The sequence below is a fragment of the Nonlabens spongiae genome, from assembly GCF_002117125.1.
Taxonomy (GTDB): Bacteria; Bacteroidota; Bacteroidia; order Flavobacteriales; family Flavobacteriaceae; genus Nonlabens; species Nonlabens spongiae.
Map to the genome: position 1 here is coordinate 980,414 of NZ_CP019344.1, position 57,671 is coordinate 1,038,084.

Annotated in this window: 42 protein-coding genes and 2 other RNA genes (2 of these 44 running past the window's edge); 19 read left to right on the forward strand and 25 right to left on the reverse strand. The window is 40.2% G+C overall.

The features are described 5' to 3' along the window. A protein-coding gene (gene clpB / locus BST97_RS04485) for an ATP-dependent chaperone ClpB (RefSeq protein WP_085766108.1) crosses the window boundary here: on the forward strand, window positions 1-1,637 show its 3' portion. It extends 982 nt beyond the left edge of the window; the window shows 1,637 of its 2,619 coding nt (coding positions 983-2,619); the start codon falls outside the window, past its left edge; the stop codon is at window positions 1,635-1,637. 92 nt (window positions 1,638-1,729) lie between these two features. Here the strand turns inward: clpB and BST97_RS04490 are convergent, their stop codons facing one another. Next, window positions 1,730-7,285 (reverse strand): choice-of-anchor Q domain-containing protein, encoded by a 5,556-nt coding sequence (locus tag BST97_RS04490; protein WP_245833661.1) that lies wholly within the window; start codon window positions 7,283-7,285, stop codon window positions 1,730-1,732. A 396-nt stretch (window positions 7,286-7,681) separates the two neighbouring features. On the opposite strand from BST97_RS04490, the gene BST97_RS04495 reads away from it, so the two are divergent. The 4 genes from BST97_RS04495 to BST97_RS04510 all read left to right on the forward strand — a co-directional run bounded on the left by BST97_RS04495 (window position 7,682) and on the right by BST97_RS04510 (window position 16,417). Next, a complete protein-coding gene (locus tag BST97_RS04495; RefSeq protein WP_085766109.1) occupies window positions 7,682-9,460 on the forward strand; it encodes an AMP-dependent synthetase/ligase in 1,779 nt (592 codons plus the stop codon). 27 nt (window positions 9,461-9,487) lie between these two features. Beyond that, entirely contained in the window at window positions 9,488-10,819 is a 1,332-nt protein-coding gene (locus BST97_RS04500; protein WP_085766110.1) for an exonuclease domain-containing protein, read from the forward strand. Window positions 10,820-10,886: 67 nt separating this feature from the next. Next, window positions 10,887-11,603 carry an SAM-dependent methyltransferase gene (locus BST97_RS04505; RefSeq protein WP_085766111.1) on the forward strand — a complete coding sequence of 239 codons (717 nt, stop codon included), beginning with the start codon at window positions 10,887-10,889 and terminating at the stop codon, window positions 11,601-11,603. Window positions 11,604-11,695: 92 nt separating this feature from the next. Further along, entirely contained in the window at window positions 11,696-16,417 is a 4,722-nt protein-coding gene (locus tag BST97_RS04510; RefSeq protein WP_085766112.1) for a T9SS type B sorting domain-containing protein, read from the forward strand. 76 nt (window positions 16,418-16,493) lie between these two features. On the opposite strand, the gene BST97_RS04515 is transcribed toward BST97_RS04510, so the two are convergent. The 11 genes from BST97_RS04515 to hutI all read right to left on the reverse strand — a co-directional run bounded on the left by BST97_RS04515 (window position 16,494) and on the right by hutI (window position 32,419). Further along, window positions 16,494-16,892, reverse strand: coding sequence for a VOC family protein (locus BST97_RS04515; RefSeq protein ID WP_085766113.1), 399 nt, complete (start codon window positions 16,890-16,892; stop codon window positions 16,494-16,496). 298 nt (window positions 16,893-17,190) lie between these two features. Next, the gene (locus BST97_RS04520; RefSeq protein ID WP_085766114.1) at window positions 17,191-18,471 is read right to left on the reverse strand and encodes a S41 family peptidase; all 1,281 of its coding nucleotides are present in this window, start codon (window positions 18,469-18,471) and stop codon (window positions 17,191-17,193) included. Window positions 18,472-18,632: 161 nt separating this feature from the next. Continuing rightward, a complete protein-coding gene (locus BST97_RS04525; protein ID WP_085766115.1) occupies window positions 18,633-19,385 on the reverse strand; it encodes an enoyl-CoA hydratase/isomerase family protein in 753 nt (250 codons plus the stop codon). 90 nt (window positions 19,386-19,475) lie between these two features. Then, on the reverse strand, window positions 19,476-20,336 hold the full coding sequence (locus tag BST97_RS04530; RefSeq protein WP_085766116.1) for an OmpA/MotB family protein: 861 nt from the start codon (window positions 20,334-20,336) through the stop codon (window positions 19,476-19,478). 373 nt (window positions 20,337-20,709) lie between these two features. Continuing rightward, window positions 20,710-21,537, reverse strand: a complete 828-nt coding sequence (locus BST97_RS04535; RefSeq protein WP_085766117.1) for a hypothetical protein — start codon at window positions 21,535-21,537, stop codon at window positions 20,710-20,712. A 177-nt stretch (window positions 21,538-21,714) separates the two neighbouring features. After that, a complete protein-coding gene (gene folE, locus BST97_RS04540; protein ID WP_085768160.1) occupies window positions 21,715-22,422 on the reverse strand; it encodes a GTP cyclohydrolase I FolE in 708 nt (235 codons plus the stop codon). 243 nt (window positions 22,423-22,665) lie between these two features. After that, a complete protein-coding gene (locus tag BST97_RS04545) occupies window positions 22,666-24,885 on the reverse strand; it encodes a TonB-dependent receptor (RefSeq protein WP_085766118.1) in 2,220 nt (739 codons plus the stop codon). A 150-nt stretch (window positions 24,886-25,035) separates the two neighbouring features. Beyond that, window positions 25,036-25,410 carry a hypothetical protein gene (locus tag BST97_RS04550; protein ID WP_085766119.1) on the reverse strand — a complete coding sequence of 125 codons (375 nt, stop codon included), beginning with the start codon at window positions 25,408-25,410 and terminating at the stop codon, window positions 25,036-25,038. A 723-nt stretch (window positions 25,411-26,133) separates the two neighbouring features. Beyond that, window positions 26,134-28,719 (reverse strand): phenylacetic acid degradation bifunctional protein PaaZ, encoded by a 2,586-nt coding sequence (paaZ, locus tag BST97_RS04560; RefSeq protein ID WP_085766121.1) that lies wholly within the window; start codon window positions 28,717-28,719, stop codon window positions 26,134-26,136. A gap of 43 nt (window positions 28,720-28,762) precedes the next feature. Next, complete coding sequence (locus BST97_RS04565) at window positions 28,763-31,099, reverse strand: hypothetical protein (RefSeq protein ID WP_085766122.1); 2,337 nt, start codon at window positions 31,097-31,099, stop codon at window positions 28,763-28,765. A gap of 69 nt (window positions 31,100-31,168) precedes the next feature. After that, complete coding sequence (hutI, locus tag BST97_RS04570; RefSeq protein ID WP_085766123.1) at window positions 31,169-32,419, reverse strand: imidazolonepropionase; 1,251 nt, start codon at window positions 32,417-32,419, stop codon at window positions 31,169-31,171. 180 nt (window positions 32,420-32,599) lie between these two features. Here hutI and BST97_RS04575 point away from each other — a divergent pair, with 180 nt between their 5' ends. Further along, window positions 32,600-33,547: an aldo/keto reductase gene (locus tag BST97_RS04575; RefSeq protein WP_085766124.1), complete on the forward strand. Its 948-nt coding sequence runs from the start codon at window positions 32,600-32,602 to the stop codon at window positions 33,545-33,547. A gap of 217 nt (window positions 33,548-33,764) precedes the next feature. Here the strand turns inward: BST97_RS04575 and rny are convergent, their stop codons facing one another. The 4 genes from rny to BST97_RS04595 form a co-directional block, all read right to left on the reverse strand. Next, window positions 33,765-35,372, reverse strand: a complete 1,608-nt coding sequence (rny, locus tag BST97_RS04580; protein ID WP_085766125.1) for a ribonuclease Y — start codon at window positions 35,370-35,372, stop codon at window positions 33,765-33,767. 44 nt (window positions 35,373-35,416) lie between these two features. Next, window positions 35,417-35,525: non-coding RNA, 6S RNA (gene ssrS, locus BST97_RS04585), on the reverse strand. A 52-nt stretch (window positions 35,526-35,577) separates the two neighbouring features. Beyond that, on the reverse strand, window positions 35,578-35,865 hold the full coding sequence (locus tag BST97_RS04590) for a cell division protein ZapA (RefSeq protein WP_085766126.1): 288 nt from the start codon (window positions 35,863-35,865) through the stop codon (window positions 35,578-35,580). 4 nt (window positions 35,866-35,869) lie between these two features. Next, window positions 35,870-36,157 (reverse strand): hypothetical protein, encoded by a 288-nt coding sequence (locus BST97_RS04595; RefSeq protein ID WP_085766127.1) that lies wholly within the window; start codon window positions 36,155-36,157, stop codon window positions 35,870-35,872. 117 nt (window positions 36,158-36,274) lie between these two features. Here BST97_RS04595 and BST97_RS04600 point away from each other — a divergent pair, with 117 nt between their 5' ends. Together BST97_RS04600 and BST97_RS04605 are read left to right on the forward strand one after the other, a co-directional pair. Continuing rightward, window positions 36,275-37,990 carry a M23 family metallopeptidase gene (locus BST97_RS04600; protein ID WP_085766128.1) on the forward strand — a complete coding sequence of 572 codons (1,716 nt, stop codon included), beginning with the start codon at window positions 36,275-36,277 and terminating at the stop codon, window positions 37,988-37,990. Window position 37,991: 1 nt separating this feature from the next. Next, complete coding sequence (locus BST97_RS04605) at window positions 37,992-40,484, forward strand: TonB-dependent receptor (protein ID WP_085766129.1); 2,493 nt, start codon at window positions 37,992-37,994, stop codon at window positions 40,482-40,484. A gap of 83 nt (window positions 40,485-40,567) precedes the next feature. Here BST97_RS04605 and BST97_RS04610 read toward each other — a convergent pair whose 3' ends face one another. Continuing rightward, window positions 40,568-41,734 (reverse strand): cysteine desulfurase family protein, encoded by a 1,167-nt coding sequence (locus BST97_RS04610; protein WP_085766130.1) that lies wholly within the window; start codon window positions 41,732-41,734, stop codon window positions 40,568-40,570. 71 nt (window positions 41,735-41,805) lie between these two features. Between BST97_RS04610 and BST97_RS04615 the strand changes: the two genes are divergently transcribed. Continuing rightward, window positions 41,806-42,693: a hypothetical protein gene (locus tag BST97_RS04615; RefSeq protein ID WP_085766131.1), complete on the forward strand. Its 888-nt coding sequence runs from the start codon at window positions 41,806-41,808 to the stop codon at window positions 42,691-42,693. Here the strand turns inward: BST97_RS04615 and BST97_RS04620 are convergent. Continuing rightward, entirely contained in the window at window positions 42,686-43,207 is a 522-nt protein-coding gene (locus BST97_RS04620; RefSeq protein WP_169711527.1) for a Smr/MutS family protein, read from the reverse strand. The genes BST97_RS04615 and BST97_RS04620 overlap by 8 nt on opposite strands. Further along, window positions 43,194-43,385, reverse strand: a complete 192-nt coding sequence (locus BST97_RS04625; RefSeq protein WP_085766133.1) for a hypothetical protein — start codon at window positions 43,383-43,385, stop codon at window positions 43,194-43,196. Before BST97_RS04625 ends, BST97_RS04620 begins: the two co-directional genes overlap by 14 nt. 112 nt (window positions 43,386-43,497) lie before the next feature. Here BST97_RS04625 and BST97_RS04630 point away from each other — a divergent pair, with 112 nt between their 5' ends. Then, window positions 43,498-45,480, forward strand: a complete 1,983-nt coding sequence (locus tag BST97_RS04630) for a T9SS type A sorting domain-containing protein (RefSeq protein ID WP_085766134.1) — start codon at window positions 43,498-43,500, stop codon at window positions 45,478-45,480. 29 nt (window positions 45,481-45,509) lie between these two features. Beyond that, on the forward strand, window positions 45,510-45,782 hold the full coding sequence (locus BST97_RS04635; protein WP_262497070.1) for a DUF2752 domain-containing protein: 273 nt from the start codon (window positions 45,510-45,512) through the stop codon (window positions 45,780-45,782). Window positions 45,783-45,791: 9 nt separating this feature from the next. On the opposite strand, the gene BST97_RS04640 is transcribed toward BST97_RS04635, so the two are convergent. Further along, a complete protein-coding gene (locus tag BST97_RS04640; protein WP_085766136.1) occupies window positions 45,792-46,670 on the reverse strand; it encodes a helix-turn-helix domain-containing protein in 879 nt (292 codons plus the stop codon). A gap of 178 nt (window positions 46,671-46,848) precedes the next feature. Between BST97_RS04640 and BST97_RS04645 the strand changes: the two genes are divergently transcribed. Further along, entirely contained in the window at window positions 46,849-47,205 is a 357-nt protein-coding gene (locus BST97_RS04645; protein ID WP_157111446.1) for a hypothetical protein, read from the forward strand. 173 nt (window positions 47,206-47,378) lie between these two features. Here the strand turns inward: BST97_RS04645 and BST97_RS04650 are convergent, their stop codons facing one another. After that, complete coding sequence (locus tag BST97_RS04650) at window positions 47,379-49,007, reverse strand: acyl-CoA carboxylase subunit beta (RefSeq protein ID WP_085766138.1); 1,629 nt, start codon at window positions 49,005-49,007, stop codon at window positions 47,379-47,381. 203 nt (window positions 49,008-49,210) lie between these two features. Here BST97_RS04650 and BST97_RS04655 point away from each other — a divergent pair, with 203 nt between their 5' ends. Further along, on the forward strand, window positions 49,211-50,485 hold the full coding sequence (locus BST97_RS04655; RefSeq protein ID WP_085766139.1) for a DEAD/DEAH box helicase: 1,275 nt from the start codon (window positions 49,211-49,213) through the stop codon (window positions 50,483-50,485). 40 nt (window positions 50,486-50,525) lie between these two features. Continuing rightward, window positions 50,526-50,996: a hypothetical protein gene (locus tag BST97_RS04660; RefSeq protein ID WP_085766140.1), complete on the forward strand. Its 471-nt coding sequence runs from the start codon at window positions 50,526-50,528 to the stop codon at window positions 50,994-50,996. A 51-nt stretch (window positions 50,997-51,047) separates the two neighbouring features. On the opposite strand, the gene BST97_RS04665 is transcribed toward BST97_RS04660, so the two are convergent. Together BST97_RS04665 and BST97_RS04670 are read right to left on the reverse strand one after the other, a co-directional pair. Further along, the gene (locus tag BST97_RS04665; protein ID WP_085766141.1) at window positions 51,048-52,481 is read right to left on the reverse strand and encodes an NADP-dependent isocitrate dehydrogenase; all 1,434 of its coding nucleotides are present in this window, start codon (window positions 52,479-52,481) and stop codon (window positions 51,048-51,050) included. Window positions 52,482-52,693: 212 nt separating this feature from the next. After that, complete coding sequence (locus BST97_RS04670; RefSeq protein ID WP_085768161.1) at window positions 52,694-53,335, reverse strand: protein-L-isoaspartate(D-aspartate) O-methyltransferase; 642 nt, start codon at window positions 53,333-53,335, stop codon at window positions 52,694-52,696. A gap of 127 nt (window positions 53,336-53,462) precedes the next feature. Here BST97_RS04670 and BST97_RS04675 point away from each other — a divergent pair, with 127 nt between their 5' ends. The 4 genes from BST97_RS04675 to BST97_RS04690 are packed head-to-tail and all read left to right on the forward strand — an operon-like array spanning window position 53,463 to window position 56,220. Then, on the forward strand, window positions 53,463-54,431 hold the full coding sequence (locus BST97_RS04675; RefSeq protein WP_085766142.1) for a Gfo/Idh/MocA family protein: 969 nt from the start codon (window positions 53,463-53,465) through the stop codon (window positions 54,429-54,431). Window positions 54,432-54,465: 34 nt separating this feature from the next. Beyond that, entirely contained in the window at window positions 54,466-55,353 is an 888-nt protein-coding gene (locus tag BST97_RS04680; protein WP_085766143.1) for a 3-hydroxyacyl-CoA dehydrogenase family protein, read from the forward strand. A gap of 24 nt (window positions 55,354-55,377) precedes the next feature. Then, window positions 55,378-55,788 carry a hypothetical protein gene (locus BST97_RS04685; protein WP_157111448.1) on the forward strand — a complete coding sequence of 137 codons (411 nt, stop codon included), beginning with the start codon at window positions 55,378-55,380 and terminating at the stop codon, window positions 55,786-55,788. Continuing rightward, the gene (locus BST97_RS04690; RefSeq protein WP_085766145.1) at window positions 55,789-56,220 is read left to right on the forward strand and encodes a hypothetical protein; all 432 of its coding nucleotides are present in this window, start codon (window positions 55,789-55,791) and stop codon (window positions 56,218-56,220) included. It abuts the gene before it with no gap. 22 nt (window positions 56,221-56,242) lie between these two features. On the opposite strand, the gene BST97_RS04695 is transcribed toward BST97_RS04690, so the two are convergent. Together BST97_RS04695 and ffs are read right to left on the reverse strand one after the other, a co-directional pair. Then, window positions 56,243-57,046, reverse strand: coding sequence for an SDR family oxidoreductase (locus BST97_RS04695; protein ID WP_085766146.1), 804 nt, complete (start codon window positions 57,044-57,046; stop codon window positions 56,243-56,245). A gap of 45 nt (window positions 57,047-57,091) precedes the next feature. After that, window positions 57,092-57,191: signal recognition particle sRNA small type (gene ffs / locus BST97_RS04700), an RNA gene on the reverse strand. An 87-nt stretch (window positions 57,192-57,278) separates the two neighbouring features. Between ffs and BST97_RS04705 the strand changes: the two genes are divergently transcribed. Then, window positions 57,279-57,671, forward strand: the 5' end (the start) of a protein-coding gene (locus tag BST97_RS04705; protein WP_085766147.1) for a glutaminyl-peptide cyclotransferase. 660 nt of this gene lie beyond the right edge of the window; only the first 393 of its 1,053 coding nucleotides appear in the window; the start codon lies at window positions 57,279-57,281; its stop codon lies beyond the right edge, outside the window.

The window sequence follows — 57,671 nt, forward strand, 5'->3', positions numbered from 1 at the left end:
AGCGCCGTTTCCAGAAGGTCATCGTTGATGAACCAGATACGGAAAGTGCGATCTCCATACTGCGTGGTATTAAAGATAAGTATGAAACTCACCATAAAGTGCAGATTAAAGATGATGCTATCATAGGAGCTGTTGAATTATCACAGCGCTACATCACAAACCGATTCTTACCTGATAAAGCGATCGATTTGATGGACGAGGCTGCATCTAAATTGCGTATGGAGATCAATTCAAAGCCAGAAGAACTCGATGTTTTGGATCGCAAGATCATGCAACTTGAAATTGAGATCGAGGCGATCAAAAGAGAAAACGATGAGGTAAAACTCAAGAATTTAAGGTCAGAGCTGGCTAACCTCAAAGAAACTCGTAATGAGCTCAATGCACAGTGGGAGAATGAAAAATCTGTTGTGGATAGCATTCAATCGTTGAAATCTGATATTGAGAACTACCGCCTGGAAGCAGAACGCGCTGAGCGAGAAGGTGACTACGGTAAAGTAGCAGAATTGCGTTACGGTAAAATCAAGGAGGCTCAAGATGAACTGGCAAAACTTCAAGCTCAAAATGAAGCTGCCGATGAAACCAAAGCCTTGATCCAAGAAGAAGTAACCTATGACGATATCGCAGAGGTTGTCGCAAAATGGACCGGTATACCCGTAACTAAAATGCTTCAAAGCGAGCGAGAAAAACTCTTGCGCCTAGAAGAAGAATTGGGCAATCGAGTCGTAGGCCAGAAAGAAGCGATTGAAGCTGTGAGTGATGCCGTGCGACGCAGCCGCGCAGGTCTTCAAGATCAGAACAAACCTGTGGGATCTTTTTTATTCCTAGGTACAACTGGAGTCGGTAAAACTGAACTTGCTAAAGCGCTCGCAGAGTTCCTTTTCAACGATGAAGCCTCGATGACGCGCATCGATATGAGTGAGTATCAAGAGCGACACAGCGTGAGCCGTCTGGTAGGTGCTCCTCCAGGATATGTAGGGTATGATGAAGGTGGACAGCTTACTGAAGCAGTACGCAGAAAACCTTACAGCGTAGTCTTGCTGGATGAGATTGAAAAAGCACATCCCGACACTTTCAACATCTTGTTGCAGGTACTTGATGAGGGTAGATTGACCGATAACAAAGGGCGTGTAGCTGACTTCAAGAACGCGATCATAATTATGACGTCAAACATGGGAGCTGAAATCATACAGCAGAAGTTTGAGAATTTCAATGGTGATTCTGCGAGTCTGGATAGTTTGATTGACACAACCAAGATGGAAGTCGTGGGTGCGTTAAAACAGCGCGTGCGACCAGAGTTTATCAACCGTATCGATGACATCGTGATGTTCACACCGCTTTCTAACGATGAGATAAAAGAAATCGTGGAACTGCAACTGCGCAACGTGACTAAGATGTTGTCTAAACAAGGTATCACCATAGACGCGACTGAAGACGCAATTGATCTACTTGCTAAATTGGGCTATGAACCGCAATACGGAGCACGCCCTGTGAAGCGAGTGATTCAGCGTGAGATTTTGAACAAGCTTTCTAAGGAGATTTTGGCAAATACTATTTCTACCGAGAGTATTGTTTTGATCGATGCCTTTGAAGACAATTTGGTTTTCAGAAACGAGACGATTGATGTAGATGTGGAGTAGATTGAAATAGATCTCGCTTTCGCGAAAGCGTAACTATAAAAAAGCCCGTTGAACTTTTGCTCAACGGGCTTTCTACTATCAACTTAACTTAACTATTCAACAATCAATTTCAATGCGTGAGTCTGACCCTCAGATTGAAGATTCACGATGTAAATACCACTAGTGATATTGTTGAGACTCATTCTATTGAGACCAGAACTAAGCTCACCATTTGATATCGTTTTACCAGACATGTCAGAAATCATATAGGTAACATTATTATTTATGTTTTCTGGGATCTCTATCGTAAAGTTTGCACCTCTAGCTGGATTAGGAAACAACTTTATTTGATCCAATCCATTTGCGATGTCATCGAGACTCAAGGTCATTTGAGCCTCATAAGCACCGGCATCACGAGCTGCTCCGAAGACGGGTTGACCACGCTGATCTGTAAAGGTATCGTTAGGATCACCTATATCTTGAGCTTCAGAACCTTGTGTCAAGGCGTGAGTTTCAAGACCACCTCCATTATCCTGAAGAGGTCCAAAAGCTGCATCTCTAGGATTTGCAGTAGTACCCACTAAGTCAGAACTTACTTCAGCAAATGCATCAGAATCGTCTACTTGGATTAAGTTAAATCCGTTTGAGCTGATCGATCCGGCAACATCGCCATTTGTAGCTCCAGTGTTTAAACCAACGGCAGTATTCTTGAGAGTGAAAGTTCCAGCAGCATTTGCAAGTCCTCCACCATCACCAGTAGCTGAATTTGCACCTACAGTAATCGCATTTGTATTTACACTTGTACCGTTGTTATAGATACCACCACCCATCATAGCAGCGGTATTAGAAGAAATTGTGCTCGTTCCAACAATTAAGGTACCGGTCTCATTAGAAATACCGCCTCCATTTGAACCGGATGCTTCATTCCTAGAAATGGTTGAGTCATAGATTTCAATATCTCCACCGTTGTTAAAGACACCTCCACCACCATTGTCCATCCCTGAACCATTAGCAATGTTACTATCAATTTGTGCATCAGAAACGATCATGATACCTGACCCATTCCAAAGTCCACCACCTTCACTGGCAGCAACGTTATTATTTACTGTACCACCAGAAATATCTACTGAACTATCACCTGAAACGTGGATACCACCACCATTACCTGGAGCAGCCATACCAGTTACAACACCGGTTTCATTTCCATTAAGAACCACATTTGTAAGCGTAAGTGGAGCACTATTGTTTACTTCTATACCACCACCAGCACGATTAGACGAGTTATCGGTTACAGAGGAATCAGAAACATCCACAGATCCACCCTCAGAAAGAATACCTCCTCCTGTGCTGGTACTTCCAGTAGCTGTATTATTAGTTATAACCGAATTGCTATTTACAACGAGTGATCCTCCATTATTGAAGATTCCACCACCACCTACGTCACCAGGATTAGTTGATCCTGGAGTTGATTCTCCGATTGCAGTATTCCCATCCAGAGTTACTCCTGAGACTGTCATTACTCCAGAACCATTCCATAGCCCACCACCTTCTCTACCAGCGGCATTTCCATTTACGGTCCCACCAGTGATTGAAAGGTCCTGGGGTCCAGTAATGTGGATTGCCCCACCATTACCTGGACTCGCAGCAGCATCTAGATCTCCATTTGCATCGACACCTGCACGGTTGTCATTTAGGCTTGAATCATCTATGGTAACTACTCCTGCATTTGAACCAGACGCAATTTCAATTGCACCACCGGCCCTGTTAGCGACATTTCCAGTAAGCGTTACACCATCCATGTCCAAACTACCATCAGCACCTATCAAGATTCCACCACCAGAGCCAGAAGTTCCATCAGCTACGTTGTTAGTGATTTGAGTACCTGCGCCTATGATTAAGGATCCAGTTGGTAACTGGAAAATTCCACCACCACCATTGTCAGCAGCATCACCACTAGCGATATTAGCATCTATGATAGTACCTGTAACCGTCATGGTACCTGTATTGTTCCACAAACCACCACCAGTTAAGGCTGCGGTGTTTCCGCTTACGGATCCATTGGTAATACTCACATCTTGTACACCTGTGACATGAAGTCCACCTCCACTTCCTGGAGCAGCTGCCATGGTCACACCGTTAGCGTCAGTACCCGCAAAATTGTTGTTTAGCGCAACGTCATCTAGAGTAACAGACGTGCCAGTACCAGCAGTAACTTCTATACCGCCACCAGCTCTATTTGCAGAATTTCCTGAAATAGTTGCTCCATCGATGTCTAAGTTACCTTCAACCACTAATATTCCACCACCAGAACCTGATGTACCAGCAGCTATGTTATTTGAAATTGTGGTACCTGTTGCAACGACTAGCGATCCACCAGGTAATTGGAAAATTCCTCCACCACCGTTAGCAGCGGCATCACCACTTGCGATGTTTCCATCGATCACGGTACCTGTAACGGTCATGGTTCCAGTGTGGTTCCACAATCCACCACCTGTGAAAGCAGCTGAATTACCATTAACAGTACCACCTGTAATCGTTAAATCTTGAGTTCCTGATACGTGAAGTCCACCTCCACTACCCGGATTTGCTGAAGCAACGACACCGTTAACATCTGTTCCAGCAAAGTTTCCGTTTAATGTAGTAGCAGAAATGCTCACCGTAGAACTTCCATCTCCAGTAATTTCAATACCACCACCAGCTCTATTTGCAGAATTACCGGTAATTGTAGCACCATCTACACTTAGATTTGCGCCATCTGCGAGGATTCCCCCTCCAGAACCTGAAGTACCGTCAGCAACATTATTATTGATTTGAGTTCCTGCCTCTATTACTATCGAACCACCCGGAATTCCAAAAATTGCACCACCTCCATTATTTGCATCATCACCACTTGCAGTGTTATTGTTCAAAATGGTTCCTGTAACAGTCATAGTTCCAGCTCCATTCCACAGAGCTCCACCTTCACTTGCTGCCGTATTGGAATTTGCAACACCTCGTAAAACGGTCACATCACCATTTCCTGAAATGTGTAAACCTCCACCATTTCCTGGTGCGTTCATTCCAGTAACGGCTCCAGCTGTATTGCTGTTCAATGTTACATCTGTCAGAATCACCGCTCCACCGCTATTACTTTCAATACCTCCACCAGCTCTATTTGTAGAGTTGCTGTTGATCGTTGTTCCAGTTGCGGTAAGTGTACCACCACCATTCATCAGGATACCACCACCTGTAGCAGTAGCACCCGTTGCGTTATTAGCATTAATTTGAACTGTTCCAGTAATGGTAATATCTCCACCTTCACTGAAAACACCTCCACCACCTGCTTCGCCAGGATTCATGGCTGTTCCTGGCGCAGTACCCAATGCAGTGTTAGCATTAACCTGCAGGGTTCCGGCCAACGTCATAAGTCCACTTCCGTTCCAAAGTCCACCACCTTCATTAGCAGCTTGGTTTGAATTTGCTTGACCATTTGTAATGGTTACGTCCTGAGGACCTGTTATGTGGAGTCCACCACCATTTCCAGGTGCAGCAGAGACAGCAATACTCCCTGATCCATCTACACCAGTTCTATTGCTGTTTAGCATAGTATCGTCTATGGTTACTGAACCAGCATTAGTACCTGAAGAAATTTCGATACCTCCACCGGCACGATTTGAAACGTTTCCTATGATTGATGCTCCGTCAATGTCTAAACTACCGTCAGCACCAACTAAGATACCTCCTCCAGAACCAGAAGTTCCGTTAGCAATATTGTTTAAAATTTGAGTTCCAGAACCTACAACTAGAGAACCATTAGCGAGTTGAAAGATTCCTCCTCCACCATTAGTAGCGGCATCTCCGCTTGCGGTATTTCCATCAATTGTAGTTCCCGTAACCGTCATGATTCCAGTATTATTCCATAGCGCACCACCTGATAGTGCTGCCGTGTTAGAATTGATGGTTCCACCGTTTATAGTAAGGTCTTGAGCACCCGTAACGTGGATACCTCCACCACTACCAGGGTTCGCACTCATAGTAATTCCGTTTACGTCTGTTCCGGCAAAGTTGGAATTCATCGTTACATTAATAATGGTAACAGTAGTTGAGTTATCTCCTACCACCTCGATCGCACCACCTGCTCTGTTTGCAGAGTTAGCATTGAGGGTTGAGGCATCAACAGTTAGGTTTGCTCCATCTGCTAATATACCACCACCGGATCCAGAAGTTCCAGCAGCGACATTGTTTAAGATTTGAGTACCATTTTGAATGATAATAGTTCCTCCCGGAATACCAAAAATGGCTCCACCACCATTATCCGCGTCGTCACCGCTAGCAGTATTTCCATCTAAAGTTGAACTGGTAACAGTAAGTGTTCCAGCACCATTCCACAATCCTCCACCTTCACTCGCAGCAGTATTTCCATTTATTACACTGTTTGTGATATTGACAGTACTATTTCCAGAAACATGTAGCGCACCTCCATTTCCAGGAGCACCAGTTCCAGTTGCAACACCCGTTACGTTATTGCTTAGATTGCTATCATTAATTGTTAAGGTAGCGCCGCCATTGATTTCGATCCCACCACCTGCACGATTAGATTCGTTTGCTGTTATTATTACATCGGTAATTGATAAGGATCCACCAGCTGAAAGAATTCCTCCTCCTGTTGATTGAGCTCCTGTAGCTTGATTGCTATTAATAGTAACATTAGGATTAATGGTAACACTACCACCTTCATTATAAATACCTCCACCTCCAGCAGCTCCAGGTGTAATCGCATCGTTACCTGAAGCAATATTGTCTTCAATTAAGGTGATGTTAGGCGTAGTTCCATTTATTGTCATTATTCCGCTACCATTCCATAATGCACCGCCCTCATTTGAAGCTGTATTATCCGTAAAGGTAGAACTTGTAATAGTCGAGTTTCCATCACCTGTAAGATGGATGGCACCACCGTTTCCAGGGTTGGAACCTGCACTATTGTTTGTAAAAGTAGATCCAGAAATAATAAGATCACCTACTATACCTGAATTGTCTTCTATCGCTCCTCCTGCTCTTTGTGATGTGTTTGCATCAAAGTCACAGTTTGTAATATTAATTGTACCACTATTAGAATTCATGATAGCACCACCGTTTCCAGAAGTACCATTAGCAACGTTATTATTAAAAGTAGTATTCGTTATACTAACAATTGCACCATCGTTGAAGATTGCCCCACCTCCATCAGTAGCGGCGCTACCAGTTGCGGTATTATTGGAAAAAGATGAATCAGTCATGTTCAGCGTTGTAGTAAAGCCTGAAACTATAACAGCTCCACCCTGTGAAGCTGAACCATTGACTAAATCAACATTATTTATGGTAATCGTACCCGCAAGAGTACTCGTCAAATCAAAGATGCGATTCCCAGAAGTACCTGCAATTTCAGTATTCATACCGTTGTTGCTTCCACTGATTGTTAGGGAACCTACCAGTCCAGCATCAATATCGATTGCACCATTAGTGACTTGAACTTGTTGACCAGCGATACTTGAGTCAAAGGTGATGGTATCACCGTTTGAGGCGTTTGCTATAACGACACGCAGGGAACCTGGTGTGCCATCATCGGCCGTGGTTGTAACTACTTGCCCAAAAGACCAGCCTGAAATGCTGATCACTAATGCGAGCAGTAGCGATTGAGTAATGTTTTTCATTTATTAAAGTTTAAATTATTCTGCTGAACGTTTCAACAATTGTTTAAATCTATAAGCTTTGAAAATGCGGCAGTTCTAATTTTAATTATTCTTATAATTAATTTCACATTTTTTTTGGATTTGCAAAGAATTAAGTATTCCGCTCACTTTGTATGATTTAGACAATGCCGTCTTCTGGCTCACTTTCACCATAGTTGTTAGAATCAAGTTAAATAAATTATTTATCGATTAAGCGCAGAAATTAATTTTTCAAACAATTGATACCTTATAATTAGAAAAAAATCTTTTTTGAAGTTACGCTTTCGCGAAAGCGAGATAAAAATATTACACCCTTTTTAAGAAAGAGATTTGATTAATACAGATATATCCTTATTTTGCTGTATTATTTTTTACGACATGCAAATAAAAAGACTATTCGATTTCCCATATTACCAATTGGAAAAATTTCCAAGACCTGATGCCCTTGTGACAAAAAAGAACGGTCAGTGGGAACAAACCTCCACCCAATCTTTTATAGATCAGGCCTGTGAGATTTCTAGAGGCTTGATGAAACTTGGAATTAAGAAAGATGACAAGGTTGCCGTTATATCTTCCACAAACCGTACTGAATGGAACATAATGGACATAGGTATCATGCAAACCGGAGCGCAAAATGTGCCTATTTATCCTACCATTTCTGAGGAGGATTATGCTTACGTGATGAACCACAGTGAATCGAAGTATGTTTTTGTGAGCGATCAAGAGGTTTATGACAAGGTCATGAGTATTAAATCTCAGGTATCCTCTTTAATTGAAGTCTACTCTTTTAATGACATAAACGGCTGCGCCAGCTGGGAAGAGGTTAAGAAAATGGGGCAAGACGATGAATATCAAGAGCAACTGGAGACCTCAATGAATTCCATAGGCGAGGATGACCTCGCAACCCTTATTTACACTTCTGGAACGACCGGTCGCCCAAAAGGTGTGATGCTGTCTCATAAGAATATAGCTAGCAACGCAATCCATTCAGAGACTCGATTACCTGTTGAACAAGGCGGCGGCAAAGCTCTAAGTTTTCTACCCGTTTGTCACATATATGAACGTATGTTGCAATACCTATATATATATACGGGTACTGGAATCTATTTTGCTGAATCTCTTGAAACCATCTCAGAAAACTTGAAGGAAGTAAAACCTGAAGTTATGAGTGCTGTACCTAGACTACTGGAAAAGGTATATGACAAAATCATTGCCAAGGGCGCAGATTTGACCGGAATTAAAAAGAAACTGTTCTTCTGGGCGGTGGAATTGGGTCTGGAGTGGGAACCTTACAGTGCAAATGGCTGGTGGTACGAGAAAAAATTAGGAATCGCCCGCAAGATCATTTTCTCAAAATGGCAAGAAGCACTGGGTGGTAATCTCAAGGCGATTGCTAGTGGTAGTGCGGCTTTACAACCACGACTCGCTCGTGTCTTCAATGCAGCTGGCGTTCCCGTGATGGAAGGTTATGGTCTTACCGAGACGAGCCCGGTAATATCTGTGAATGATATGAGAAACAAAGGTTTCAAAATCGGCTCTGTAGGTAAGCCTTTACCAGAAACTGACGTGCGCATAGCTGAAGACGGAGAGATTATTATCAATGGCCCGCAGCGCATGATAGGTTACTACAAGGATCCCGTTAAAACCGCTGAAGCCATTGACGAGAAAGGTTACTTCCATACTGGAGATATCGGTGAGATAGATAGTGATGGATTTTTACGCATAACAGATCGTAAAAAAGAGATGTTTAAAACCTCTGGTGGTAAATACGTAGCCCCTCAAATTATAGAGAACACCATGAAACAGTCTCGATTTATCGAGCAAATCATGGTCATAGGAGAAGGCGAGAAAATGCCGGCAGCCCTTATCCAGCCCAATTTTGAATTTTTAAAAGAATGGGCAGAACGTAAAGGGATAAAATACAGTGATATTAAAGATCTATGTTCTCAAGAGAAGGTAATCAATAGATATGAGCAAGAGATCAATGAGCATAATGAAAAATTTGGGAAGTGGGAACGAGTAAAAACGTTCAGATTGACTCCAGAAGAATGGACTATAGATGCAGAATTGCTCACACCTACCATGAAACTGAAAAGGCGCAATATCAAGGCTCATTACAAGCATTTGTATGATGAAATCTATGGTGCAAAGCTTTAATTCTTCATCGACTCAAACAAGGGATAATTGTACGCGATTTTAGACATTGAAGGTACTGGAGGCAAGTATAATGAAGAAGGTATTACAGAAATTGCCATCTATCAATTTGATGGTCATGAAGTTACTGACAAATTTTCTAGTCTTGTAAATCCTGAGAGGAGAATTGATCCTTATGTAACAAAACTCACGGGAATCAATAATAAGATGCTGGCCAAAGCTCCTAAGTTTTATGAGCTTGCAAAGCGGATCATTGAAATCACAGAAGATTGTGTCATAGTTGCGCATAATACGGATTTTGATTTGCGCATCCTGCAATTAGAATTTGACCGACTGGGCTATGAATATAATCGCACTACTCTATGTACGGTTGAACTATCCCAAAAACTGTTACCAGACCAAGAAAGCTATAGTTTAGGCAAATTAGTGCGTAGTCTTGGAATTCCTATAACTGATAGGCATCGAGCAACGGGAGATGCAACCGCAACCTTAAGATTATTTCAACTTTTGCTCAATAAGGATACTGATCAGAGCATTATTCAAGAGACACTCAAGAAAAAAGTACGCAAAAGACTCCCCAAAAATCTCAAGGAGTTACTTGACACCGTTCCCTCAGTAACCGGAACCTACTCGTTTTACGATATGGAACAAGAGTTGATATTTCTCGGTAAGGGCAAAAATGTTAAAAGCCAAGTCAACAGACATTTTACAAAGCCTACTCGACTCAATAAATTGCTTGTAAAAAATGTGGTAGATATCACTACAGAAAATACTGGCAATAATCTCATTGCGGCAATAAAAGAAAATGAAACCATCAAAAAACTCCAGCCTAAGTTTAATAAAAAAAGAAGAAAAATCTTCAGTCATGAGCTCGTACTGGATGAGGGCGACGATGGTTACATCTATTGTAAGATCCAGAAACATACTGGCAGAAGCTCCTATTTTCTTACTTTCAGTAACCGCCAGTCAGGCATGAATTTTCTTGAGAGAATATTTTCTAGAGATAATCTAGACTTGCACTTCTCAAATCACGATGATTATAATAATTCTCACGCTCCCAAGAACTATATGTCTGCCGATAAGCATAACGAGCTGGTCATGAACTTAATGAGCGAGGTGAGTCTCAAAAACAAAACAGGAATCATAAAAACCCGTGGTAGAGAGCCAGCTGAGCGCGCTATATTATGGGTGGATAAAGGTCACGTTAAAGGTTATGGTTATAGCACGCTTAAGATTCAAAGCACAGATCCTAACATACTTGAAAAAATTGTCACGGACCTAAATCATCCTCAAGATGCAAGACATATAAGCGAGCAGTTTTTGAGAACCCACAGAGGTTATAAAGTTGAGGAATTAAATTGAGATATCGCTTTCGCGAAAGCGAACCCGTCAAGAACATTATCCAAATCATTAGATCACCATAATATTCATGCAACAAAGCGGAACTTTATACCTAATACCAGTTACACTAGGGGACGTTAATCACCTCGAGGTGCTTCCCATGTCGGTCAGAAAAGCGGTGGAGCAAATTTCTACTTACATCGTGGAAAACGAGAAAACGGCGCGAAGGTTTATTAAAAAAGTCGTTCCCAGCAAATCGCAGCCATCTCTAAACTTTAATGTTCTCAATAAATTTACCGATCCAGCTGAATTACCGAGTTTCCTGCTGAAATGCCAAGAGGGAGAAGATATAGGACTCATGAGTGAAGCCGGTGTACCTGGAGTCGCTGATCCAGGGGCCGATGTTGTTGCTTTGGCGCACAAAATGGGAATAAGTGTCAAGCCACTTGTGGGCCCAAGTAGTATATTACTTGCCGTTATGGCTAGTGGCATGAACGGCCAGAGTTTTGCTTTTAATGGGTATCTACCTATAGATAAGCCCGAGCGTAAGAGAAAGCTCAAAGAGTTTGAACAGCTTTCATCAAAATTTAATCAAACCCAGGTTTTTATTGAAACTCCTTATCGTAACAATAAGTTGTTTGATGAAATCGTGTCCAGTTTGAGGAAGGATACGCTATTGGGAATAGCCTGTGACTTGACGCTACCTACTGAATACATCAGGACATTGGCCATAAGCAGTTGGATTAAAGAAAAAGTCGATCTTCGCAAGCGACCAGCTATCTTCTTGATACATACGGGTTATTGACAAAATTCTTGAGATTTCTCTGCTTAACTTTTTATTACCAAATCCTTTTATAAGTTAAAAAATCGTTATTTTACGCGCTTAAATCCTAAGCGATGAAAAAACTTTATCCCCTATTATTTATCATATTCTTACCGGCTGTAACATTGGCTCAAGGAGAAGCCGCCTGGTGGTTTTTTGGAGAAAATGCAGTGGCTGATTTTAACGGTGGTGCTCCGATATCTAATCAAACAGGAAGTCTTAATACTTTAGAAGGTTGCTCTTCTATATCTGATTCATGTGGTAATCTACTTTTCTACAGTGATGGAGAAACCGTTTATGATAGCTCTGGCGGAATTATGCAGGGTGGAACAGGACTTTCTGGTAATCCCAGTGCGGCTCAATCAGGTATCATTGTTCCAGATTTAAGGACTCCTAACCTTTACTACATCTTTACAATCTCAGGAGGAGAACGAGTAAGGTATTCACTAGTCGACATTAATGCAAACGGTGGATTAGGCGCGGTACTCAGAACAAATATACCTTTATCAAGTTCTACATCTCATGAGAAAGTAACCGCTGTCCTACATGCTGATGGGGATAAGTTTTGGGTGATGACTTACAACAATAATCAATATAGGGCTTACATAGCAGCAGCAGGAGGAATTCAGGCAGGCTCAGAAGTAATTTCAAATATCAATTCTTCACTTACTGACGCTAGAGGAAGTTTGAAATTTAGTCCAGATGGGACTAAAGTTGCTAATACCTCTGTGGGTGATGGCGCTGTCGTTGCTGATTTTGATAGCTCAACCGGGATAGTATCAAATCAAAGAGTGCTAGATCTAGGAAGGTATTCTAGTGCTTATGGCGTAGAGTTCAGTCCAGAATCCAATGTCCTTTACGTTGATGCGAATGAAAGTTCTGCTGGTAATACCTGTACAGTCAGTGGTGAGAGAGCGGTCTTAATGTATGACATGACCGTTCCCAATGGAAACAACAATCCTACCACCTTATTCACTCAGGCCAGTGAATCTCGTGGAGCATTACAACTAGGTATTGATCAAAAAGTTTATGTGGCTAGATCTTGTCAACCCTTTTTAGGCGCAATTAGCAACCCCAATGATATTGGATTGGCTACATATGATGATCAGGCGTTAAGATTGAGAACGCCTTCAGTTAGTCGAGAAGGATTACCTCCTTTCATTACTTCATTTTTTAATCCAGCATTTTATGTTAATGGAGTGGATCCAACGAACCCAAACTTCAATAACAGTTTAGACATCTGTGAGAATTCAACGGTGACATTTGAATCCATTAATAGCGATTACTGTACTAATCCTGCTCCCACTTTCTTTTGGGATTTTGGAGATGGTAATACTAGTAATCAGGAAAATCCTACGCACACATATACTGCTCCAGGCACTTATACAGTTATATTTTCTGTAACAAATTTCAATTTTACCAAAACAGTAGAAGCAACAATAACTGTAAGAGACACATCATTTATCGCAAATGCTGTAGGTGATGTTTTTGTATTTGACAGTAATAATGATGGTAGTGAACCCAAAGACCTCTCTGTAAATGAGACTCCTCTTATTCTGGGAAGTCAGGACCCAAACATCTTTGAAGTCACCTATCACCTTACACAAAATGAAGCAGAAGCCGGTACTGCTGCACAATCGCAGCCACAAACTTTTGCCTTAGGACGTACTGAAGTGTGGGCTCGTGTGACAAATACTAACTTACCTGCTGATTCCCAATGTTATGCGGTGACTAGCTTTGATGTTATCGTTTCTCCTTTTACTGGAGCTCAACAACCTGATGACCTCATTATTTGTGATGATAATAATGATGGTTTCAATGAATTTGATTTAACGCAAACAATTAATCAAGTAACTGGTGGTGCAGGGGCACTTTTCAACGTGACCTTTCATGAAACGGAAACTCAGGCTCAGAATGGAGGAGCACAAATTCCAAACCCTGCTGACTACGATAATCAAGTAGCTTATAACGATCGTGTTTACATAAGAATGGAGGATACACAAACTCCTCCACAACCTACTACTACCACTTTTGTTGACCTTATTGTTGCTGACACTCCAGTTGCAAATGCTGTGATGGATATGAGATACTGTGATACGGATAACGATAATTCAGAACCCGTAGATCTTGATGCTGATTTTACAGGCCAGGTTCTTAACGGTCAGACTAATCCAGATTACAGAGTTACTTATCATCTAACACAATTACAAGCTGATGAAGATACGGATGCACTCAACACTCCTTTTGATCTTACTACTACAACCACAATTTATGTAAGAATCGATAATGACACCCAGAACATTTGTGCTGACACCTCTCAAAGTTTTACTCTTTTCCTAGATAGAATACCTACTGCAAATACAGTAGCAGAATATAGGCTGTGCGATGACCTTTCCAATAATGGAGCGGAAAGTTTTGATTTATTCTCTAGAAATGGTGAAGTGCTGGGCAGCAATCAAGCCGCTACTGATTTTGATATTGAATATTTTACTTCACAATCAGATGCAGATCTGGGTTCACTGAATGGTGCCATTCCTCTAGCTCAAAACTATAGCAGTGCGGGTCAAACAGTCTTTGTACGAATTGAAAATGTACTCAATAGAAATTGTTACGATACCACTTCATTTGATCTAATTGTGGATGACAGACCTTTTGCTGTAGCTCCCACCACTGATCTTGAACTCTGTGATGACGCAAATGATGGCGTTGAGGCAATAAACCTTTCCAATTATGACACACAGGTTCTAGGAGGACAGACTAATCCAAATTTTGATGTCAGCTACCACGCTACACAAGCAGAAGCAGATGCTGGATCCCCAGAGCTTTCTCAGCCATATGATATTGTTCTAGGTAGCAACACGATTTTTGCAAGAGTTGAAAATTCAGAGAATACAAGTTGTCCAGATACTGTTGAGTTTACGATAAATTTGAGTGCTCAAGCTATAGCTAATTCGGTGAACGATTATCGTATCTGTGATTTAAATGGAGATGATGTAGAAATTTTTACTTTGAGCTCCAGAAATCCAGAAATTCTAGGCTCTAATCAAAACGCCAATCAATTTAACATAGAATATTTTGCTGATGAAGCTGATGCTAGGTTGGGGACTTTGGGAGGCGCAACTGCCTTACCTGATAATTATCTAAGTGCCACGACAACCATTTTTGCTCGTATTGAAAATGTAGATAATCGCAACTGTGCTGCAGATCCTATTGCTATAAATCTATTTGTGGATGAAATACCAGAAATTCAACCTATAGCTACAGTTCAGGACTGTGACGATGATGGTGTTAAAGATGTAGATCTATCTTCTTATAATTCTCAGATTTTAGCAGATCCTTCTAACCCTGATTTTGATGTGACGTATCACGCTAATCAGAATGATGCGAACACGGGTGATAGCCCTCTATCCAGCCCTTATCAAATAACTCCATCAACTCCTACCATTTATGCTAGAGTCTTTAATATCAACAACCCACAGGGCTGTGCAGAAACAACTTCATTTAACATCGAGATCAGCCAGCGTCCAGTTGCAAATACTGTACAAGACTATGTAGAGTGCGATGACCTTGATAACAATCTTGAAAAAGAAATTGATTTAAGCCAGTTTTATACTGAAATATTAGGTGATCAAAATCCAGCGGATTATGATATCTCTTTTTATGCATCTTCTGATGATGCTCAAAATTCAGATGACTCCTTACCAGTATTGTATAACGTAGGGGAAAATGGTAGTCCAGAAACAATCTTTGTCAGAATAGAAGCGGTAACCTTCAGCGACTGCGCTGCTTTCACCGATTTCGAAATCACAATAACTCCACGACCAGAAGCTTTTCCAGCTCCCGATATGACTTTCTGTGATAATGAGCCATTTGATCGTTCAGAGTCATTCAATTTGGGGGATCAAGATTCTGCTATTCTATTTGGTCAGGATAATCAATTATTTAATGTGTCGTACCATGCATCACAGAGTGACGCAAATACTGGTGCTGATCCATTACCTAAACAAGATTATTTTAACACCAGACCTAATCAGATCATCTATGCTCGTATAGAAAATGCAGCTTATCCAGAGTTGTGTCCAGATTTTACTGAGTTCACCCTAACCGTTTTTAACCGCCCTGAAATTAGAGACCAAGGACCAATCGTGATATGTGCTGGAGTTCCAGAAACAATAGATGCAGGACCAGGTTATGCTTCTTATGAATGGTCTACTGGTGAAACGACCAGAACGATAGATGTCGTTGAGGGTGGTCAATATACGGTTACAGTATTTAATGATGATGGTTGTGAAAGTACCGCAACCATAAGAGTACGTGAATCTGATATTGCTACAATTACAGAGGTGATCGTGGAACAATTTGAGGTGAAAAGAAATAAGATTAAAGTAATTGCAGAAGGACCGGGTAGCTATATCTATTCTCTTGACGATTTTGTGTACCAGAGCGAGCCATTATTTGATGACTTGAGACCTGGTTTCTATGAAGTCTATGTAAGAGATGAGAACGGTTGTGGAACCGTTTCAGAAGAGGTAGTTATCATAGGTGGGCCAGCATTCTTTACTCCTAATCAAGATGGTTACAATGATACCTGGCAGATCATTGCCGGTGAAACGGTCCCAGATGCTCGTGTAAGTATCTTTGATAGATACGGTAAACTCATAACGAGTATAGCAGCTGGTAGTCAAGGTTGGGATGGAACTTTCAATGGCACTCCCCTACCTTCTACAGATTACTGGTACACTGTAGAACTTGAAGATGGTAGAAGTTTTAAAGGCCACTTTGCCTTGAAGCGATAAAGTCTTAGCCACGCAAAAACAAAAAAGCTGTTCTGAAATTCAGAACAGCTTTTTTTATTGGATCTATTTTGTAGTCTCACTTAGCGTTTACCATCCATTGTACTCCGTATTGATCGGTGCAACGCCCGTATTTTGCACCCCAAGACATCTCTTGCCATGGTGTATGAACGCTACCACTAGCTGATAATTTTTCAAAAGTTGCTTTACCTTCATCATCGCTATTGCAGTCTATACTCATGCACACTTTGTTTCCCTCATTGAGTGGTGTATCTGGTGAGGCATCATAAGCCATAAACTCAAACCCCTTTCCAGCGAGCTCGGCGTGTTGCCATTTTTTTCTGTAATCTGCTGGAATATCGATTTTCTGATCTTCATAGGTTTGAACATTTTTGATCTCCCCACCAAAGATTCCCTTGTAAAAATTAAGCGCCTGTTCACAGTCACCTCTGAATGATAGATAAGATTGAATTTTCATAGTATTTGATTTTTATTCTAAGATACACGCTCTATAAGATTATTTTCTTAAAATAGTGTGTATTGAAACGATGTTAACAGCTATAAGATACTAGTAATAATGAATAGGGTTACGCTTTCGCGAAAGCGGAATTATCAAAATCCTAATTCTTAAATACAATCATAATATCCTTTATCCAGCTACCGAGCTTAAGTTTCAGTACGTAGGAAAATGAAAAGTCACAGACCAGTCTAGCCTGCGACCTTTAAAAAAATCTTTGCGATTTATCAAATCAGATAATGATGAATTTTAGCAACATTTACTGTGCAACCAGATCATAGTTTCTGGATTTGGATTTGATAAACTCTTGAGTCTGGGTAATCCAGTCTCTTTTTAAATCCAGCTCTATGTCAACAGATATTCCCCTTTCTTCATACTCTAGCAAGTAAGAATAATCCATATCAGTTTTCATGAAGTAAAACAAACCAGACGCTGATACTGCTGCGTTACCATAATTACTGCCGTAAGCACAAGCTCCCCAAGAGTCACGCCCCAAAAGGGTTACGTTATCAAATTTTGTCAAGTAGTCTGCCGTGATCTCTGCGTTGCTGGCTGAGTTTTTATTAAGAAGTACAAATACCTGATTCTTCTTAGCAAATTTACGGATGAGCTTTTTCCAAGGCTTGGCCACCTTATCTGCTCCTCCAATGTTATTGCGTAGATCCACGATCAAATTTTCACTGTCTATTTTTCCTTTCACCTCATCGTAAAGCGCTCGAGACTCTGAAACATTATCAGACATTCTAGAAAAACTCCCAAGTCTCAAGTAACCGGTCTCACTATCAAGCTTTTCATAGCTGAATGTAGCAGCGTCAGAACCAACTTGGTCAAAATGATCAGGAGTTTCTAATTTTTTGAAGTTTGAGATAAAGAATCGTCCGTTTTCAAAGACTTCATTTCTCAATGCATACCAGACCTTGTGATCTGGATGAGCTAGGATAAGTTGGTAACGATTGGCTTCAATACGATCAAAGTAAGCATACACCATCCCCTTTTCCCAAACCGGAGACTCTGAGTCTAAAACGATCGCTTGGTAGGAGCCTGCATCTATCTCCGTAACTGCAACCGTTACTATTTGATTAGAATAAACACCTTGCGCGCTAGATTGATCAACCGCTTGAGCAAATGTTTTTAAAGAATCAATATTTACATCAAGTCTGGGAAGCGATTTGAAATATAAAGAGGCTTTTAAAAGCTTTAAATTTTCAGGATCTGTAAGCTTCTGACTTTTTTCTATATCAAAACCTTTCATCCTTAGTGAGGCATGTTCATCTTTTATCTGAGCTGCGAGCTGCGAGATTATTTGTAGACACTCTATAGAGCTTTCGGATCCAGAGATTTCACTTTTCAGGTTATGAAACAAATTCTGGTAGGCTAGCTTATCCTTTTTATTAAACTGATCTTTGAATGAGATTAAGTTTTGAGATTCTTGGTAATAAAAATCAAGCTCAGCCTTGCAATCGCAAGCAACTTTTTGAGCGTTTACTAATGATAGGTTTAAAATGAAAAATAATGCGGTGTAGATGAATGTAGTTCTCATGGGTTTCGTTTTTAATGACACCCCAAAAATGAAACTGCACCCTTCATCTCAAAGATTGAAATCTATGAAACGGGAAATTGTATCGATGAAATTGGTTTTAAAATAATAAACCCACCAGCTCAATCCAGCTGATGGGCATTTATATTGACAAGTTATAAAATTTATTTAAACCTCTTCAAAGTCTCCTTAGTAAACTCGCTTAATACTAATCTGCCTGAAATCTTAGCTCTCTCGGCCAGCAACTCATCCCAATTTTCACAACCAGTCCAGAACATTTTCTTCATTTCTTTCATGGCCTCGGGATTGTATTGCGTTAATGCTTTCGCGAAAGCGGAAACATGTTCATCCATCGCCTCAGTACTCTCAAAAATCTCTGCAAACAATCCGTTTTGATGCGCCCACTCAGCAGGGTAGAATTCATTTGCATTTATGGCGATCTGGCTCATGCCACTCAATCCCAATTTGCGCTCAACTGCCGGCCCCACTACAAACGGCCCAATCCCTATATTGAGCTCACTTAGTTTGATGGCTGCAAATTTTGTGGCAAAGCAATAATCTGTTGCACTGGCAACTCCTACTCCACCTCCTACAGTTTTTCCTTGTACGCGACCTATGATGAACTTAGGACACTTGCGCATCGCATTGATCACATTTGCAAAACCAGAGAAAAAAACCTCACCGGTTTTCTCGTCATCTATGGCGATCAATTCCTTAAAACTTGCACCTGCGCAAAATGTGCGATCCCCACCAGATTTTAGGATAATTACTTTACAACCGTCATCGTTGCCTGCCTTTTTGATCGCATTAGCTAGATCTGAAAGTACATTTCCTGGCAGGGAATTGTGTGCTGGATGAAAAAACTCTATGGTGGTTACCGCTTCTTGTGTTGTAGATTTTACGTAGGGTGCCGTCATTTATGTTAGATTTTATTATGCTCTGCAAGAAACAAAAAAGCCCGATCATTTAAAAACGATCGGGCTACTTATAAAGCTAACTTTCTTAATTTACATTTTTGACTTTGGCATTGCCTCGCTGCTGTCTAGCATGGCAAAAAATTTATCAAGATTAGGCATAATGATGATCTGAGTTCTTCTGTTCTTTGCACGGTTGTCATTAGTATCATTTGCAACTATAGGATCATAGCTACCGCGACCGGCAATGATCAACTGCTCAGATGGAATACCAAATTTTTCTTCCAGCCTACGTACAATGGCCGCACTTCTCTCCGTACTTAGATCCCAGTTATCTTTTACATAACTACCTTCCTTTACGGTACGATCATCAGTATGTCCTACGATCATAACTTCCATGGAAGGCTCTGTCTTTACCACCTTTGCAATACGTTCAAGAATAGCATCAGCATCTTTACCTACTCGGTAACTACTGTCTTTGAATAACATATCATCGTCCAGCGTCATCATAACAACCGTACGATCTACGTTAACATTCATTCCCTCAGCGTCTTCCATACCTCCTACTCTTTGTGAAATGTTATAAGAGATCGCTACATCTAGAGAATCTTTAAGCGTTTCTGCTCCCGCAAGTCTGGATGCTGGGACATTCTTAAGCGTCTCACGCATCGTTCTCTTGTTCTTTTCAGACATGACCAGGTCACCATCTTCTGTGCTGACCATCATACCGTCTTTATCTGACTGTAGTGAAGCGATTTTAGTATTATATCGTTCTACACGCATGTTGATCTCATTCATTTGAGATTCCAGTTGCTCCTTCTCCATACGAGTTTTTTGAAGCGTAGAAACCGTGTTATCATACTTGGTTTCTAATTCAGTGTACTTCTTTTTTGATACGCAGCTACCGGCTAATAGACCTGCTGCAATCACTATTGACAAAACTTTTGTTTTCATAATGTTTATCATTTGAGATATAGCAAATCAACGGATATGTTTGGTTCAAGTATGCTACAAAAAACGTGTCATTTTGTTAAACGATGTTAAGCTGAGAATGATCGCGTTGAATTTCAATCATATAGAAAGAGTTAAATATTTTACTCCTATTGTAGCTTTTAGTATTTCCATAAGAAATGAGGTCTTATCATTTACAGAATGTTCTAAGATTCCTAAATATAGTACCTAAAGCTATCAAATAGTAATATCAACTTTTTAATGAGCTAACAGACTGAGATAGGTTTGATATTAACTTCTATCCACAAAAAAGCCACGACCTCTTGAGTAAAAAAGATCGTGGCAATTTTTATGAAAAAATTTCTTACTGAAATTATTATTCAGAAAGTGTGACCGTGCGAGTTACTTGATTAAAAGGTCCTTCAATGGTATTGCCGTCTGCATCTATGAGCTCTAGCATAATTTTCACCTCACCCATTTCAAGCCCATTGATTACATGTGGGGCCCACTCGGTAATCATAAATTCCTCACCGTTGATGGTTGCTCGTACTTTATTACCGTTCTCAGATAGCGTGGTATTCAAAACGAAAAAATCCAATAACAAGTTCTCCGTATCCTTTCCTTTATACTCTCCTTTAGGACGGCTGTAGATTAAAGTTGGTGCCTCCATATCATACTTAGATTGTTGATCTACGCTATTCCCAACCGTAATTTTTTTGACCACCATTGAGTTGTCGTTTTTGACAGACTCGTGATAAGAACGACTCAGGAATGCAACTAGGTGGTGGGTCCCATCTGGTATCGCTTTCGCGAAAGCGGACTCATAATGAGCACTATACGGTTGATTATTCAAAATGAAATGAATGTGCTGGCCTTTACCTGAATTTGCCAAACTTTCTGTGTTAGGACTGTCAGTTTGAGCGGTCAACTCATAGTTCTGAACATTGAAATTGAATTTAACCTCACCAGAAGGCAATTTAACCGAGGTATCTGGAGCAGTAAGCTCTAGACTGGCTGTTTCATAAGCTGGAGAATCAGTCAGTTTTGACAAAGTAATGGAACTTGAAGTTTCCTCTTCCATCATTACCTCTTCTTCGGTCATGTCCTTCTCATCTGCTTCATTTGCTTTATCGTTATTCTTACAAGAGAAAAATAACAATGAACAAATTGCCATTGTTAATAGACTTTTTGATGTAGTTTTCATAGTAATTTTTTTTGTTGTATCAAAACTAATGGTAATCCCAAAGTTGAGAAAGCGTTTAATAATTTCTTACAATTCTTAAGGCTCAACCCATTCCGAGTGCAATCAAAAAAACCAGCACAAGGCTGGTTTCACAATTCTCAGAAACAAATAATCCCCTATAGATTAAAACTTGATTTCTTACGAATTACTAATTAGGTTGTTTAACTGAAAGATTTTCTCATCATTCTTAAATTGACCTCCATAAAAAACGGTTACCGTTGAAGAGGTATCATCTTTCACCCCTCTTGATGAAACACAAAGGTGTTTTGCATCTATGATAACGGCGACATCTTCTGTTCCCAGTAATTTCTGTAAGTCCACTCCTATCTGGTTTGTTAATCGCTCTTGAACCTGAGGGCGTTTTGCATAATATTGCACTATACGATTAAGTTTTGATAGCCCGATCACCTTCCCTGATGATATGTAAGCGACGTGCGCCTTTCCTATTATCGGAACAAAGTGATGCTCACAATTTGAATAGAACGTAATATTCTTTTCAACCAGCATCTGATTGTATTGATATTTATTCTCAAAAAGAGCAATTTTAGGTTTGTTTGCTGGGTTAAGTCCCGAGAAAATTTCCTCGACGTACATTTTTGCCACACGTGATGGAGTACCCTTAAGAGAGTCATCAGTCAGGTCAAGACCTAAAATATCCATGATCTCTGCAAAATGCTCTGCAATTTTCTGTTTCTTTTGTTCGTCAGATAATTTAAAAGCATCTACTTTCATGGGAGTTTCAAGACCTGTGAAAAGGTGGTCATCTCCTATTTCTTCATCGCTAAGATTAGAGATTACGTTGTTCTCGTTTAGATACTCTTCAAGAGCAATTACATTTTCTTTCATATGATTTAATTCCAATGAAGTGGAAGTCCACTCCCAGTCCAATTAAATTTTTTTCTAAAAATAGTTTTTTGTTCAACTTATTTTGTTAAGTATTAAACAAATTACTTTTCCTTAGACGTAATTACATCTTTTTACTTTCTTGCATTGCTCGATTTTCAAAAGAAATACTTTAAAATCCAAAACATCATATGATATTTCGGATTTAGCTTTTAAAGTAGGATTAGAATCTGGATTAATCAGTTTTTAGAAAGTCGCACTTACGCGAGCTCTTAAGAAAAACGGTGTTCCCGGTGTGAAATGAATCTCCTCAACCGGCTGAGCTTCGTTTCTTAGACGGCTTTCAGTGGCAAATTGTGTTTCCTTCCACTCTACATCAAATAAATTTTCTACGATAAGACCAAAAGTGTAGTTCTTATAGGTATAATTGATATTTGCATCAGTGACAAAATATCCTTCGGCTACAATAGAGTTATCTTCATTTGCAGGTCGATCTCCTAAAAAGCGGTAATTGATACCTCCTGAGAAATTATTGAAGTTTTGAACATTCACACCACCCGTCACTGTAAAGTCTGGAGCAAGTGGAATCAAATCCTCCCCATCTGGCTCATCGATCGCTCTGGCATATGTATAGGTCGCATCTCCATAAAAGTATAACCAAGGTAAAGGCTCATACCTAAGACCTAAGTCGACTCCTGTCCTTCTCGTTTTACCACTAGGCTCTACAATCCCAGCATCACCTACATAAACAAATTCTTGCTCTAAGAATAAGTACCACAAAGCAGCATTAAAAACGAGCTTATCTGTAACCTTAAAAACAGATCCCAAATCAGCACCATAAGCGGAAGGCAAAATATCCTTGCCCTGATTAGCTACTACCACTCTGGTATCATTTGAATGAAAACCTATACCGGTTTTAGCAAAAAGCTGAAGCCGGTCTGTGGGAGTATAAATCAAATTAAGCTTAGGACTGAAGGTAAATTTATCTTCACTTAAAGTCTCATATTCCTCTACAAGGTTGTCTACATAGTCAAATTTGAAATAGTCCAAACGCAATCCTGAATTCAGCTTAAAGTCTCCAAATTCAAATTCTGTATTTACGAAACTGTAGAAATTAGTTTCATCTACATCTCCAAATGCGAGACGCTCAAGCAGTTCTTTGCGGTTTGCGGTGCGGCTCAACTGAATATCGTCTACGTTATCGTAGCGCAATCCTATACCTGCATCATAAGCAAAACCTGTATTCCCATTATAAAATTTATCACTCAAGACGGTTTGAAAACCGTAAGTATTGCGATCTTCAAATTGTCTAATTTGATCTCCATTAATCGGATCTTCTAGGAAAAAGGTAAAGTTTGAGAATAGCTCAAAATCATACTGAGAGTAAAACGCCCGTGATGTGAGCTTTTGAGAATCGGTTAGAAAGCGTTCATGTTCAATGAGGACATTGGTCCGGCTGGTCTGTCCGCCTTCTGTGTCATCTATTGCACCAAATCGTGATATCAAACCTTGATCTACAGCCCTTTGAGGAATTTGTCCTGAAGCATCCCATTTACTGGTAAATCGAAATAGCGTCAAGGTAAGCTCTTCGTCCTTTCTTATTTTATAGTTGTATTTTCCTAAAATATTGAATCGGTTGAAGTTCTGTGAAGATTCAAATGGACCATCTGTTATGTAATAAGAAGTGGCAACATAGGCACTACTCTTTTGCGTATCTAACAATTTGAATTGCCCTACGGTTCGGAAACTGTCAAATCCACCATACTCAAGCGATACACTGTTCTGATTGATTCTTTTACTAGTTCTGAAACCTACATAACCTGCAGTATTAAAATTACCTTGATTAGTATAATATGGCCCTTTACCAAATTCAATCGCTTCTATAGTTTCAGGTATTACAAAGTGCAGATCTGAATAACCTTGACCATGTGCGTGTGATACCTGATTCACTGGAATACCGTCTACATTGATTGCTACATCAGTACCGTGATCCACGTCGAAGCCTCTCAGGAAAATTTGTTCTGCTTTACCACCGCCGGCGTGCTGACCTATAAAAAGGCCTGGAACTCTCCTTAAAATCTCTTGTGATGACCGTACCGGATTATTCTGAACATCAATTGCCACAATCTTTTCTAAGGTGTTCAAGTCCTTATTGATCTGGATCTCAGTTAATGATATGTCTGAACGTATCAGAACAACACTGAGCTGTCCGTTAATATTTTGTGAGTTGACGACTACAGTTTTTGTCTCGTAGCCTATATAGGAAAATATAAGTTGATCGCCCGTTTGAATGTCACTGAACGTAAAGCCACCATTTGAATTTGTAGATGTTGCCATTTCAGTTCGAGAATTTTTCACGCTAACATCTTGAAGCGGGACGCCACCGGCATAGACCACGCCTTCTATATTTTGAGATGAACCTAGTAAAGGTAGAAGTGTAAATAGTAAGTATAAATAATATTTCATTTTATAATTGTTGGAATCGATAACTTAGAACTTCGTGCAGATAGTAGTTGCATGAAAGAACTAAACCCATCGATTTGAGTATAAGGGAGAAAATGCCATTCTTGAGAACCAAGAAGCATTTGAAAAAGCAACTTTTGCAGTCGCTATTGGTTAGGCAAGGTGTTTGGGCGGCGGAGCCGGAGTACTCTCAAAGAAAACATTCCAAGAATCAAAATACCAGAAATGATGTGAATGGTTATAAGAAGGAATAAATAAACTAGGGTACTCTTGAGCTACAAGAACTTTTACGTTCTTGCTTATTTTAATGATTAATTGAGAATCATCTTCATGATCATTACCATCAAAAAGCTTTTTAATGAACGACAATACACCATGATCGTGTTCACAATTGCTATGAGAAATCAGTAATCTCCTTCCCATGCTTGAACCAGTGGAAAAATCATGATTATGCGAGTCGTCTGAAACCGTTAGAGAATGTGACCATACATGCAGACCATCAATTACTGAAGTGCTGATAGTTGCCATAAAACAGCACATAGCAAGTAAAATCGTAAAAATCCTCGTTATATTGAGCAACAGTTCAAATTTGTTTTGATTACTTATAGGTACGCAAGATAGGCCTCTATGGTTTGACAGATGATTTAAAGTAGTCCAAACTGCTCAAAATGGTGATTCATGTGCTTGCGCTTAATTGAATAGCTCTCATTTATACTTAAATTCTCAAAATAGCAAAATATGTTGCTTATAGTAAGTAATATAGTTTTTTTACTATCTGCATTTTAAATATTATTTTTAGTAAATTGATTTTCTAAAATATTTTGATTCAATTGGATATAGGTCGAAATTATGTAAGACAGTATTTCAAATTTGGAATTTTTAATATCATAACTATGAAAGTAATTAGTAATCAAAATTTTAGCATGTTAGATCTCAGAATAGCAATTGCACTTTTTGCTACAATTTTGTTTTGGGCTTTAACCTACATTCCATATTTAGTACAAGGATCTTACGTAAGCATAATTTTGCAACTTCTTTGGATACCGGCATTGATATATCCCCTTTTCTCGTTCATCTACTTTTTAGTCCAATGGATTAAGAAGAGTATGAATTTTAGTGAACCACATCTATATTTCGCTGTGCTATCCTCTAGTACTTATTTTCTAGCTTTCGGCGAGAAGTTATTTTAGCCAATTAAAATGGATCTGGTATAGGTTAATATCAATTGAAACTAGATAGGAATTTGTAGATTCAGCTATTAATGTGGCCATTATTTTTAATTAACCCAAACTGCTCAAAATGGTGATTCACGTGCTTGCGCTCGAGTAAATACCACTCATATTTATTTAATTCACCAAAAACAGCATTTTTAGTTGTTGCTTTTGGCTTCTTCTTGAAGAAATCCAGATAGTTTTGTCTTGATTCGAGCAATTTTTTAATCGCGGTATCCACATCAGGATGCTGCAATTCTTCCAGTTCACCGTCTTCTCTCATGAGCGGCATGCGGTGATTTTGGGGCATTTTATCATAATTCCACAAAGTTGCAGCAGTCTTTTCTAGGTACTTTTCTGGAGTAGCGATTTCAAAGTTTTGAATCTCTCCAGATGCAATTCGGTAGCCTTGCTCGAGGTGCTCGATCATGTGTTGCAAGGTCATTTTGCCCCATTTGGGTTTGATATTTTCAGGAGCTTTCCCTTCGGCTCCGCTCAGGGCACGCGCGAAAGCGGACTTAATTAAATCTTCATCGATCTCGACAAAGGTTTGCTGTTTCTTCTCTACCATCGTTAGTATGGTCGCTACGGCAACAAGGGACTCTGCCTCTTCATCTGTCTTGTCATTTTCATAGTCCACAGGTTCTGCATCAAAAACCTCCACATACCATTTCACAATACCCGATGGATGCTCGCGACCGGACACGTCACGCTCTCTTTTTTCTTTACAAGTTAGTCGCACGTAGATTGTGTCATTGTGGTACAATGGACGTAAGAATCTAATATCTTCCAAACCATAATTTGCAGACACCGGTCCCTTGTTAGGATACACAAAAAGTCCAGCAGCAGCACTGATGATAAAGTAACCGTGAGCGGTTCTTTTCTTAAAAATACTACCATCAAGACTGGTGATATCAGTATGTGCGTAGAAATGGTCCCAAGTCAGATTTGCAAAATTCTGTATATCGGTATCGGTCAGAGTGCGCTTGTGGGTTTGCAAACTCATTCCCGGTTTGATATCCTCATAATGATAAGCAAATGGGTGTTTTTCAGCTTCTTTATAGTCGCCATTCGGCTGGTAAATACCTGTCACTTCAGTTAGAGTCGTAGGACTACCCTGCACGGCACAGCGTTGCATGAAATGTTTGATTCCTCGCAAACCTCCCATTTCCTCTCCTCCACCGGCACGTCCCGGACCACCGTGAACCAGTAATGGTAAAGGTGAGCCATGACCAGTGGATTGTTTGGCACTGTCTCTATTTAGGACTAAGATACGTCCATGGTGTGAAGCGGCTTCTATAGTGTACGCTTTCGCGAAAGCGTCATCTCCAGTTACCACACTGCTAACTAACGAGCCTTTACCCATTTGAGCCAACTCGATCGCCTCGTCAATGCCTTTGTACGGCATGATCGTACTCACCGGACCAAAAGCCTCTATTTCATGAGCACCCAAGTTCTTGAACGGCTCATCCTCCCGCATTAAGATCGGCGAAACGAAAGCACCTTTTTGCGCATCGGCCCCAATGACTTCTACCTCATCAAGATTACCGTAAACGATTTGAGCAGTCTGAGCAATTTTATTTATCTGATCTTTTAAGGTCTCTCGCTGATCTGTATTAATCATAGCACCCATGCGGGTTTCTTTGAGCCTTGGGTCTCCTATAACGGTGCGCTCGAGTTGCTTACCGAGGGCGATTTGCACCTCTTCAACAAGGTTCTCCGGCACAATTACCCTACGTATGGCGGTACACTTCTGACCACATTTTACGGTCATTTCCTTGCGAACTTCTTTTATAAATAGATCGAATTCTGGTGTACCTGGCACGGCATCATCACCCAGCACACATGCATTCAAGCTATCTGCTTCCATCGTGAATGGGACACTTTCTTGAAGAAGTCTAGGATGATTTTTGAGTTTACGACCGGTTGCCGCACTACCTGTAAAAGTTACTACGTCTTGAGATTCAACGGTATCCAGAATATTTGTTGTCAATCCTGATAATAGCTGTAAACTACCTTCAGGCAAAATACCACTGCTGATAATTTCACGAACAACCGCCTCAGTCAAAAAGGCTGTTTGAGGTGCTGGAAGTACTACGGCGGGCATACCTGCCATCCAATTTACCGCACATTTTTCCAACATTCCCCAAACCGGGAAATTAAACGCGTTTATGTGTACAGCCACACCTTTTTTAGGAACAAGTAAGTGATGTGCCATAAAGCGGCCTCCTCGTGATAGATCAATAGGGTCACCTTCTACCGCATAAGACTGATCTGGAAAAAGCTTTCTCAAGCTAGCATTTGCAAAAAGATTTCCAAAACCACCCTCGATATCGATCCAGCTATCGACTCTCGTCGCGCCAGTTTTATAAGATATTTCATAAAAATGCTCTTTCCTTTTTGTGAGATAAAGAGCTAGTTTTTTAATCATATTCCCTCGTTGCTGGAAGGTCATATCTCTCAACACCTTCCCATGGTCACGCCCATATTGCAAGGTCGTAGCGATATCTAAGCCTGATGTACTAGTTGCACCAATGATTTCACCAGTTACGGCATCAAACATATTTCTGGTTTCAGAGTTATCACCGGTTTGCCAGTTTCCTTGAATGTAAGAGGGAAGAATCATAAGAAATGTAATAGAAGCGTAAAGTTAAGGCAGCTGGAAGGATTTAATCTTTCGTTACGGAAGCTTGTTGAACGGAATGAATCAAAGTACCATCATCACCCATTCCTTCAATTATGAACCACATGGTATCCTGACCCACATAGGGCATTGTAAACTCAGCTTTGCCATTTTCAATCTTCAATTTACCCTGCCAATCTATTACGCCAAGTTTTTTGAAGAAGTTTGAACTGTAATCGAAATAAGTAGGTGTGTAGAATTTTGCTGGCATTTCAAAAGTCAATGGAACAATATAATCTGTAAAAAACTTAGAGCTTTTAGAGTAAGGAGATAAGTTTGGATCAAAATAAATTTTAATAATTGGAACTCCAGATTTCCCAAAAACTGATGTAGATCCCGATAAGTCCAATTCAATGTAATCTATGATAGACATGTCAAATCCCTGCAAATTTTCGCCCGAGATTGGCATTTGATCATTCAAAACAAATACAGCTTCATTCGGTTGATTATTTGAGTCTGTTAAACGCGCACTTGGATAAAAGAATCTTAATGTTCCATTTGAACGATTAATCCTAAAATTCTTATTTCTCAAATACTGTTCAATATTAATATATCTCATTCTATCGGCATCGTTGAAAAACTCGATCCTTCCCCTTGCACTGTTTCTGATCCTTTGATTTCGGTCTTCGTTTACTTCAGCTTCCACAATCACCGTGCTCAATGTCTCTGTTTCATCAAACAATTCTAATTGCACAGATTTCAATTCATCAGGTATCTTAAAGCTTAAATTCTCACGGATATTGTCAAAAAAAGGAAATTTAGATGGATTGAATTGCGGATAAATTTTTGCAGGTTTAGATTTTCCCCTTTTATTCTGAGCACTCAATTTAAGTGATTCGCCAGTTGTAGGAAAATAACCATTAAATGAAAACTTCTTTTGCTCATTATCAAGGGTTATAATTTTACTGTCTGTAAATCTTCCTGGTAATAGTAAAAAATCACTTTTGGATTTTGATTTCAAATTGGCAGTGACCATTATTCCGTCCTCCCAATTATATCTTAATGTATCAACCGGGCCAAATGTATTATTCCAGTCATGCATAGTCCATCCCTGAGTCAGTAATAAATTATCCAATGCAACTTCTACAGCGCGATCGTTTTTTTCAAAATATTGACTGGGGTCTTGAATGTTTCCTTTCAAATAAGTTGACAAGTAAAAATCACTAACAATATGATTCTGTGGTAATGCTTTTGATTGTCCTGGTAACACTGAAACACTAGAAGATGCTTTTGAAATCCCCTTAAAGTCCAGATTGATATGTAAGCTATCAAGTTGACGGGAAAGGAAAACTTTTGGTTCCTTATTTATATTTAATCCTTCCCTTTTAAAATAAAGTCGATCGCCTAAGTGAAGCCCTCTATGTGTGAAATATGAAATTTGATTCATACCCGCAGTCAAACTATCCCTTTTAATGGCCAGTAAATTTTCGTGATTTTTGAGGCTCACTTTAAATACTTTGATATTTTTATGATCATTGATCGCAACGACAAATTCTTCACCACTCCTATCCTCGAGAGTTTCGTTGTTTGTTTTTAGGTTGATGTACACTTTAGAATGCGACTCTGCAACAGCTACACTAACTCCTTTATCCTCTATATTGAGTCCCGACTTTACAACTTCCTGTTCTGATAGCTCAACTAAGAATTTATAATCTGATTCAGCATCTGGTAATAGCATAAAACTACCTATACCGTTATCATCGAGTTGAAAAACTGATATTTCTTCTCCATTTTTAAAGACTTTTCCACTGGCAGCAATTCCATTTCCATATTGGTCCTTTAAAATCGCTCCCATCTTTACAAATACACCATCGACGGCATGTCCACCTTCTGGCAGAATGGATAATGTAAAAGTCCTTTCTTCGCTTTCATAAAGTTCATCCATGTTTACGGAAGGATCTAGAATACGCAGCGGCTCTTGCGCATATAAAGGTTGGTCAAAATTTCGCATCCAGTTGGTAAACGCCTTTATGGAATAATCTCCAGCTGGAGTTGAACCATTAGTCTCAAACACATGAGTAGCTACGCCATTTTCTACCAGTAAAAGTTTTTCATCAACCACCTCATAACTATCGTCTAGAAGCTGGACATAAAGGTTTCTGGTTGCAAGTGAGGGTTGTTTAGTACGCTGATCTATCACATAGGCCGTATATCCTATATCCTCTCCTTTTACATAAATAGATTTATTCAGGTGGAGATGAATGTTTTCTTCAGGTATTTGACTTCTTTCATTGAAATTGTTGATCAAGCTGTCCACTTGATTTTGACCCGAACCAAAAACTGGAATCAACAAGATAAATAATAAAACTTGGTAGGTTTTCATGATTGGTATTTTTTTTGAAAAATAAGAGAATTAATTTTTACTTTTTTCCATCACTAATGGTACCGCGACTTACATAAAGTGCCCATCCAGCATAACCTTAGAAATTTTATTCTCACCAAAGTGATAGGGTATCGCCGCCAGACTTTCAATATCTTCAAATAACAATAGATCCGCTCTTTTGCCTACTTGAATACTACCGACTTTACTGCCAAGCTTAAGAGCGTGAGCGGCGTTGATGCTTAAGGCGTTTAATGCCTGACTGGGCGTCATTCTCATTTTGATACAAGCAAGAGCAAACACAAAATTCAAATTACCACTGGGCGTGCTGCCTGGATTATAATCACTGGCTAGTGATACAGCAACATCATTTTCCATCATTTTTTTCATGGGTGCATAATCCAATCCAAGAAAAAAACTACAGCTAGGCAATGCAGTTGCAATTGTAGGTGAGCTTTTTAAATTACCTAGATCTTCATCTGTCATTACCTCAAGGTGATCCACACTTACCGCTCCGGCACGCACGGCAGCTTGAACAGCTCCTAAGCTATTGAACTGATTCACATGCAGTTTGGGTTGCAAGCCATACTTTTTACCAGCCACTATCAAACGTCGCATCTCGTCAACTGTGAAGTAATTTTTTTCGCAAAAAACATCAATAAAGTCGGCGAGTTCTTCCTTGCTTATTCTAGGGAGCATTTCATTGATTATTAAATCAATATACCCATTTCTATCATTCTTAAATTCAGTTGGGATGGCGTGAGCTGCTAGAAAGGTCGCCTTTATAATCATCTTTGCTCCCCCTACAAATTCATGATTTTTTAATCGTTTGATCACACGTAGCATTTTCAATTCACTAGCGACATCCAGTCCATACCCACTTTTTATTTCTATAGTGGTCGTCCCTGTCTTCAAAACGGTTTCTAGCCGTTTGAGTGAATTTTTAAAAAGCTCATCTTCATCCATGTCACGCAACCTAGAAGCGCTATTGAGTATACCACCTCCTCGTGCTGCAATTTCCTCATAACTCAATCCATTGATACGATCCTCAAACTCACTTTCCCGAGTTGCAGCAAATACCAGATGTGTATGTGAATCTACATAACCCGGTAAGATGATGCTGTTGCTACAGTCTATAACTTCCTCTGCTGGATGTTTGGGGAAATCGTCCATGCTCCCAAAGTCAGCTATTCTCCCCTCTTCTATGTATAAAAATGCATTTTTGATACTTGGAACTTCATCCATAGCAGTCCCTCGCAAGGCAGGTGTGTCATTCAATCTTACTTGAAATAATTCTTTGATATTAGTGAGTAGAGTAGACATAAATCAAAATTTCTCTGCAATTTAAGCAATGTAAATGTTGTAATCATAACTCCTCTCTACAACCACTCGACCTTGCAACTTGTTTTTTGCATAACCTTAAAGTAGGATAGTAAGGTTGTGTTAATCTCGCTTTCGCGAAAGCGAGAAACTCCTCAAATACCCTACTTTTAAAACAAAAACATGAAAAAGTTAAGGTTTAAGAACGGTGATCAGTTAGATGCCATAGGTTTAGGTACCTGGAAATCAGAAAAAGGAGCTGTGGGAGAAGCCGTCAAAATAGCTTTACATAATAACTACAGACATATTGATTGTGCTGCAACCTATGGAAATGAAGCAGAGATAGGTCAGGCATTTAATGAGGTATTCAGCAATGGAGAAATTAAGCGTGAAGATGTTTGGATCACCAGTAAATTATGGAATAATGCTCATTTACCTAAGGATGTAGAACCTGCACTGGATCAAACGCTTAGCGATCTTCAATTAGATTATCTGGATTTATACCTCATTCACTGGCCTGTTGCCTTTAAACCTGAGACTCCTAACCCGAGCGGTCCAGAAGATTATTTGTCACCTGAGGAAGCTCCTATTATTGACACCTGGAATGAACTTATCCGGTTAAAGAAAGAAGGTAAGATAAAACACATAGGAGTTTCTAATTTTAGCATCGAGAAGCTTAAAGATCTCATTTCAAAGACAGACGAAACTCCCGAAATGAATCAAGTAGAGTTGCACCCATTGCTTCAGCAAAACGATCTATTTGAATTCTGCTCTAAAAATGGCATCAATATGACGGCATATTCTCCATTAGGAAGCGGTGATCGCTCTGACGGTATGAAACAAAAAGATGAACCTAATATGTTTGAACTTGAAACCATCAAGTCCATAGCTCAAAAGCATAATTGTACTGAAGGCCAGGTTCTTATCAACTGGAGTGCTCAACGAGGTACTGCTGTGATTCCTAAATCAACAAATGAGGGACGCATAAAAGAAAATATTGCAGCAGCCGCAGTAAACTTTGATGAGCAAGATTTGAAAGACCTTGCGGCTCTCGACAGGCATTATCGCTATGTAACGGGTAAATTCTTTGAAGTTCCAGAAAAAGGTTATAAGAACATCTATGATGAATAACCGAGCCTGAATCTCGCATGAATGCTAAAAATACCTAACAGTGGGTATTTTTTTTTTCAAAAACAGAATCATCTTTACACTGGATTTGATGTTAGATCCTTGCATGTTTAGGTGTAGAATCTCTAAAATAATTTAGAGTAGATAGAAAAGATTTAGGGGACTATTTCTATCGATGAAAAAACCGCTCAGCTGAGCGGTTTTTTAATGTGATAATGTATTATTTAGCAATGTTTACCGCCCGTGTCTCGCGTATGACCGTAACTTTAACCTGCCCTGGATAAGTCATGTCAGTCTGAATCTTTTGCGAGATTTCAAATGAGAGTTGAGCTGCTTTCTCGTCGTTGATACGCTCACTCTCGACCATTACTCTTAATTCTCTACCAGCTTGAATTGCATAAGCTTTTTCAACCCCTTTAAATCCAAATGCTATATCCTCAAGGTCTTTAAGTCTTTGTATATAAGAATCCAGAACCTGTCTCCTTGCACCAGGTCGTGCACCACTGATGGCATCACATACCTGGACAACTGGTGAGAGCAATGAAGTCATCTCGATCTCATCATGGTGCGCTCCTATTGCGTTGCAAACTTCAGGTTTCTCGCCGTGCTTTTCAGCGAGTTTCATACCTAGTATCGCGTGTGGGGTTTCATCTTCTGTTTCTGGAACTTTTCCTATGTCATGGAGTAATCCGGCTCTTTTTGCTAGTTTAGGATTGATGCCTAATTCTGCTGCCATGGTTCCACAAAGCTTAGCCACTTCTCTACTGTGCTGTAATAGATTCTGTCCATAACTTGATCTGTACTTCATGCGGCCCACCATTTTGAGTAGCTCTGGGTGTAGACCATGAATTCCAAGATCAATTACCGTGCGTTTACCTACCTCGATGATTTCCTGATCGATTTGTTTACGTGTCTTACGCACGACTTCCTCGATACGTGCTGGGTGTATACGGCCATCTGTTACTAGTTTGTGTAGTGACAAACGGGCGACCTCTCTTCTAACGGAGTCAAAACAACTCAGGATAATGGCATCTGGAGTGTCATCTACTATTATCTCAACTCCTGTTGCCGCCTCAAGAGCGCGAATATTCCGGCCTTCTCTACCGATAATACGGCCCTTAACATCATCACTTTCCAAATTAAAGACAGAAACACAGTTTTCTACTGCTTCCTCTGTACCTATGCGCTGAATGGTATTTATAATTACTTTACGAGCTTCTTGCTGAGCCGTGAGTTTTGCCTCTTCGATTGTATTTTGAATAATGCTCATCGCCTCGGTCTTGGCTTGATCTTTCAAGGATTCTACCAGTTGGGCTTTTGCCTCTTCTCCTGATAGACCGCTTGCTACCTCAAGTTTTTTAACCTGCTCAGCGTGCATTTTTTCTATCTCCTCTTCACGTTTGAAGATGGCGTTGCGCTTCTCTTCAGCTTCCTTGAGCTGGCTTTCTAATTTTTGGTTGAGCTTTTTATTAGTGGCAAGCTCACTCGTTACTTTGGACTCCTTGTCTTTGGTTCTTCTTTCAGAGTCGGCTACTTTCTTTTCACGTGCCATGACCTCTTTCTCGTGTTTAGCTTTGAGATCCATGAATTTTTGCTTGCCACGCTCTAGTTTTTGTTTGCTGATTTGTTCACCTTTTGCAGCAGCATCTTTTTCAATCTTTTCTGCCTTTTGGGCAGCTTTGTCTGTAAGAGATTGTGCCTCTCTACGAGCATCTGCCACCAGCTGGGATGCTTTTCCCTTTTCTACGATGCTTTTAGCGATAAAAAAGCCTATTACGAGCCCTAGAATGAGGGCGATGGCAATAAAAATATAATGTTGTACTTCCATGAATTTATGATATAAAAAAGCCTGTACAAGTTTGGGTTTTGTATGAACTCCTTAAATAAAGTTTAAGGCTAACTGGCTGATCAAGGATCCGGTTCAAGACCGGCTTGCTTTTACAACCACGACTCACCTTTTTTAAAGAATTACGTGTTGAGTTCACCAAAAAATGAAACAAGTACAGGCAGTAACTATTTATGTTTAAAGAACGTTACGACAGCTCATCAGATAGAAGCTCGTTAAGCAATTCCAGCTGCTTAGAAGCTTCCTCTACATCTGCATGACTGTCTATGGTAACCTGCTCAGCGCGTGCTGCAAACTGCAACGCACACATAGCAAGAACATCTTGCTTATCCCTCACCGCATAGCTTTGCTCCAGCTGCTTAACCATCTTCTCGATGCTTTTTGCCGCCTTGCGCAACCCTTCTTCCCTCGCGGGATCTATTGTGAGTGGGTACACACGGTCTGCCACAGGTATTTTGACTTTAAGTTTATCCATGGCACTATGTAAGCTGTGCAATGCACGCGTCTATTTCTTTGACGAGGGCATTTATTTTGAGCTTGGTTTTTGTTTTATATTCGTCACTACCCAGCATAGCATTTGCAGTTTTCAGCGCTACAATTCGTTCTTCACCATCCTTTACACGCCTTAAAAGAAGTTCATTTTCTTCTTTTACTAGCTTGAGCTCCTCTTCTTTTTGCTCTATGGCCTGGGCCAGTTTACGATTCCTTTCGATCAAATTATTGATCTTGAGACGTATGGAAGCAATTTGAGTGGTTAGAGTAGCCATATACTGCCAGTTATACTGTAATTACAAATCTAGGATTACCTAGCGAGATTTCAAATATTATTGGAACAAACTTTGAACTGGGTTTTGGGTTCACCGCTCTTGCGATATATTTATGCCATGATTAGATCCAGCTACCTTCTTATAATATTATCATTTTTAAGTTTTCGCTATAGCGAAAGCCAAAACAACATCATCATTGATGATTATTTTATCAACCCGTTAGAAATTGACTTAAAGCTAAGTGGAAATTTTGGGGAGTTACGCTCCAATCATTTCCACTCGGGTCTAGATATTAAAACAAATCAAAGAACTGGTGCTCGTGTGGTTGCCGTTGCAAATGGCTATGTAAGTCGCATCAAAATAGAACGCTATGGGTATGGAAAAGCGCTCTACATTACGCACCCAAATGGTTATACCAGCGTTTATGGCCACTTAGAGAAGTTTGCGCCTCGTATTGAGAAATATGTCAAGAATAAACAGTACGTTAAAGAATCTTATGAAATTCAACTTTTTCCAGGAGACCTAGAGTTGCGCATAGATCAAGGAGAACTCATTGCCTACAGTGGAAACTCAGGAGGCAGCGGTGGACCACACCTCCATTTTGAAATAAGAGATAGTGCAGCGCGTCCCATGAATCCCATGATGATGGGCATTGAAATAGCCGATACTAAAAAACCTTTAGTCAGAAATGGAATGGTCTACCCTATCGATCGCAATGCAATCATCAATGGCGAGAACAAACCCATGCCGGTACGATTAGTACAGCAAAGCGATGGTACTTTCAAAGCTCCATCTTTTAGAGCTCACGGTAATATAGGTATAGGTATCAATACAGTGGATCAACAAAATGGCAGCAACAATAAAAATGGCGTTTTTAAAATTTCTACCTATTTAAATGGCAGCAAAAATTTTGAGATTGAATTTGATAAATACACTTTCGCCGAATCCAAAAGACTCAATCAACTTATAGACTATGGCTTTTTCAAAAAGAACAAAAGCCGTATCATGAGACTCTATATTCCAGACAACAGTCCATTGAGTCTCTATCAAAATACAGTCAATGATGGAGTCCTACAACTTGTTCAGCCAGAAATGAACCATCATTTCAAAGCAGAGATCATGGATTTTAAGGGAAACACTTCTGAGGTTGTCTTTAATATTGAAAATGACTATCCTCCTAATGAACTAGTGGTAGAAGATGAAAGTGATCTAACTTATATTCATAAAGGAACTACATTCAGAGAGCAATATGGTAATTTTCACTTGACGATTCCCAGTGGAGCCTTGTACGATGATGAATTACTTGCTATACAACAACATCTGGATACCTTGAAAGTTCATGAAGATGAGATACCACTTCACAAGAACATTATCATTGAATACAACTTAGATAGCAAGCAAGGCGATAACCTTGACCAATATTTTATAGGCAGCGTGGCTTCATGGGGTAAAGTATATCCGATCAAAACATCTAGAAAAGGAAACAGATTAAGAGCCAGCAGCAGATATTTTGGAACTTTTGCCGTTTCCAAGGATACAGATGTGCCTAGCATTACCCCTATCAATTTTAGAGATAAGCAATGGATCTCAAAAAACCAGACTCTTAAAATAAAAATTGATGATGCTACTAGCGGCGTAGATGGTTATCGTGCGACAGTCAATGGTAAATTCATTCTTATGGAATACGACTACAAAACTGATCTGCTGGTGTACGATTTTGATGACGGTGTCGTTAATGAAAAAGAAAATCACCTTAAACTAATTGTGACGGACGAGGTAGGAAATAGCAATACCTTTGAAGCCGTTTTTTATCGAAAGCCTCTAAACCCATAATTTGAAACAGCTTCATACTATTCTTCTGCTAATTTTTAGCTCAGGTCTTCTTGCTCAAAACGCAGTCATACAAGGAATTATACTCGATGCAAATCAAGAACCTATTGAGAACATAAATGTTTCACTCGTCGGATCAGAAAAAGGTACATCAACAGACTCAACTGGCTTCTACCGACTCTTAATTCCAGCTGATACCGAAGTTGATATCAAGTTTTATTCTTTAACTCACAATACGTATATCCTCAAGAATATTATCGTAGAAGCAGGAGCTCCTTTTGAATTCAATCCCATCTTGGAGCTAAAAGTGACCGAAATAGAGACAGTGATCATTACTCGAGTTTCTGAGCAAGAATTTGAAGGAGTCACCACTATTGAACCAAAACTTCTCTCTCGCATACCTGGCGTCCAGGCTGGAGTTGAAAATTTAATTAAATCACTTCCTGGAGTAAGCAACAATAATGAATTGAGTACTCAGTATAACGTACGTGGCGGAAACTTTGATGAAAACCTCGTCTACATCAATGAGATCGAAGTTTACCGACCTTTTCTTGTAAGAAGTGGTCAGCAAGAAGGATTGAGTATTTTAAATAGCGATCTGGTACGCAGTGTAGATTTCAGTGCGGGAGGTTTTCAGGCCCAGTATGGGGATAAATTGAGCTCAGTGCTGGATATTAAATACAGACGTCCTAAATCTTTCGGAGCAGGAGTTGATGCTAGTTTTTTAGGCGTAAATAGCTATGTCGAAGGTAAAAAAGATGACTTTACAGGAATTCTGGGATTGCGTTATCGCGACAATAGTCTATTTGTAAGTTCTAGGGAAACTGAGGCTATTGCCGTACCTCGATTCTTTGACGCGCAGACCTATTTGACATATCAATTCAATTCAAGGTTTGAATTAGGCTTTTTGGGAAACATAGCTATTAATAGTTACGAGTTCCAGCCGCTTAACTCTCAGACTAATTTTGGAACCGTTCAAGATGCCCAGGCTCTTATCATCAATTATGATGGTCGTGAAGACGATCAGTACGAAACCTATTTCGGTGCTTTAAAAGCCAGTTATGATGTAAATGATGACCTCAATTTGCGATTTATTTCCAGTATCTACCATACGCAGGAACAGGAGCACTTTGATATTTTGGCACGCTATCGCATCGGTCGGCCTAATACAGATATAGGTGGTGATAATCTGGGAGAAGTAGATTTTACAACCGCTATTGGCTCTGAACTGGATCATGGGCGCAATGATCTGGATGCATTGATCGTAAATCTACAGCATAGAGGAACAGTAAAGATCGATAGTGAAAAGAAAGACAAAGATTTACTGGAATGGGGTGTAAAATTTACCAAAGAAGACATTAGAGATCGAGTCAGGGAATATACTGTCATTGACAGTGCCGGATTTAGCGTGCGCCCTCCTCTTTCTGAGTTTACAAATCGCGAACCTTATTTTTCATTTGAGGCACCGCTAGAACCATTTCTAAATGTAAGAGCAAACAATGATGTCAACACGACTCGTTATCAAGCTTTTCTACAATATAGCAGTCGAGGTTATCTAGGCGATCACGAGATTTTCTGGAATGTAGGAGCTCGTAGTCATACCTGGACCGTGGCTGGAAATGATTTTGAGGACACAACTCAAACTGTAGTCTCAGGAAGATCTCAGGCTGCCATCAAACCCGACTGGCAAAATACTGATATGCTCTTCAGACTTTCTGGAGGATTGTATTACCAGCCTCCATTTTATCGTGAATTGAGAAACTTTCAAGGGGAAGTCGTTCCTGATGTCAAGGCTCAGAAATCCATCCACATCGTCGCAGGAAACGACTGGAGCTTCAACTGGACGAGCAAAGAGGGCGAGAAACGTCCCTTCAAACTAACAACAGAAGTCTATTATAAGGACCTGGATGATGTCAACACCTACACGGTAGAAAATGTACGCATACGCTACCGAGCAGATAATGTTTCCCGAGCTTATGCCTATGGAGCTGATGTAAGATTGAACGGTGAGTTCATTCAAGGAACTGAAAGCTGGATCAGTTTAGGGTATTTAAAAACCGAAGAAAACATCAATGATCGCGGTTACATCTCCAGACCTACAGACCAGCGTCTGAAGGTGGCTTTCTTGTTTCAAGACTATGTTCCGCGCCTGCCGAACTTGAAGGCTTATCTGAATATGGTTTATCAGACAGGCTTGCCGGGCGGCTCCCCCAGTTATGCAGATCCTTATGATTTTCAATTCCGTCTCAAGGATTACTTCAGGGCAGATCTAGGGATTCAATATGTCTTTGTCGATGATAAAATTAGACCTCCCGAGGGCAGCTGGTTGGGCAAATTCAGAGAATTATCTCTGGGTGCACAGATTTTCAATATCTTCAATTATGAAAACAACATCAGTAATCTTTGGGTAAGAGATGTTGCCAGTGGTTCACAACTGGCCGTTCCCGTAAGATTGACACCACGGGTGTTCAATTTGAGATTGATCGCAAGGATGTAGGAGCGAGATTCTATTACCTTGGGAAGAGCTTCAAGTATAGATGATATTTTGAATTGTCCCGCTTTCGCGAAAGCGAGAGCACCTTACACAGTAACGGGATTCAAGCTATCTATATATTCCTTAAGTACATTTACCACGTAGTCTAACTCTTCCTTAGTATTGAAGATCGAAAAACTGAATCTCAGACTGGGCTTGTTGAGATCCTCATCAGGAAGAATGCTCGTCAGCACGTGCGAACCTTTTTGAGAACCGCTCTGGCAGGCGCTCCCTTTAGAACAAGCAATACCTTTTAAATCCATGGTAAACAATAACATCGCAGCTTTGTCGGCTGGACAGGGAAGACACACGTTGAGCAATGTGTAGGTACTTTTCACATGATCCCCACAGCTGCCATTGAATTTTACACCTGGAATTTTTTCGGACAATTCTGTTTTGAAATAATCTTTCAAATCTAAAACATAGGCACGGTCCTGATCTAGATTCTCATAAGCCATGTTCAGCGCAAGATCCATGCCTGCGATATTGTGTACGCTTTCAGTTCCAGCGCGGATACCGCGTTCTTGAGAACCTCCCAAAATCAAAGGTTTAAGGCCGGTTCCTTTACGTATAAATGCAAACCCCACACCTTTGGGACCATGAAATTTATGGGCACTCACGGCCGTAAAATCTATAGGAAGCTTAGAAAGTTCCATCTCATAATGGCCTATGGACTGTACGCAATCTGAATGAAATAGAGCGTCGTACTTTTTACAAAGCTCGCCCACAGTCTTTACATCTAGCTTGTTGCCTATCTCATTGTTGATATGCATAAGAGAAACCAGCGTTTTACCGCTTCCACTCTCAAGTAATTCTTCCAGATGTCTCATGTCAACACTCCCACATTCTTTGAGTCTGACGTGATCCACTTCTACTCCATATTTTTCCTTGCAATGATCAATAATGTAAAGAACAGCGTGGTGTTCAATAGAAGAACTGATGATGCGCGTAACACCTAGATCTCTCACACAACTATGAATGGCTAGATTATCTGCCTCAGTTCCTCCTGAAGTAAAAATGATTTCCGCAGCTGTGACATTAAGGTGTTTAGCAATATTTTTACGAGCATTCTCGATGATAGATTTTGCACTGCGGCCGTAGCTGTGCGTGGAACTGGGGTTACCATATTGCTCTTTCATGACTTGGGTCATGTGATCGATGACTTCCGGTCGCATTTGGGTGGTTGCGGCACTATCTAGATATACTTGTCTCATGAGAGCAAAGGTAAAATTTTTAGAATTATTTAGTAAAAGGATTGCAAGCGATAAAACAGTATTTTTGAAGTATGAGAAAGATTTGTTTTTTACTTTTAGCCAGCCTACTAGTTGCCTGTGATGACGGCGATATTATCACGGAAGAATTTGATTTTGAAAATACGGCGATTAACATACGTGAGCCACTGGATCCTGAAAACTCAGGGAGGGTAATATTTTTCAAGAATAAAACAGATACACGAGAAGCCCTGATCCTATCATTTGACATAAATGATGATTTCCTCACTGATGATGGATCAGGAGCGATCGAACTTAGAGGAACAAATATTCTTGAATACCGCAGATTTAATGTCGCGCCGGAAGATGAGTATTTTCGCCAATTAGTACCTCCAGTTGAGCCGAGAGTTGAAGAAGTTTTTACCGCTACTGCTGGAACAATTAATTTTACTACCACCATAATTGAAGATGATAGAGATGGTGTTCCTTTTGAACTAGAGATAAATGGAGATACTGATGGGGATGGTGTACCCAACTATCTTGATCTGGACGATGATGGTGACAATGTTCCTACCGCTGATGAAGTTCCCGATTTGAACGAAGATCAAACCGACTTTGTCGAGGTAACTGATACCGATGGCGACAACAAATTGAATTATTTAGACGAAGACGATGATGACGATCTTGTTAAAACACGGCAAGAAACACTTGATGGAGATATAAACCCAGCAAACGACCTTCAAGATGGAGTCCCTAATTATCTCAACGAGGCTGTAAGCGAGGCCGCCTCGCCGCGTATAGAAGATGATGCCAGAATTCCACACACATTTGTGCGTCGTTACGAAATTACAATTACGATAATTGATCTCGTATTATCAAATGGTAGTGAAGAGTTCATATTTGAATCTTTTGACTTTGGCACCTACGCTCAAGAAAACCTGTTGACCATTCAATTTAACTGAACTTATAAAAAACCACCTCAGTTGCTCCGTAACCAAAACGCTTATAATCAGCATCGTGGTAATTGATACTAGTCTTACCATTTAGGAAATGATGCAATTCTTTTTTAAGTTTTCCCTTTCCTACTCCGTGTATGAGGATTACTTTTTTAATTCGTTTTGACTCAGCTTCTTCGAGGGCAGATTTGGCTCGATCAAGTTGCGCGACTACCTTTTCATGATTAGTCATGTTTGAAGTATGGGAAACCACTTCGTGCAAATGTAAATCTACAACCATCTCATCAATATTGGTCAGGCCTTTTGGACTGCTTGCCGGTTCAGTGGATTGATCTTGTATAGGTGTTTCAAATTCAAAATCGCCTGACAAAATAAGCTGACTCGCCGGTCTGGTATGTTCAAATCCATGCTCGCAAATGAAGGTTATCTGTTTCGCTTTCGCGAAAGCGAAATTCCCACATAGATCTTCATCGATCACACAAACCAGATCACCTGGTTTGAGCTGGTCAATCTTGATCATCGAGGTGATCATCTTTATGCTGACTCCAGTACACTGAAGCACGGTAAGCCCCTAACATTAACAAAATAATTCCACCTACCTGAATTATCACATTTTCATCACCTGAAATCAAGTGGTATGCAAGCATGGAAGATCCTATGATAATCAAGATAGTATTTAGGAACTGAGGGTTTTTCATGAGATTTCAATGTAGTTAATCGAAAGTCTTTTGTTTAAGGCAAAATTAGAAGATAATATAAGAGGAAAAAGATTAATATTTTTTATTTTTGTTTTTTAAGAGAAAAAACACTATGAAGAACTTTATTCTTTTGATTACCGCAGTTTTATGTTCGCAAATAGCGGCTGCTCAACTTTATGCGGAAAACAATAGCTATATCTTCAGCAAGGGATCAGATATTTTTGTACGTGAGAAAGTGAGATTACGCAACGGTAGTTTTCTTTACCTAAGAGGTGAATCGCAGCTCCTTCAAAAAGATGATGTCGACAATGAAGGCTCAGGCTTACTTTCAGTTTACCAAGAGGGAACCACAAATCAATTTACTTACAACTACTGGTCATCACCGGTAAGTAACGCTGATACGGGTCTCGATGGTAATGTAGGTTTCTCAAGAACAGTAATCAAATATCCTATAACTGGAGGAGTAGTTGATGAATTTTCTAGAAACGCTGGTGATCCCGTTTTTCTCAATGCTCCTAATTATAATGGAATAACGGATGATGGAACTGCATCGATACCGCTCAGAATCGCTGGTTATTGGCTTTGGAATTTTGACAGTAGTGGTAATGCAGATACTGGATATGCTGGCTGGATCCCGTTTCAAGATGACTCAACCGTGCTTGAGCCAGGTTACGGATTTACTATGAAAGGTACTAGGACTAGAAATACTGGAAACACTCCTAACAGAAGAACTTTTAATGGGACCGTGGGACAGCGATATGATTTTAGAGGTCGTGCAAATAACGGTACCATTACGATGGGTGTAGGTAATGATAATGCAACTTTGATAGGTAATCCATACCCAAGTGCCATAGATCTCAAAAGGTTTCTTGAGGTAAATGCTGAGCACCAAGATGGCGGTGGAAACGATGTATTAATTAATCCTGAAATAAGATATTGGGAATCGGTAGAAGAGACTTCACATTATCTTATTGATTATCTAGGTGGATACGGTGTTTATTCTCCGCAAGGTTTTGAGGTGGGCAGCAATGACGGCTACGCAACCGAAGGTACCTACATTGAGCCTATTTTTAGGAGAACTGATAATGATGGTAATATATTAACATCAACGGCTCAAACTGGTGGTGGATCTACTGATGGTGCTAGAAGATATGCCGCAGTAGGTCAAGGCTTTTTTGTTTGTAGAACAAATACTGCCGTACCGGCGACTGAAAACTCTTTTGAAGCCACGCCTACTCCATTTATTACAGACGGTGTCGTGATAGGTACTGATAATGGAAGTAATATTCTAGGTTCTATAATTTCTTTTACCAATGAAATGAGACAATGGAGAAAAGAAAATGGTAGTACATCAATTTTTAAAAGAAACCCTGGAGCGACCTCGAGCAACTCTAGCTCTAGTGGTACGGTTAGCATGACTTTAAACGTGGTGCATCGTGGAGAATATGTGAGACCACTCAAAATGGTTTTCCACCCTAGTACTTCTCAGGACTATGATCATGCATGGGAAGTTCCTGTCAATAATAGACTAGAAAATGATGCTTATGTTGACATAGAAGGTGGAGAATACATTCTTTCAACACAAAACTTTGATGTTAACATGCGTATTCCAATTGGTCTTGAGGTTCAACACGATAATGATCAAGCTAGGCTGGTAGAATTTGAAGTTCCTGAGGAATTGAGACAGAACTTTGATCCAGCAGAAATATATCTTTACGATGGCCTATCTGGAATTTACCATGATATCAAGAATAGAAATCAATTCATTTTAGTTCAACCGGGTCACTATACTGATCGTTTTGAAATAACATTTACTGACGCTACCCTTAGCAATCCAGATTATGATTTCTCTGGTGTTGAAATATTTCAAAATAATAACATACAAAAACTTACTGTGCTTAATCCAGACATGCTAGATGTTAAAGATATTACTTTATATGACCTTGCAGGTAGAATGGTAATCCGTTTGGATGATTTAGCTACAGAAGCAAGTTACACTTTGGGTACAGATACTTTTTCTACTGGAATTTATATCGCGAAGGTTACAACTAAGGATGACCTAGAGAAAACTACTAAAGTTAGTATTTCAAACTAAGTTGACATAAGCTTATGAATGAAAGCTGGATGCTTCCTTGCGTCAGCAAAAAAATAACTGGAATGGACTGTCCTGGATGTGGTATCCAGCGGTCCATTTCTTTTTTGCTTAAAGGTGAACTCGTAGATTCTTTTTTAATGTACCCTGGCCTATTGCCTATTGCAACCTTATTTACTTTTTTGGTTGTAGATTTTTTCTTTACTATCAAACACTCAGAAAAAATCAAATTATTCTTAACCTTTTTTACTTTAGGGACAGTTGTGGTAAGCTATATTATCAAAATGGTTTTTTTGTATCTCTAGAGAATTGGATCAGTTTCTCTCGCTCATCGCCATTTCAAGCTTTAATTCTTTTCGGTAGGCACTAGCCGTTTTTCCAGTTATTTGTTTGAATACCTTGTTGAAATGAGAGAAGTTGTTAAAACCTGATTCAAAAGATACATCTGCGATACTGGAATTACTCTCAGAAAGTAATTTAGTTGCATGTACTACACGATATTCATTAACCATTTGCGTGAATGTTTTACCTGAAACTTTTTTAAAATAACGGCAAAATGCGGGTACTGTCATATTAACTTCTTCGGCTATAGATTCTAAAGCAATAGGTTTTTTGAAGTTCCTGTTGATATATTTATACGTATTTTCAATACGCGAATTGTCTTGGACATCAGATTGAAAGGTGAAGCGAGAGGCATTCAATACCGTATAGTCAGTTGTTATGCTCAACTCATAAAGAATCTCTAGTAATAAATTCAGCCTGTAAAATCCAGCTACGGTAGCCAGCTTATGGATGCGAGCACCCAAAGTATTTTTAGTCTCCTTGTGAAAGATGAGACCATTTTTGGCTCGTTCAAACAACATTTGAATGCCGTTCAGCTCTGGTACTTTTGCGATTTCGTTACCTAAAAACTCGGGATGAAATTGAACCAAGAGTTCAGATCCATGATTGGGACGGTCAGTAAAGCCTATATGAGGAAGCATGGATCCTATTAATAGCAGCTGACTATTATGATAATAGGACATGTGATTCCCCACATGACGTTTACCACTACCGTCATCTACATAAACTAATTCGACCTCTGGATGATAATGCCAAAAAGGCTTCATCGTTCCTCGTTCCTCTCTTTTGTGTTCAACATAAATCGAGCTACCTATTTCAGGATGAATTTTCTCATATACTGGCTCTTTCATAACATGATTTATGTGATTTCAAAGATAGTAAAAAAGCTAATTTTCAACCAAATTAACACGAAAACGTTAGAGTAAGGTATTATACAATCAATTTAGCATATAAATTGATCAATTTGCTTGTTTTCAACACATGTAAACCAGATTATGTTTGTATTGTAATATTTTAAAAAACATGATTATGAAAAAGCAAGTTTTAAATTACGTTATCATTCTAATCGCAACTCTTAGCACATCTTTCAGCGTTGCAAATTCAGGATTACCTTCGTCAGGTATCACTACTATTGAATTTGAAAATGTACACGCTGGTGAAATACTCAGTATGTACACACAAAGCTATGAGCTCGTATATTCTGAATCGGTAACGGAAAATGGATTGTTCCGCAAAAATTACGATATGAGTCTCCTCCCTGATGGAAATTACATAATCGTATTGGAAAAAACTGAAAAGCTAGAGACTCAAACATTTACCATTCAAAACGGTATTGCTGTAAATCTATCTGAAAAATCATCGTTTAAAAGCCTACAGCTCATTTGATCAACAATAAACTGTATGTGAGTCTGTATACAATACATAATTCTAGTTTAAGTATAAAGTTGTAATTCAACGGTGAGATGATACATAATTCTACCGCACAAGGTAAAGGGTATTTATGAAGTAGTCATGAGATCACACGGTAAGGTGTTCAAATCTAATATCGAGATTTAAAGTCAAACTTGCAGAACTCCCATATTGAACTTTTTCTCTATGGGCGCATGATCTGCAGCCTCAATACCCATGGAAATCCATTTGCGGGTATCACGAGGATCAATGATCGCATCAGTCCAAAGACGGCTAGCGGCGTAGTAAGGTGAAACCTGCTCGTCGTAGCGGTCCTTTGTTTTTGTAAATAATTCTTCCTCTTCCTCTTTAGTTAGTTTTTCACCATTCTTCTCCAGCGAAGCCTTTTCAATTTGCATAAGAACTTTTGCCGCACTGTTGCCAGACATCACCGCGAGTTCTGCACTGGGCCAGGCAACAATAAGACGTGGATCGTAAGCCTTACCACACATTGCATAATTACCTGCTCCGTAACTATTACCTACGACCACAGTAAATTTGGGTACCACACTATTGGAAACGGCGTTGACCATTTTGGCGCCGTCTTTAATGATTCCGCCATGTTCAGATTTACTACCTACCATAAATCCAGTAACATCTTGAAGAAAGACTAAGGGTATCTTTTTCTGATTGCAATTGGCAATAAAACGAGTCGCCTTGTCTGCACTATCGCTGTAGATCACACCGCCAAATTGCATTTCGCCTTTCTTTGTTTTAACAATCTTGCGTTGGTTTGCCACAATGCCTACTGCCCAACCATCGATACGCGCATAACCGGTCACAATGGTTTGCCCATAGCCATCTTTATAGGCTTCAAAAGAATCGACATCAACCAGCCGATCTATGATTTCCATCATGTCATACTGTGCGTTTCTTTCTCTGGGAAGTACTCCAAAGAGTTCTTCGGGATCTTTTGCCGGCTTTTGAGCGTCTTTCCTGTTGAACCCTGCACTTTCTGCAGCGCCTATTTTATCAAAGATATTCTTGATTGTATCCAAGGCGTCCTTATCATCCTCGGCTTTATAGTCTGTAACGCCGCTGATTTCGCAATGCGTGGTCGCACCGCCCAGCGTCTCGTTATCGATACTCTCTCCTATCGCAGCTTTAACCAGATAACTACCTGCAAGAAAAATACTTCCCGTTTTATTGACGATAAGCGCCTCATCGCTCATAATGGGTAAATAGGCACCTCCTGCTACACAACTACCCATCACGGCACTGATCTGCGTGATTCCCATACTACTCATGACCGCATTATTCCTAAAAATGCGACCGAAATGCTCCTTGTCTGGGAAAATTTCATCTTGCATAGGCAGGTAAACGCCGGCACTATCTACTAGATAAATTATAGGCAGCTTATTTTCAATAGAGATCTCTTGAGCTCTAAGGTTTTTCTTTCCCGTAATGGGAAACCAGGCCCCAGCTTTTACCGTCGCGTCATTTGCGACTACGATCACCTGCTGACCTTGAACGTAACCTATTTTAACCACTACTCCACCACTGGGACAGCCACCGTGCTCCTCATACATTCCCAGACCGGCAAACGCCCCTATTTCAATGGATTCAGAATCCTTATCCAGCAAATAATCTATTCGCTCTCGAGCGGTCATCTTTCCCTTAGCATGATGTTTTTCGATACGTTTTTTACCACCGCCTTCAGCAACTTTTGCAATTTTCTTGCGCAACTCAGACAGCTGTAATTTATTATGATCTTCGTTTTTATTGAAGTTTAAATCCATTCAAATAGGTTTGTTCGTGTTCAAAAATACAACGTTTGCGTGGAAAGATAGCCTAGATAAAGTCCTTAAGTTACTTCAGATTTAGAAAGGGATTTTGAAGGTTTCCGCTTTCGCGAAAGCGGGATAATTCAATCACCATCCATATATAGACGTCCTGTCTAACCACAGCATATAAACCTTACCTTTGCACCTTATTAAATTACATGACATTTAAACAATTAGGGCTAGTTGAGCCCATCTTACGTGCCTTGGAAGATCAAGGTTACGAACAACCCACCCCCATTCAAGAACAAGCAATACCTATATTACTAAGAGGAAAGGATTTACTGGGCTGCGCTCAGACCGGTACTGGAAAAACCGCGGCATTTTCTATCCCGATCGTGCAAGATTTATATCAAAAACCACATTCCAAGGGTAAAAGAGCCATTAAAACGCTGGTGGTAACTCCTACTCGAGAGCTGGCCATTCAAATAGGCGAAAACTTCACCGCATATTCTAAATATACCAAAATCAAAAACACGGTAATTTTTGGTGGTGTGAAGCAAACCAGTCAAGTGTATGCATTGCATCAAGGTGTGGATGTTCTCGTGGCAACGCCGGGTAGATTGCTGGATCTGATCAATCAGAAATACATCTCGCTCTCAAACATCGAGCATTTTGTGCTGGACGAAGCAGATCAAATGCTGGACATGGGCTTTATACACGATATCAAGAAGCTGTTGAAATTGCTGCCTGCTAAGCGTCAATCCTTGTTTTTTAGTGCAACGATGCCTAAAGCGATCGTAGAATTGTCGAATCAGATTTTGGGTAATCCAGAGCGTGTCACGATCGCACCAGAAAAAACTACAGCTGAAAAAGTAGAACAACGCATCTACCACGTCAACAAAAAAAATAAAACCGACTTACTGATCTCCTTGTTGAACAACGAGCTGGACCAGGCAACTCTTGTTTTTTCAAGAACCAAACACGGTGCTAACAAAATTGTTAAACAGCTGGATAAAGCTGGTATCAAAAGTGCGGCGATTCATGGTAACAAATCTCAAGCTGCCAGACAGCGTGCTTTAGGCGCCTTTAAGGAAGGTAAACTCAAAGCACTCATAGCTACGGATATTGCTGCTCGTGGTATTGACATAGATGAGTTGAGCTACGTGGTGAATTATGATTTGCCCAATGTTCCTGAGAGTTATGTACACCGCATAGGGCGTACGGGTCGCGCAGGAGCTAGTGGTCTGGCCGTCAGCTTTTGTATGCTGGAGGAACGACCTTATCTCAAAGACATTGAAAAATTGATCAAAACCTCTATTCCAGTTGTTGAGGATCATGAATTTGAGTTTAAAATGGAAGATGCTGCTGAGCCTAGCCATAAAAAACAGAATAAAAGACCACGCCCTAAAAACAATAGGAATAGTCAGAAGTCGAATTCTAATCGGAATAATAGGTCCCGTAATAGACGAAGATCCCGTAACAGTCACTCATAATTCTTATGAGCTAGTTCATTGAATATCAAAAAATATAACCATGAAGGTTAGGTTTATCATTTTATTATTTGTGCTAACGAGCGGCGTTTTGTTAGCTCAAGACACTGATAAGATTAAAGACTTGGCTCCATTTGTAGGACACTGGATAGGAACTTCTACAGGTTTCAAGGATTCAAAAATTACCAGAAGTGAGCCAGCGTTTGAGAAAATAGCAATGGGTCTTGATGGCAATATCTTAGAGATTGATCTCTATTCTGAATCTTTAAGGTTGCATACCATTATCTACTACAATGCAGAGGAGGACATTTACAAATATAACCCCTTTTATAAAAAGGGCTCGGCCAGTTACCCGGCAAAATTTGAAAACGGGAAGCTAGTGGTAACACCCACGCCTGAAAAGCGGTTCATCTTTGAAATAATGCGTGATGGTCGTTTCAGAGAGTACGGAGAGCAAAAGAAGAATGGCGTTTGGGAAAAGTATTTTGAAGATATTTTTACTCGAGTTGACTAACAAAAAAAAGGCTGCCAAATGGCAGCCTTTCAATATTACAGCAAAGAAGCCTTATTGTCCCTGACCTAGCGAGTATCCTCGCTCGCCGTCAAAGGTGTAAAGGTTTTCTGTTTTTATAACATCTACTCCTGCATCATGCAAACGAGTCAACAAGTCTATGATAGATTGATTAGTTACAGAAGTTCCATCTTTTGCTTCAAAACGGCATCTCCAGTGATCTGTCCAGAAAGTTTCATCAAATCCATTAGGATAAACTTTCACTCCTCTGTTTGTGATCATTTGAAGTGCGATATCACCATTGCAAGTCTCAAGTAAGCCTCCTAGCTCGTCGGCAGTTTTGTCGGCGCAATCTACAAACGCATCCACTCCTCTAAGTTCTTTTTTAGCTGGTGCAGGTCGCTCGTACTTTTTGATTTGAATCACATCGTGCTTTGCGCTGTCCTCAGTTACAAAGTGAGTGGGTGTTTTACCCAATCGTTCGATAACTGCATCGGCAAATTCCATAGTATTGACTTTGCGCTTGCTTGTTTTCTCATCATAAATGTCAGCGGTATGAATTCCTTCTTCTATGACACAGCTCCATGCATTTTTGATGGTGGCAGCCTCATGGTGCATTCCTAAATGATTCAACATCATCAATGCACCTCTTAAGATCCCTGAAGGATTGGCTATTTTCTTACCAGCAATATCAGGAGCAGAGCCATGAATGGCTTCAAACATCGAACATTCCATCCCTATATTTGCTGAACCTGCGAGACCAACAGAACCAGAAATCTCAGCGGTGATATCAGATACAATATCTCCATATAGGTTAGGCGTTACCACTACGTCAAACTCTTCTGGATCGTTAGCTAATTTAGCCGTTCCTATATCAATGATCCAGTTGTTTGACTCGATATCTGGGTACTCAGCCGCGATCTCATCAAAAACTTTATGGAAAAGACCATCAGTCAATTTCATGATGTTGTCCTTAACCATACAAGTCACTTTTTTGCGATTGTAGGCGCGGGCATATTCAAATGCGTATCTGATAATTTTTTCAGATCCAGGTCTCGTGATCAACTTCAAACATTGAAAAACTTCTTGAGTTTGCCTATGTTCAATCCCAGCGTAAAGGTCTTCTTCATTTTCACGCACGATCACTACATCCATATCTGGATGTTTTGTAGCGATGTATGGGTGAAAGCTGTTACAAGGTCTCACGTTTGCAAAAAGGCCTAAAGTCTTTCTAAGGGTAACGTTCAAGCTTTTGTAACCTTTACCTCTAGGGGTAGTAATAGGAGCTTTGAGGAAAATTTTGTTACGCCTGATAGTATCCCAAGCTTCTGATGATATTCCAGTCGTGTTTCCAGAAAGATAGACCTTCTCTCCTATTTCAACTTCTTCATACTCAAGTGGAACTTTAGCGGCGTTAAGAATCTTAAGAGTGGCATCCATAATTTCTGGACCTATTCCATCTCCTTTTGCGATCGTTACTTTTCTCATGTAGTTTTTTGTATTTCCACAAAGAAACGATTCTCAACCTATAACTTTAAATTTATTAAACTAATGTTTTCCATAAGATCCATTTATAAATCAGCCTTGAACCGCAATCGTTTTAGTAATAATGGGGATTACGGGAAGGTGCAGGACAGTTGGTAACTGAAGTGCTGTTCACTGCTTTAGGTAAAAAATAACAGAAATACCGTGGTTTGATTTCAATTTTTCCCGTCTAAAAACGGTACAAACCTGAACTCACCAAAAGTTTTTTTACTGAATTCAGTTTCAGATCTACGGATGAACAGCGTCATAATTTGCGGATCTTCACCTATGGGAATCACAAGTCTTCCACCTATCTTGAGCTGTCCTAAAAGAGCTTGAGGTAACTCTGCCGCGCCACAAGTGACTATAATTCCGTCAAACGGTGCATGCTCCGGCATCCCTAAATAGCCGTCACCGAAATTAAATCGCGTGGGTCGGTATCCCATTTTACGAAATAACTTTGAGGTCTTTTTAAACAGCTCGTTTTGTCGTTCAACGGTGTAGACTTTGGCTTTCATTTCAAGCAAGACGGCACATTGATAACCACTTCCAGTACCTATTTCCAGTATTTTATCACCAGGATTCAAATGGAGTAATTCGCTCTGAAAAGCAACGGTGTAAGGATGCGAGATGGTTTGATCAGCGCCTATGGGAAATGCTTTATTCATGTAAGCATGCTCCATAAAAGAGCTGTCTAGAAACAAATGTCTCGGGACTTTATTAATCGCCTCCAGCACTGCCTCATCAGTTATTCCCTTTTCTCTCATGAGTTCCTTGAGAAGCCGGCGTTTACCTTTATGAATGAAATTATCCTCCATGAGGTCAAAAATATTGCCTGACTTCTTGATAAAAACGCATTCTCGCATGCTTTTTCTTAACAAATTACCACCATGCTCGCCTATGACGCATATGATCTATTTGCTATTTTTACGAAAATTGTAGATTATGCTGAAAGCGGGAGTGCTGGGTGCGGGTCATCTGGGCAGGATCCACCTGAGATTGTTGAACGAGAGCGAGCGTTATGAGCTTGTGGGATTTTATGATGCAGATCCTCAACATGCAAAACAAATTGAAAAGGAGTACGGCTATACCTATTTCAGCGATGTAGATAAGCTTATCGCAGCCTGCGACATGATCGATGTGGTCACCCCTACTTCCTACCACCATGAGAGTGGCGTAAAAGTTCTAGATGCCGGCAAGCACCTATTTATTGAAAAACCCATCACGGTAACTGTAGAGGAGGCGCAGGAATTGATCTCGCTTTCGCGAAAGCGGAATCTCAAAGGACAAGTAGGACAAGTCGAGCGATTCAATCCAGCTTTTAAAGCCGTAAGTTCCCGCATAGATCAGCCCATGTTCATAGAAACGCACCGCCTGGCAGAGTTCAACCCGCGTGGAACGGACGTAAGCGTGGTACTGGATCTCATGATCCACGATATCGATGCGATTCTAAGTGTCGTGGACAGTAAGGTAAAACATGTGAGTTCCAGCGGAGTCGCCGTAATCTCAAACACGCCAGACATTGCTAACGCTCGTATTGAATTTGAAAACGGCTGTGTGGCAAACTTGACCGCGAGTCGCATAAGTCTGAAAAAAATGCGTAAGGCGCGCTTCTTCCAGCGAGATGCCTACATATCAGTTGATTTTCTAACCAAGGCCGTAGAAGTGGTACGCATGAAAGATGCACCAGAAGATCGTGGTGATTTTGACATGATTCTTAAAAATGCTGAAGGCGTAGAGAAACAGATCTATTTTGACAATCCTAAGATTGAAGAAAACAACGCCATTTTAGATGAGCTAGAAACCTTTGCCGATGCGATCGAAAACGACACCGAGCCTGTGGTAAGTCTAGAAGATGGTACAGCAGCACTCGATGTTGCCCTACAGATTATCAAAAACTTTAAAGAACTTTAATCGCTTTTCAAAGCGTAAAATCCATATAAATTTAATGAAAAACGTAACCGTAATAGGCGCAGGAACCATGGGTAATGGTATTGCGCATACTTTTGCACAATCAGGATTCAACGTATCACTGGTAGATATTTCACAACCCGCACTTGATAAGGGGCTTTCTACCATAGCAAAAAATTTAGATCGCATGATCGCCCGTGAGAAAATCACGGAAGCCGACAAAAAATCTACTTTAGATAACATCACCACTTTTACAGAACTTGAAGAAGGTGTAAAAAACGCTGAACTTGTGGTAGAAGCAGCAACTGAAAATGTAGATCTAAAAATAAAGATTTTCGGTCAGATGGATGCACTGGCTCCTCAAGATTGTATTCTAGCGACTAACACCTCATCCATTTCCATTACTCAGATAGCTGCACAAACCACAAGACCTGAGAAGGTAATCGGGATGCACTTTATGAATCCTGTACCCATCATGAAACTGGTCGAAATAATTAGAGGTTATTCCACCAGCGATGAAGTGACTAACACGATCATGGAATTGTCTAAAACTCTTGGTAAAACACCTACTGAGGTGAACGACTATCCTGGTTTTGTGGCTAATCGTATTTTGATGCCTATGATCAATGAAGCGATTGAAACGCTGTACAATGGTGTTGCGGGAGTACAAGAAATCGACACGGTAATGAAATTAGGTATGGCGCATCCCATGGGACCTCTGCAACTTGCTGACTTTATAGGGCTAGACGTTTGCTTGAGTATTCTCGAAGTGATGTACGACGGTTTCAAAAACCCAAAATATGCTCCGTGCCCACTATTAGTCAATATGGTAATGGCTGGCAAGCGCGGTGTAAAATCTGGTGAAGGTTTTTACGACTACTCAGAAAGCCGCAAAGCCGAGCACGTGAGTAAGAGTTTTGCTTAAACTAAATCATCAATCAACCACATCATGTCAAGACTATATATTTCTTTACTTATAATACCTATGATCTCGATCTTGGGTTGTCAGGATTTTACACCAAAATCTAAGACACCCAAGGTCGAGTTTGTCAATAAGACTGCCTTTGAGAAGAAAGCAAAAGAGATAGTAGCGTTTGAAGATTTAGGTATATCTTATTTGGGAATCGGTCACAAAGTCGACTCATTTGCTTACAAACCAAATTTCATCCTAAGAAAACCTGAAATCGATTATGATGATTCTTTGCAGGTTCAAGGAGTTTTGGATAAGCTTGAAATTCTTATCGATGCAGAAGTTAAAAATCTTTCAGATTTCCAAGGCGTACAGATAACCTTTGAAAAGCAAACGGAAGTTTCTCCAGATTTTATTAAGGAAAAAAATTTGATCTATAATCTTTATTAGATGAAGAACTTCAGAACCAGTTATTTTACAGCTCTTATCCTTCTACTTTTCTCAAGCTGTGAAAGAAACGGAAATACCAATGATGACTCAAAGTATTTCTTCAATGATCAGAGCTTAGTTGACTATATAGAACGTGAAATCAATCAGGTGGTTTCCTTTGACAATTTAAACTTTGGCTATTCTATCAGAGGCGGTAGGTTTACTGACAAAGAAGGCGTTACTTGTACTATAGAAAATGCAGAAGTCATACCTGCAACAGATTCCCTCTACCGTATCAAAGCTGACAAAATTGCTAAGATCCTTAGAGAACAGACTCCGGTAACGGAACATTACCATGGTTTTGATATTATTTTCACCGCTCAAGACTCGATCAATCCATCGACAAGAATCGAGAGTATCTTGACATTTAAGTACAATTCGAGATCTAAGTAGGAATAATGATCAAGATAGTTCTCTACAACCCATAATGCTTTTTCAACATCTTCTCATAGCGCTTTTCTGGAAGTATTTTCTTTAAAACGATGCTGAATTTCTGTAGGAAAGATCCCACCTTATAATGAATACCTGGATTTTTTTCTTTTAAAATTTCAGCGATTTTCTCGGCAACTTCTTTTGGGTCATTGCCGTCGTCCACGTGCTCGTCGATAAGTTTTAAGGTGTGGGCGTAACCTTTAGCGTAATCTCCATTTTCATTAACGGGAGCGTGAAATCGTCCAGCGGCAATATTAGTCGCAAAATCGCCAGGAGCCACATTGCTGAAATGAATATTAAGGTGAGCACATTCCATGCGGTAGGCTTCGGTGGCAATTTCAAGAGCGCCTTTGCTGGCGCTGTAGATCCCGCGATAGGGTAATCCCATATATCCAGCGATGCTGGTAATATTAACCACTCTTCCTGATTTGCGTTTGCGCATGTGAGGCAGTACGGCCTGTAAAACCCTGAGTGGTCCGTAAAAATTGGTATTCATCGCGTTTTCCACTTCGCTCAGCGGTGTTTCTTCCATGGGACCGGTGATGCCTACACCTGCGTTATTAATCAGGACATCGATCTGATTTTCTCTCTCTATGATGTAACCTACCGCCTTATTGATGGAATCCTGATCCTGAACGTCCAGTGCAACCATTTGAAATGGCAAACATGATTCGGGTTTGGGATTTCGGCTGGTACCGTAGACGGTGTAGTTTTTTTCTGAGAGATGGAGCGCGATGGCTTTTCCTATGCCTGAAGATGCTCCTGTAATAAGCACGACTTTTTTCATGGATCGCTGATTTTTAAGTAGTTAGCTTTCGCGAAAGCGCACAAAAAAAGGCAAGCTACCTACATCACACCGCTACGACCGCTTACCCTTGCTGCGTTCCCGCCCTGGGGGAGTTCAGCAGGAGCTGGTTGTGTAGGACTTGCCCGGTGCAAATATAGGCTCTTGTTTAAGCTACGCAAAGCTTTTAAGGCGTAATTTTTCTACCTATCTTTCGCCCTGTTAATTAAGAACAATGCATTTGAAAAAAGCCGTCCTACTGCTGGTTCCCGTCTTGATTTTAACGGCCTGCAGAACTGAAGAAGAGCTGTTTACAAAAAATTTTTCTGTGACCGTAGAAAACTCTAAATCCAGTTGGAAAACGGGTGACGAGATCAAACTTAGTGTCAGTGAGGAAGAAAATATGGATGTGGATAGCGTGATATGGAAGCAAAATGCACGTAGAATCGAGGGGGCTGATGGTATGACGCTTTCGCGAAAGCTAACAGAAAACGATCCACTGGGCTACCTCACCTACTCTGCTCATATTTATAAGGACGGTCGTGAGGCAGTAGCGCGTGCTGCGGTAAAAAGATTGAATCCGCAAAAGCCGAAAATCTATAAATACCGTGTTAAGAATACGTATCCT

What these genes read in the sequence shown, in the direction of transcription:
- BST97_RS04490 (WP_245833661.1), bottom strand. Translation starts at nt 7,285, where the DNA reads ATGAAAAACATTACTCAATCGCTACTGCTCGCATTAGTGATCAGCATT.
- BST97_RS04495 (WP_085766109.1), top strand. Translation starts at nt 7,682, where the DNA reads ATGCAAATAAAAAGACTATTCGATTTCCCATATTACCAATTGGAAAAA.
- BST97_RS04505 (WP_085766111.1), top strand. Translation starts at nt 10,887, where the DNA reads ATGCAACAAAGCGGAACTTTATACCTAATACCAGTTACACTAGGGGAC.
- BST97_RS04510 (WP_085766112.1), top strand. Translation starts at nt 11,696, where the DNA reads ATGAAAAAACTTTATCCCCTATTATTTATCATATTCTTACCGGCTGTA.
- BST97_RS04515 (WP_085766113.1), bottom strand. Translation starts at nt 16,892, where the DNA reads ATGAAAATTCAATCTTATCTATCATTCAGAGGTGACTGTGAACAGGCG.
- BST97_RS04520 (WP_085766114.1), bottom strand. Translation starts at nt 18,471, where the DNA reads ATGAGAACTACATTCATCTACACCGCATTATTTTTCATTTTAAACCTA.
- BST97_RS04525 (WP_085766115.1), bottom strand. Translation starts at nt 19,385, where the DNA reads ATGACGGCACCCTACGTAAAATCTACAACACAAGAAGCGGTAACCACC.
- BST97_RS04530 (WP_085766116.1), bottom strand. Translation starts at nt 20,336, where the DNA reads ATGAAAACAAAAGTTTTGTCAATAGTGATTGCAGCAGGTCTATTAGCC.
- BST97_RS04535 (WP_085766117.1), bottom strand. Translation starts at nt 21,537, where the DNA reads ATGAAAACTACATCAAAAAGTCTATTAACAATGGCAATTTGTTCATTG.
- folE (WP_085768160.1), bottom strand. Translation starts at nt 22,422, where the DNA reads ATGAAAGAAAATGTAATTGCTCTTGAAGAGTATCTAAACGAGAACAAC.
- BST97_RS04545 (WP_085766118.1), bottom strand. Translation starts at nt 24,885, where the DNA reads ATGAAATATTATTTATACTTACTATTTACACTTCTACCTTTACTAGGT.
- BST97_RS04550 (WP_085766119.1), bottom strand. Translation starts at nt 25,410, where the DNA reads ATGGCAACTATCAGCACTTCAGTAATTGATGGTCTGCATGTATGGTCA.
- paaZ (WP_085766121.1), bottom strand. Translation starts at nt 28,719, where the DNA reads ATGATTCTTCCCTCTTACATTCAAGGAAACTGGCAAACCGGTGATAAC.
- BST97_RS04565 (WP_085766122.1), bottom strand. Translation starts at nt 31,099, where the DNA reads ATGAAAACCTACCAAGTTTTATTATTTATCTTGTTGATTCCAGTTTTT.
- hutI (WP_085766123.1), bottom strand. Translation starts at nt 32,419, where the DNA reads ATGTCTACTCTACTCACTAATATCAAAGAATTATTTCAAGTAAGATTG.
- BST97_RS04575 (WP_085766124.1), top strand. Translation starts at nt 32,600, where the DNA reads ATGAAAAAGTTAAGGTTTAAGAACGGTGATCAGTTAGATGCCATAGGT.
- rny (WP_085766125.1), bottom strand. Translation starts at nt 35,372, where the DNA reads ATGGAAGTACAACATTATATTTTTATTGCCATCGCCCTCATTCTAGGG.
- BST97_RS04590 (WP_085766126.1), bottom strand. Translation starts at nt 35,865, where the DNA reads ATGGATAAACTTAAAGTCAAAATACCTGTGGCAGACCGTGTGTACCCA.
- BST97_RS04595 (WP_085766127.1), bottom strand. Translation starts at nt 36,157, where the DNA reads ATGGCTACTCTAACCACTCAAATTGCTTCCATACGTCTCAAGATCAAT.
- BST97_RS04600 (WP_085766128.1), top strand. Translation starts at nt 36,275, where the DNA reads ATGATTAGATCCAGCTACCTTCTTATAATATTATCATTTTTAAGTTTT.
- BST97_RS04610 (WP_085766130.1), bottom strand. Translation starts at nt 41,734, where the DNA reads ATGAGACAAGTATATCTAGATAGTGCCGCAACCACCCAAATGCGACCG.
- BST97_RS04615 (WP_085766131.1), top strand. Translation starts at nt 41,806, where the DNA reads ATGAGAAAGATTTGTTTTTTACTTTTAGCCAGCCTACTAGTTGCCTGT.
- BST97_RS04620 (WP_169711527.1), bottom strand. Translation starts at nt 43,207, where the DNA reads ATGATCAAGATTGACCAGCTCAAACCAGGTGATCTGGTTTGTGTGATC.
- BST97_RS04625 (WP_085766133.1), bottom strand. Translation starts at nt 43,385, where the DNA reads ATGAAAAACCCTCAGTTCCTAAATACTATCTTGATTATCATAGGATCT.
- BST97_RS04630 (WP_085766134.1), top strand. Translation starts at nt 43,498, where the DNA reads ATGAAGAACTTTATTCTTTTGATTACCGCAGTTTTATGTTCGCAAATA.
- BST97_RS04635 (WP_262497070.1), top strand. Translation starts at nt 45,510, where the DNA reads ATGCTTCCTTGCGTCAGCAAAAAAATAACTGGAATGGACTGTCCTGGA.
- BST97_RS04640 (WP_085766136.1), bottom strand. Translation starts at nt 46,670, where the DNA reads ATGAAAGAGCCAGTATATGAGAAAATTCATCCTGAAATAGGTAGCTCG.
- BST97_RS04645 (WP_157111446.1), top strand. Translation starts at nt 46,849, where the DNA reads ATGAAAAAGCAAGTTTTAAATTACGTTATCATTCTAATCGCAACTCTT.
- BST97_RS04650 (WP_085766138.1), bottom strand. Translation starts at nt 49,007, where the DNA reads ATGGATTTAAACTTCAATAAAAACGAAGATCATAATAAATTACAGCTG.
- BST97_RS04655 (WP_085766139.1), top strand. Translation starts at nt 49,211, where the DNA reads ATGACATTTAAACAATTAGGGCTAGTTGAGCCCATCTTACGTGCCTTG.
- BST97_RS04660 (WP_085766140.1), top strand. Translation starts at nt 50,526, where the DNA reads ATGAAGGTTAGGTTTATCATTTTATTATTTGTGCTAACGAGCGGCGTT.
- BST97_RS04665 (WP_085766141.1), bottom strand. Translation starts at nt 52,481, where the DNA reads ATGAGAAAAGTAACGATCGCAAAAGGAGATGGAATAGGTCCAGAAATT.
- BST97_RS04670 (WP_085768161.1), bottom strand. Translation starts at nt 53,335, where the DNA reads ATGGAGGATAATTTCATTCATAAAGGTAAACGCCGGCTTCTCAAGGAA.
- BST97_RS04675 (WP_085766142.1), top strand. Translation starts at nt 53,463, where the DNA reads ATGCTGAAAGCGGGAGTGCTGGGTGCGGGTCATCTGGGCAGGATCCAC.
- BST97_RS04680 (WP_085766143.1), top strand. Translation starts at nt 54,466, where the DNA reads ATGAAAAACGTAACCGTAATAGGCGCAGGAACCATGGGTAATGGTATT.
- BST97_RS04685 (WP_157111448.1), top strand. Translation starts at nt 55,378, where the DNA reads ATGTCAAGACTATATATTTCTTTACTTATAATACCTATGATCTCGATC.
- BST97_RS04690 (WP_085766145.1), top strand. Translation starts at nt 55,789, where the DNA reads ATGAAGAACTTCAGAACCAGTTATTTTACAGCTCTTATCCTTCTACTT.
- BST97_RS04695 (WP_085766146.1), bottom strand. Translation starts at nt 57,046, where the DNA reads ATGAAAAAAGTCGTGCTTATTACAGGAGCATCTTCAGGCATAGGAAAA.